The following is a 57,671-nucleotide window of genomic DNA, read 5'->3' on the forward strand; positions in this document are numbered from 1 at the left end:
ACTGCGCGATTGATTGGCGGATGTCGTTGTCCTCGATCGCAGGACGGCCGTTGAGCTGCACCGACTTGGCGACCTGAACAATCTGATGGAGCATTTGCTCGGTGCCGCCGAGCGTCTCGCCGATTCCAAATCGCTCATGCATCAACGTCGAGACCAGCACCTGCCATCCCATGTTCACCGGGCCGAGCAGGTTTTCCTTGGGTACGCGCACGTCTTCGAAAAAGATTTCGTTGAACTCACTGTCGCCGGTGATCTGCTTGAGCGGACGGACGGTGACGCCGGGGGATTTCATATCGACCAGCAACGCGCTCATTCCTTTATGCTTGGGCACGTCGGGATCAGTGCGCACGAAAAGCTGCACGAAGTCGGCGCGATGTGCGATCGTGGTCCAGACCTTCTGGCCGTTGACGACGAACTCATCACCCTTCAGCTCGGCGCGGCACTGGATCGACGCGAGGTCCGAGCCCGCGCCCGGCTCCGACATCCCCTCGCACCAAATCTCGTCGCCCGCGAGGATCGGATTAAGGTAGCGCTTTTTCTGCTCGTCGGTCCCCCATTGCATCAGCGCGGGGCCGGTCATGATGACGCCGAGCACGTTGCATCCCATCGGCAAATTGAGCCGCCCGAGTTCCTGCTGAAAGATGACCTGCTCGATGAAGGTTGCGCCGCGGCCGCCGTACTCTTTGGGCCACGTCAGCCCGGCCCATCCGGCGTGATAGAGCTTTTTGTGCCATTCCTTGAGACGCTTCCAGACTGCATCGTCGCCGCCGGCTTCGGCGTCCTCGCCCCTGGCAAGAGATTGCGGGCGATTGGCCTCGAGCCATTTCCGCACGTCCATCCGGTAAGCGTCTTGTTCGGCACTCCAGGTAAAATCCATTTGCTTAGTATTCTCCCGTTCAGAAGTTCGTATCGACGCTGCGTGCCGGCTTGGGCCAGGCGATTAAAGCGGTATCTCTTGAGTACCGCCCATTCGGACTGCGTAGCAAGAGCCGCGCGATGTTCCTCAGTTGCCGCGCTCTGGCGCCGAGCCCTCGGGCTCTAACTCGACCTTTTGACCCGCGAAGATTGCTTCGAATGAAAGTTGAGCCGTCGAAGTACCGGCGGTCACGACGATCCCGTATGTGCCCGGATGCGGCAGCGACATGTTGATGTTGATTGCGACCGGGATTTTCACCGACGCCGTTTTGGGAACGTCCGGCGCCGGCTGGCCGGTTTCGACCTGGCCCTTCATCTCGGGGACAATCGGCACTCCGCTCTCGTCGGCAATGGCAATGTTCAGCGGATACTTCATCCCGATTTCACTGGGGCTGAACCCCAGCCCAATCGCGACGGCAAATTGAACCGGCGCCGGATAGCTGGCTGATCGATAGAGGTTCCATCCACCGCCCAGCACAAAGACTTTGCCGCCGACCGCCTGGGCTGCATCGGCAAGCAAAGCATATTCGATTTTCATTTCTCTTTACCTTCCACCCTCTTTATTCGTAGCGCTTTCTTGAATCGACTGCACCCTCACCTCGCGACCGCGTTGCGCATCAATTCGGATTCGGCGGCGGACTGCGCGTTCAGGATGCGGACGATATTCTGGGTCATGAAGCTGCTGAGAAGTTTCTCGCGCGCAGTGGGCTCGAGCTTGCGCGCCTGACGGCTGACCTCGGCGCATCGCTCGAGCAGCGCAGCCTCGAGCGGCCGGAAATGCTTCCATGCGATCGGCGCCAACCGCTCCGGCGCCAGCGCAACCAGATCCTGGATCTTTCGAAAGCGCCACCACGGCGAATCCGCCGAAGGTTTCTCACCGCCGGCCGCAAGAACTGGCGGCAGCGTTCCGCCGACGAATAATGGAAACACGACCGAAGTGCACGGCGCTGCCAGCGATGCCCACAGCACGGGGAGCCTGTCCGCATCAGGCGCCGGAAGTTCCGCGACCATGCTCGCCGTGGTGCCGGAGACCGAGCCGTGCATGCATAACGTCGGAGAATCGTCGCGCGTCGAGGGATGTCCGCCCGGCGGCATTTCGCCGCGCGCGCCGTGATCGCGCAGAATCGCGAACATCTCGCGGATAGTGCGGCGGCCGTTGCGCGAGACCAGTTCGCGGCTGCGCGTCAGGCGTCCTCGCGCATGCAGCGGGTCGCTCTTGTCCTTGCCCGCATTGCGGCTCGAATAGGCAGCGGCGAAGTCGAACGATGATTCGCCATCGCCATCACACCATCCACGAGCGCGCGCGTAGCTTTCGACGTCAGCAGAGCCGAGACTGCCGGCGTCGATCGTAAATCGGTTCGAGATGCACGCGCGATCCTCGACCCGACACGCGATCCATTGACGGCCCGAACTCTCGAGCACATAAGCTTCGGCGTGATCGGCGACTATAAATGCACCGCAATAACGGAAATCAACGTCGTACTGCGCGGAGCCGCCCTGCCCCCAGCGTTCGATCAACGCACCGATAATTTCGGTCGCCTCGCGGGCAGTCCTCGAGCGCTCGAGCCCGAGCCTAACCAGATCCATCCCGAGCAAACCCGTCGAAGGCAGGAGCTCGCGCGTGAGCACTGCTTCGTTGCCAATCGCGACCCCATACTGGTTGAGGCCATGCTCGAAACCCCACAGCCAGAACGGCCGCGATCCGATGACGGCAGCAGTCTCAGCGACCTGCGCAATTTCGAGATACTGGCAATGCACTGTCGCACCTTCGGGATGAACGCAATGCGGCAATTGCCCGAGCGGCTGGCATTCGTAGGGCGATCGATCAGAGTTCTTGGCAAGGATCGTCGCCCCCGCGCGTGTATGCGGCGCGAGCACCACCATCGTGTCGCAGGAGGGAAGAAGGGACGCAGCCATGAGGAACGTAATTGTATGTGAAACCCGCCGTCGGTTTGCAGGGGTGACCCCTGCACCCAATGAAAAAAAAGATGCGGGACTTCGTCCCTGTTAGAAGGGGTTGGGGACAATTTCCTTCGCGTCAGATTCCCCTTCCCAGCGTCCTCCCGGAAGGACAACCTATTGAAACATCACACCTAACCGCTAATCCCTTTTTTCGGGACTCGCGGGAAGTGGAACCGGAACGTGGAGGTTCCCGAGCGGGAAAGCAGTTGGGACGATCCTGTAAACGATTGTTGGCGGAGAAACGTAACATACTATAGGTTGCGATTTGCCTTAGGGCGTTGGCTTGCGGTGCGATCGGCTTGGCTATCATCCGGGGGAGGCATCGATGACCAGGATCAAGCATATGATTGCGGGGGTGGTGGGGGCCGTTCTCCTAACGATTGCGACGTCTGCGTTTGCGCAGTACAAACCCTGGCCGTCGCCGTTACCTACGGCGCCTAGGTGGGGCGACTACGACTCAGGCCATACCTGGCGCGATGCGTCGTGGTGGTGGCAGTCGCAGCCCGACTGGGTCAAGCAGCATCATCCAGAATGGTGGGGCGACTTCGACGAGGATCATCAATGGCATCCGGCATGGTGGTGGTGGGATTCGCAGCCGGCGTGGGTGCGGGAGCATCATCCAGAGTGGTGGGGCGACTATTACCAGGGTCAGTGGTATCCGGCCACGTGGTGGTTTCAATATCAGCCGGAGTGGGCGCGCGAGCATCATCCGGAATGGTGGGGCGAGGTCGACGATAACACCTGGTATCCCGCGGGATGGTGGTGGCAGCGGCGTCGCGACTGGGTGTTGCAGAATCATCCTGAATGGTGGGGCGATGACTGGGACGACTTATGGTATCCCGCGCCATGGTGGTGGCAGCTACAGCCCGACTGGGTAATCGCGCATCATCCCGATTGGTGGGGTGACTATTACGAAGGCGTCTGGTACGCGGCGCCGTGGTGGTACCAGTACCATCCCGATTGGGTTCGCGAGCATCACCCGGATTGGTGGGGAGACTTCGACGACAAACATTATTGGCGCCCGGCCGGATGGTGGTGGCAGTATCACGCGGACTGGTGTCGTCAGAATCATCCTGACTGGTGGGGCGACTTCGACGATCAGCACATCTGGCGTCCCGCGGGATGGTGGTGGCAGAACCGGCCCGACTGGGTGCGCGAGAATCATCCTGACTGGTGGGGTGATTTCGACGATCACAAAATCTGGCGTCCCGCGAGTTATTGGTGGGCGACCAAGCCGGACTGGGTCCGCGAGAATCATCCCAACTGGTGGGGCGACTTCGACGACAAGCACGTGTGGCATACCGACACGTGGTGGCATCAGCACGATGCTGCGTGGGCGGAGCAGCACCATCCCGAATGGAAGGGCGACTACGACGACAAGCATGTCTGGCACGACGTCCATTGGTGGGCGCAGAAAAATCCAACGGTGGCTTTGCAGCGTCATCCCGATTGGAACGACGCGATGCGCGAGTCGGTAGAGCGCGAGCATGGCGTGCAGCAGACTGCGCTGCAGCAGAAGCACAACGTCGAATTGCAGGACCTCGAGCGCAAACGGGTCGAGCAGCAGCAGACGACCGAGCGCAATCGTGCGGGGCAATTGCGGCAGCTTCAGCAGAAGCATGACGCGGAGACGCAGGCTTTCGAGCGTCAGCATTTGCAGGAGGAGCAGCAGCGTCAGAAGGACGCGGCTCAAAAAGCGGAAGCCGAGGGCCCGGACGCTCAGTGGCAGAGAGTCGAGGAGAATCACGTCAAGCAATCGGCGGATCTCGTGCGACGGCATCAGGATGAAACGCAGGCGCTGGTGCGCAAGCAGGCGGCCGATCAGCAGGCTGCGCAACGCGAGCATTTGGCGCAGGCGCAGGAGCTACAGCGTCAGCACTCGGAGCAAATGCAGTCCTTCGAGCGTCAGCACGAGCAGCAGGTGAAAACGTTCGAGCGTCCAGCGCGTGGCGGCGGTGGCGGCGGAGGACACGTCGAGGAGCCGCACGGTGGAGGTGGGCATGCGGAAGCACCGCATGGTGGAGGAGACGGAGGGGGACATGCGGAAGCGCCGCACGGCGGCGGGGCGCATCATTAGAGCTGGAGATTTACCTCTCCCCCGGGAGAGGTCGTGCGGTGACACTTGTGTCGCGCGCGGGTGAGGGCGCCAGCATCGAGTGCAATGCTTCGGTGGACACGTTCGGGGGGAGGCAGAATCTTTAATCGCGCGCAAAAAATGCGCCCTGAACAAGGTCCCTCACCTTCAATCCTCTCCCCGCGGGAGAGGGAAGAAAGTCCAAGTCCGGTTACGCAGTGGCTATCATTGCGGGATCCAGATCGGGGCGGTGCTGAATAGATGGTCGACGATGCCGATGTGGTAGGCGAGAAATAGCCCGAAGCCGAAGCTCAACAGGCCTGAGCCGGTGACCAGGCCTTGATGAATCCATGACGCGCGTCGCGACACGACCAGGAATGGGGTCGCGATTGCGGTCGTGATGAGTCCCATCCCGATAACAGTGCCGACGCAAAAGATCGCGAGGTAGAGCGTCGCCCACAGCGGATTCGGAATCGCGCTCAGGACCAGCAACGCGATCGCGGCGCTGCCGGCGAGTCCGTGAACCAGCCCCACGGCGAATGATCTCAGCAGCGGTCTCCGCGCTGCGAATAATGGCAATGCGTCCGGCGGGATACGATGATCGAGATGCGTCGCGTCATCCTGATCGGCGTGATCACCAACGTGAACGTGCTGATGTACATGCGTCGCGCCGTCGTGAGTGTGCGCGTGCGCGTGGACAATTAGATCGTCGGGTTGCGGCGACGTCCCGCGCATCCGGTGCGCTCCTTTTCTGACCAGACTGGCGGCTGCGCTGACGCCGAGCAGAATCAGGACAACTGCGACCGCGAATTCCATCGCAAGGCCGAGCCGGGCCGGAATTGCGATTTTGAAAACGATGATCGCAGCGCCGACTATCAGCACTGTGATGGTATGGCCGAGTCCCCATACCACGCCGATGCGCGCGGCGACGGCGAGCCGGCGTTCGCGGCTGAGGATAGTGGTGACGGCGATCACGTGATCGGGATCGGTCGCGTGGCGCATCCCGAGCAGCAGTCCGAGGAGCGCAATTGCGAGCGGCGCGGGATTGGCAGGAATCATCAGGTGGGCTCCTTGTGCGACTCAGGCCAAATCGACACTACATCTATTTATTTTCGAGGCGAAAGGCGAGCGCAGGCTTATTGCGCTTGACTCAAAAAACCTGTTCCGCCACAGATCCAGCCAAGAGGCATTCCCATGAGCAACAATATCGAACCTTTCCGAATCGCGGCGACGGATGCGCAGCTCGACGACCTGAAGCGGCGGCTGCGCGAGACGCGATGGCCCGAGCGCGAGTGCGTCGATGACTGGTCGCAGGGGCTGCCGCTCACGTACGCGCAGGAGGTCGCGGCTTATTGGCTCGACAAGTATGACTGGCGCGCGCGCGAGGCTCGCCTCAACCGCTTCGCGCAGTTCAAGACGACGATCGACGGGATCGGGATTCATTTCGTCCACGTGCGATCGCCCCACGCCGACGCGCTCCCGCTGGTGATGACGCATGGATGGCCGGGATCGATCGTCGAGTTTCAAAAAGTGATCGAGCCGCTCACGAATCCGACAGCTCATGGCGGCGATGCGGCCGACGCGTTTCATATCGTTTGTCCTTCCCTTCCTGGCTACGGGTTTTCGGATAAGCCGACGAGCAAGGGGTGGAACGTTCAACGTATCGGGCGCGCATGGTCGGAGCTGATGCCGCGGCTTGGCTACAAGAGATACGCCGCGCAGGGCGGTGACTGGGGATCGATCGTCACGACCTGCATCGGAATCCAGGACGCGGTCAACTGCGTCGGGATCCATCTGAACATGCCGATCGCGATGCCCGATCCGGCGACGATGAACGATCTCACCGAAAACGAGAAGTCGGCGATCGCGGGCATGCAGCACTACAACGATTGGGATTCGGGGTACTCGAAGGAGCAGAGCACACGGCCGCAGACGGTCAGTTATGGGCTCACTGATTCTCCGGTGGGGCAGCTCACCTGGATACTGGAAAAGTTCTGGTCGTGGACCGACTGCAACGGACATCCGGAGAGTGTGCTGACGCGCGACGAATTACTCGACAACGTGATGCTGTACTGGCTGCCGGCTAACGCTGCGTCGTCGGCGCGCCTGTACTGGGAGAGCTTTCGCCGCACCCTGACCGATCCCGTGACGGTCCCGGTTGGGTGCTCGATTTTCCCGAAGGAAATATTCCGCACCTCGAAGCGATGGGCCGAAAAGAGATTCGCCAACCTGGTGCATTTCAACGAGTTGGCCAAGGGCGGACACTTTGCCGCCTTCGAGCAGCCCGAAACATTCGTGCGCGAAGTGCGCAATTGTTTCAGGCTCATGCGATAGTGCGGGAGGCGACAAAACCGCGTCGGTCCGGGCATCCGGCGCGGACTTTCTGGACTAGTGTCGGATGGGCTGATTCGATAAATCTAAAATAGAAATCGTTGCCCCCCGCGGAAGATGCACCTTGAGCCAACCTACCGCACCTTTCGATGTAGACACCCATCTTGCGTCCATCATTGCGTCCTCCGACGACGTGATTGTCAGCAAGACTCTCGAGGGCGTAATCATGTCTTGGAATCCCGCCGCCGAGCGCATCCTCGGCTATACGGCGGCCGAGGCAATCGGACAGAACATCAGGCTGATCATCCCGCATGATCGGTGGCCGGAAGAAGACGACGTGCTCGCGCGCATCGGGCGCGGCGAAAGGGTCGATCACTTCGAAACAGTACGGCGCGCCAAAAACGGCCGAATGCTCAACATTTCACTCACCGTCTCGCCAATTAGGGACCGGAGTGGGAGGATCGTCGGCGCCTCGAAAGTCGCGCGCGATATCACGGAGCGTAAAAGGTCCGAGGAAGAGCGGGAGCGCTTGCTCGCCCTGGAGAAACAATCTCGCCAGCAGGCCGAGGAGGCCAGCCGTCTCAAGGACGAGTTCCTGGCGGTAGTGTCGCACGAGCTGCGATCGCCGCTGAATGCGATTACCGGTTGGGCGTCGCTGCTGCTGATGCGCCCGTTGGATGAACAAACGAAACATGCGATTGAGACGATCCTGCGCAACGCCCAGACGCAGACCCAACTGGTTGCGGACCTGCTCGACGTCTCGCGAATCGTTACCGGTCAGCTCCGGCTGAATGTTCGCAGCTTTCAGCTGATCCCCGTAATCGAGGCGTCGATCGAAGTGGTGCGGCCAGCGGCGGACGCGAAGTCGATTCGTATCGAGACGATACTCGATCCCTCGGCGGGACCCGTCGCCGGCGACCCCGACCGCATGCAGCAGATTTTCTGGAACCTACTGTCCAATGCGGTGAAGTTCACGCCGAGGGGTGGTCGAATTCAAGTCCGCTTGCAGCGGATAAACTCTCACGTCGAAGTCGCCGTCTCAGACACGGGCAGGGGAGTCGATCCCAAGCTGCTGCCTCATATCTTCGAGCGCTTCCGCCAGGGCGACAGCAGCACGACTCGGGAACATGGCGGACTGGGCCTGGGACTGGCGATCGTACGCCACCTGGTCGAGCTTCACGGCGGTGTGGTCAATGCCTACAGCGAGGGTGCGGGTAAAGGCACCGAATTCATCATAGACCTGCCGATAATGGTTTCGGCGCGAGGTCCGGAGCCTGGTGAGCAACAGGTTCATCCGAGCGTAGGTGGAAACTTGCCTGGTAAGGTTCTTGCGCTGGCCGGTTTGCGCGTGCTGGTGGTGGATGATGAACAGGACGCGAGGGAGATCGTCTCAATAATTCTTGGTGAAGCTGGCGCTGAAATCGAGACTGCGTCAAGCACTCGCGAGGCGCTCGATCTGATGGAACGATGGAAGCCCGATGTATTGATCTCGGACATCGGGATGCCGGGTGAGAGCGGGTACGACCTGATACGCATGGTGCGGGCGCTGCCGGCGGACAAAGGCGGCCGGACGCCAGCTATCGCGCTCACGGCGTACGCCCGAACGCAGGATCGTCTCAAAATACTATCGGCGGGCTTTCAGATGCACCTGCCGAAGCCGATCGAGCCCACTGAGCTAGCTACTGTCGTCGCTAGCGTCGCAAAGAGACTCTGACAATTGCGCGCGCAGTCGCGGTTAGGACTGTGCGGATCGCGTCCTGGCGGCTTTTCTTGCGGAGGCACTCCGATCTTTCTTACTTCGCTTGGCCGCGCTCGATTTCGTCTGCCGGGACAAAGCTTTGGACGATGCCGACTGATGTCCCTCCCGCTTGAGCGCGTTCATCGTTGCCCGCGACCGCTTCTTCGACGGCTTATGCGGATGGCGGCCTTGCTCGGAATCGGCCTTGGCTTTTTTGCGAGTGCTCTTGCTGGTTCTCGCAGGGTCGGGCTGGGGCAGGTTCACTCCTGCGCGACGCGCCTTGGACAATCCGATCGCAACCGCCTGCTTGGCCGATCGCGCGCCATGCTTTCCCTCACGCACATGATGGATTTCCTCGCGTACGAATTCGCCCGCCTGGACGGAAGGAGCTTTGCCTTCGGCCTTGTCTTCGCGCGCCCTTCTAAGAGTTTCTTCTTCCGGCATTTGCCTTACCTGTCGGTTGATGGATTTGGTGAAGAAATGGCGCAACTCTTATGCCATCGTAATGGGAGAATGATTTAGCCCTTATCAATAGTTGAAACGGGAAGTGGGAAAATTTTGCGCATGAATCATTTCGTGCGCATTGGTGCGATTCAAAAACAAGAAGGCATGACGCTTGCGCATCGAAAGCGAGGGCATCTTGAACGCTGCAAAGAAATTCGAGACAGAATTCGTGCGGCACTCCAGCAAGCGAGTGCGTCAGCTCAAATCGACGTTCAAGGAAATCGTGCACAGGCTTGACGGCGAAGCGATTCACGACTTCCGCAAGGCTACTCGAGAGCTTCAAACGATCGTGGACGCCATCGGGATTCGTCGCCCGTCGCGGCCGGTGACGAAGATTATCCACCGATTGCGACGAAGCCGACATGCACTGAGCGAATGGCGCGATAGCGACGTCCTGCTCACGGAGCTGAAAAAAGCGCGACGAAAGGCGCGCACTAAAGAGGAGCGCCGATGCTGGGCTGAAATTGCCGAGAGAATCGCGAAACAGCGGCGTCGGGCATTGAAGAAATTTTCCAGAAAGCACAAGTCGCTCAAAGTCAAAGCGACTGGGAACAAGGCGAAAGCCTTGATCAAAGAAAAGGTCAAGTCCGAGCCGATGATGGATAATCTCAGGCGTTTGCTCGAGCGCAGCTGGAACAAATGGACCGGAGCTATCGACGAATTTGTAAGCAAGGCCGCGGCGCCCGAGCTACACGAAGTGCGTATCAAGACCAAGACGCTTAGATACGCGATAGAACTGAGCCAGAAATTCTATCCCGATCGAGAGCTGGAGACTGCGAGCGAGTGGCTTAAGGGTATACAGGACCGCGTTGGCGCATGGCACGACGAACTGATGCTGGGAAGAGTTGCACTCGAGACTTTCTCGGAGACTCCGCGCGACCCAAGCGCGATCAAGGTCATCCGCGATACGAAAGAAAAGGAAATTGCGCTGGCGGAGTCCTCTCGCAACTACATTTTGTCGATTCGGAAAATGAAGAACTATCAGCGATTGAAGCGAGTGTTGTCAGCGTCGGTGTACGCGATGACGGACGGCAGGGGTCCGCGCGATCTTGAAAGTGAGAGTATAACCGGACCGATTCAATAAGCTGCTACAGCTACCTACGTTTCAATGCGGATGGAGGGAGATGGCGCGCGATTTTTTTGAGGTCCGCGACGAACTGGCGCATTTCGGCGTGTCGCGACTCGTCGTCGGGCGCGCGCAGGATTGATGAAGGGTGAACCGTCGCGGCAATCAAAGGCGCCAGCGATGACTTCATCATCCCACCGCGCTGACGAGAGACGCGGAAATCGCGCGAGATCAGGGCCTGCGCGGCCGTTGCGCCAAGGCATACGATAACTTTCGGGCCGACGCGTGCTATCTCGGCCTCCAACCACGGACGACAGGCGGCGATCTCTTCGGCGTTAGGTTTCTTGTGAATCCTAAGTTTACCGCGGGTGGTTGAATTGAAGTGCTTGACGACGTTGGTGACGTAGACGTGCTTGCGGTCTATTCCCGCCTCTTCGAGAGCCACATCGAGTAATTTTCCTGCTGGTCCTACGAAAGGGTGGCCTTCGAGATCTTCGCGATTGCCAGGTTGCTCGCCTACGAGCATCACTTCGGCGCCGGGCGCGCCTTCGCCGAAAACCGCCTGCGTGGCGCGTTCCCAGGTGTCGCAGCCGCGGCATTGCTGCGCGGCATCGCGAAGGTCATCGATCGAAGCGTCCGGCTCGATCAGGTCGAGCGGTGCCGGTAAGACTTTCTTTTTTCGCGGCGTGCCGTGAGCAAACTAACACATCGCAGCTCACGCTTCATTCAACTGTTCGTGGACGCGAGGCAGAACGTGCTTCCCGTAGAACTCAATGACCTGCTTTTGATCGGCTTGCCCCGAATGGACGTTCACGATCGTAGCGCCGCCGTTGAATTGCTCGATCAATGCCTTAACGTGCACATCCGGATCCTTGCTTATTGGCCACTTTCCATAAACCTTCTGAAGCGGGAGATCTGCGGTAGCCCGGTTTTGAATTACCTGTGGGTCGCGAATGTTGAAATAGGTTTTGAATGCATTAGGCAGGAAGCGCCAGAGCTCGGCCGATGTCTTGGCATCGTTCTCATCGCCAACCACGACGAATAGCTCCACCAGCACCGGCATCTGCTTAGGGTCCTTGCCGGCATCCTTTGCACCCTTTTCGAATTCCGCCTTGTGCTTCTGCCAGGACTCAGGGTCGGTAATAAGGCCATCTCCGAATTGTCCGGAGCGATACATAGCCTTGGGACCGACGTTTGCCGCCATCAGCAGCGGTATAGGTGTTGTTGGCGGGTCATATAACTTGGCGTTGACGTTGTAATACTTACCATCGTGAGCTACCTGATCGCCGGTCCATAGCTTGCGGATGATTTCGGTTGCTTCTACCAATCGCGCCGAACGCTCGGGCCACTTTGGCCAGGATCCTATCGCTGCCTGTTCGTTCAAGGCCTCGCCAGAGCCGACACCCAGAAAGATTCGTCCGGGATACAACAGACTCAGCGAGGAAAATGCCTCGGCGACGACGGCCGGATTGTAGCGAAAGGTCGGACACGTGACCGTAGGCCCTATCCAGACGCGGCGAGTGCGTTCGCCGATCGCGCTCATTGTGACCCACGCCTGACCCGCGTGACCTTCGTTGGATTGCCAGGGTTGGAGATGATCGCTGGTGGCCAGCAGATCAAATCCTGCCTGTTCGGCGGCCACGCCCAACTGCACGAGTTCCGGCACGGGAAACTGTTCGTGCGCGAGCATGAAACCCACCATGCGCTTATGTATCGGAGGTGTGGCAGTGGCGCCTCCACGTCCCGAGGTTGGAGTGGATTCAGAAGACATATTTGATGCCCTCGCTGGGATTGTCGACGCCAGAGCAGACACGCCGACGAGCATTCCAGCCGATTTCAGCAGCGTGCGCCGAGTTGGATCGGTCAAGCCGCTTCCGGTTTTGGATGAGTTCATTTGATTGCCCCGGTTTTGCGAAAGTTATTTTCGTGAGTCGTCAATATTTCCAGCAATCGATGTGCCATCCGGATTCGAAGACCTTCATCGGTGTCCGCGTCCTCCATTTACTGATTACACGCCACACTCGAGCGGCTTGTCAGATGTCGTTGTGAAAAACAGATCTGGCAGCGAGTTTGCTGCGTTAATTGCTCTTAACGACAATCAACCGGAATGAACCTCGAGGAGTGTCAGCAATGAAGAAAACACTACCAACGATTTTGCTCGGAGCGACTCTTTCGCTCGCGATGGCGACATTTACTGTGAGTGCCTTTGCTCAAGGTGCCGGCGGAGGCGGGGGCGGCGGAGCTGGGGGCGCCGGAGCAGGCGCGTCGGGATCGGCTGGCGGATCGGGCGCTACCGGCACTAGCGGTGGAAGCATGGGAGGCGGCAGCGCCGCAAGCGCCGGAAGCTCAGGGCCAGTGGCCGGCTCGGTGCCGGGGCCGGCAGGGTCTGACGTTCCAAGCAATCCAGGTGTCAGCGCGATGAATTCAGCGGCTAGCGCGAACAACACGGGAAGTTCTATGAGCCCGGGGAGCCCTATGAATCCTTCGGCGGCGAATTCGGGAGCGAATGCCGGCTCAAGCGAGACCACTGGGAACTCGACCACACAGGAGCCTAATGGCGTGCCTAGTCTGAGTCCTCCGCCTAACAGTCCTAGCGCTAACAGTAACGAATAGCTTCACATAAGTCCGGTAAAGGAAGGTCGCGATCCTGTCCAGGCAGGATCGCGACTTCTTTCTCGAGCCTAATAGTGAGAGTCAGACTTCCGACGTGGACGTGTCGCGAAAGCTACTGCGAGGATTGTTGGCGCAGCGGTAGTAGCTGTTTGATCGCTTCCACCAGATTTTCCGGTTCCACCGGCTTGACCATGCAGACCTGGAATCCCTCGGTCAGCGCCCGTTTCCGATCGTGCGCGCTACCGAGGCCCGTCAGCGCCATCGCAAGCATGTCGGTCTCCGGGATCAGCTCGCGAACTCTGCGGACAAGCTCGTAGCCGTCGACGGACGGCATACCGATGTCGCTGAGCAGAACCTGCGGCGTGCTGTGGGCAATCTCGGCGAGCGCCTCCTCGGCGGACGAAGCGGTGCGAGTCTGCGCGCCATATTGACGCAGGAGCTCGGCCAGCACTTCGCGGGAGTCAGCCTCGTCATCGACGACCAGTATCGAAACTCCTTCGAGCTTCCCAGGCTGTGCTAGGGCCTCGGCGTCGTCGTTGCCGGCGATTGCGCCCTTGGAGTTCTTGATCGGCAGTCTCACCGAAAAAGTAGCGCCCTGACCGGCGCCATCGCTGGCGGCTTCGACGATGCCGGCATGGAGTTCGACCAGATGACGCACGATCGCCAGCCCCAGCCCCAAGCCTCCGTGCGCGCGAGTGCTGCCGTTCTCGGCCTGGCTGAATCTGTCGAACACATGCGGGAGGAAATCCTGCGAGATTCCCTGGCCGGTATCGCGCACGGTGAGCGTCAAGTCATCGTCATGCCGCTCGACCCGAACCGTGACGCGGCCGTCGCGCGGAGTAAACTTGATCGCGTTGGAGAGCAGGTTCCAGACGATCTGCTGGAGTCGATCCGCATCGCCGCTGATTTCGTCGGAATCCGCCGCCATCTCATATTCAAGCGTGACGCCTTTGGCGTCTGCCGTGGGCCGAACGGCAGCGAGAGCAGCCTCGACCACGGTGCTCATGCGAACAGTTCGGAAAGTGAGGTTGATCTTGCCGCGCATGATCCGGGAAACGTCCAGGATGTCGTCGATCAGCGCGGTCTGCATATGCACATTGCGCTCAATCGTCTCCAACGCTTTCGAAGATTTGGGTATGTCGAGCTTTCCAGAGCGCAGCAGATGGACCCATCCCATGATCGCGTTGAGCGGGTTGCGCAGCTCGTGCGATACGGTCGCCAGAAATTCCTCCTTCATCCGGCTCGCGGCCTCGGCTTCCTGCAACGCGTGATGCTCGGTATCGATGTCGGTGCCCGCGACGATCCATCCGATGACGCCGTCCGATTCGTCGAGTTGCGGAACTCCACGCATCAGAAACCATCGGTACTCACCGTCGGCATGCCGCCGCAGACGAATCTGGATCTCAATCGTGTGCAGGTTTGCGGTCGAAAGTTCCCATTCTGCTTTGAGCGTGGGCAGGTCGTCTGGGTGCACGAATTCGAAAAAGCGTTCGGTGGGGACAGCCATCGTCGGTTGGACCCCGATGTAATCGACGGCGCGTTGGTTCCAATAGTAGAAAGTCAGGTCGGCGCGCGCGACCCACACGCATTGAGGCAACGCGTCCATCAGCGAACGAAAGCGCAGCTCGCTGCGGCGCTCGAAGGCCTCGCGATCGCGCTGACGCAGCAGCGCGCTCTGGCGCTTGATCATCTGCTCTTTCTGATGCAGATCGACGAAGACCGACACCTTCGAGCGCAGAATTTCGGGATCGAAGGGCTTGAGCAGAAAATCGACGGCGCCGCGCTCATAGCCGCTTACCACGTCGGCGTTGCCAATCGGGACAGCGGTCAGAAAGATAATCGGAATTCGGGCCGAGCTCTCGCGCTGACAGATCACTTCGGCCGTGCGCAGCCCGTCCATCCCCGGCATCCGCACGTCCATCAGGATGACGGCGAATTCTTCCTCTTCGAGTTTTTGCAATGCTTCTTCGCCGGAGGTGGCGCGCACCAGGCGCTGATCGAGCGGATCGAGGATTGCCTCGAGCGCCAGCAGATTCGCCGGGCGGTCATCCACCAGCAGGATGCTCGCTTTCACCCCCGGCGCCGGCAATCTCTCAGGACGCGATGCTTGCTGCAGTGTTTTCATTTCGGTAATCCGAACCTCATCATCTGCACTGTGCTCAAGATCGTCCACTGACGCTCAGATTCCTGCATTATACCGACGCCTGGAGCGGCGAGCCTGCACCCGCCCAGATTCGAATCAGCTCGACTAACTGCCCATCGTCGATCGGCTTGGCCAGGTAATCCGAGGCCCCCGCCGCCATACAGCGCTCGCGGTCCTCCTTCAGCGCCTTAGCGGTCACCGCGATCATCGGCAGCCAGCGCTTGGCAGGATTCGCGCGTATCAGGCGCATGGTTTCGTAGCCGTCCATTTCGGGCATCATGATATCGATGAGCGCGATGTCGATTTCAGGATGACGCTCGAGCATCACGATCCCGGCGCGCCCGTTTTCCGCGTGCAGCGTCTTCATCCCGTGCCCTTCGAGCAGGGTCTTGACCGCGAAAATGTTGCGCGGATCGTCGTCGACGATCAGAACCGTCTTGCCCTTCAGGCTGTCGAGCGTTTCACTCGAGAGCGTGGGCACCGGCGGCTCCGCGGCCAGGAAGTCACGCACCGCACCGGTCGTTTCCGCAACTTTTTCTTCGATCTGATCGACCAGCCTAGCTTGCGATTCAGCGTCGTCCTCGCGGGTACCGAACAATTCGATGTCCCTGCCGTAGCTGACGGGCATGTAGAGCGTGAAGGTGCTGCCTTCGCCGGGCGTGCTCTCGACGTGAATTTCGCCGCCCAATGCGCGCGCAATCTCGCGGCTGATTGAGAGTCCGAGACCGGTGCCGCCATAACGCCGGCTGGTGCTGCCGTCTGCTTGCTGGAAGGCTTCGAAGATGAGGCGCTGCTTGTTCTTCGCGATTCCGATTCCAGTGTCGGTGACCGACAGGGCCAGGATTTTGCTGGGGCCCCGGAGCGCTTCGCTGTCGAAGTCGCGGCGCGGCTCGACCATATCCATCCGGAATTTCACGGAGCCTTCTTCCGTGAATTTGATCGCATTGGCGAGCAGGTTTCTCAGCACCTGTTCGATCCGCTGGCGGTCGGTGCGAATCTCTTCAGCGACTCCCGCCGCCACCTCGATTGAGAAGCTGAGGCCTTTTTCCTCGGCCAGCGCGCGGAAGCTGCGCTCGGCGAATTCAACCAGATCCGTGGTCTGAAGCTGGCGCACCTCGATAGCCATCTTGCCCGCCTCAACCTTCGAGAGGTCGAGAACTTCGCTGATCAGTTTGAGCAGATCGGTGCCTGAAGAATAAATCGTGCGCGCATAGTCGAGCTGCTTCTCGCTGAGGTTCGCCTCCTTGTTGTCGGACAGCACCTTGGCGAGGATCAGCAGGCTGTTAAGGGGAGTGCGCAGCTCGTGCGACATGTTCGCGAGGAACTCGGACTTGTACTTCGAGACGAGAGCGAGCTGTTCGGCTTTTTCTTCGAGGGACTTTCTCGCCTGCTCGACCTCGCGATTCTTGATCTCGACCTTGGTGTTCTGCTCTTCGAGCTGTTTGGCTTTTTCCTCGAGCTCGAGTGCCTGCCGTTCGAGCGCAGTGTTGGTGTTCTTCAGCGTGTCCTGCTGATGGGTCAGTTCTTTGGACTGATTCTGCAATTCCTGCGTGAGGCTCTGCGACTGCTGCAGCAATTCCTCGGTGCGCATGTTGGCCATTATCATGTTGAGGACGACGCCGATGCTCTCTGTCAGCTGATCGAGGAAGATCTGATGGATCGCGCTGAAGGTGTTGAACGACGCCAGCTCGATTATGGCCTTGACCTCGCCCTCGAACAGAATCGGCAGCACGATGATGTTCAGCGGCGGCGCCTCGCCCAGACCGGAGCTGATGTGGATGTAATCGTGCGGCGCGTGCGTCACCAGGATGCTCTTTTTCTCGAGCGCGCATTGACCGACCAGGCTCTCGCCAATCCGGAATCGATTCGCGACGCCTTTGCGTTCGCGATATGCGTAGGTGTTGGTGAGCTTGAGGATCGGAGCGCCCTCTTCGGTATCCATCAGGAAGAACGCGCCCTGATGCGCGGAGACCAGGGGCGTCAGCTCCGACATGATCATTCGCGACACTGCTTCGAGGTTCTTCTGGCCCTGCATCATGCTGGAAAATTTCGCGAGGTTGGTCTTGAGCCAGTCCTGCTCCTGGTTCTTTTGCGTGGTCTCCTTCAGGTTCACGATCATCTGGTTGATGTTGTCGGAGAGCGCTGCGACTTCGCCGAGCGCTTCGACCTTAATCGATCGCGTCAGGTCGCCTTTGGTAACTGCGGTGGCGACATCGGAGATCGCGCGCACTTGGGCGGTCAGGTTACCTGCAAGTTGGTTCACGTTATCGGTCAAGTCGCGCCAAGTTCCTGCCGCCGCGGGCACGCGGGCCTGACCGCCCAGTTTCCCTTCAATACCGACCTCGCGGGCCACAGTGCTGACCTGGTCGGCAAAGATACTCAGAGTTTCCGTCATGCTGTTGATCGTGTCGGCCAGCGCCGCGATCTCGCCTTTCGCTTCCACACCGATCAGTTTCTGGGTGAGGTCGCCGTTGGCGACCGCGGTCACGACTTTGACGATTCCGCGGACCTGGGTCGTGAGGTTCGAGGCCATGAAATTGACGTTGTCGGTGAGGTCTTTCCACGTGCCTGCGACGCCGGGGACGCGCGCCTGTCCGCCGAGTTTTCCTTCGACGCCGACCTCGCGGGCCACGGTACTGACCTGCTCGGCGAACGTGCTCAGCGTGTCAGTCATGTTGTTGATGGTGACGGCGAGCGCTTCGACCTCGCCGCGCGCATCGACGACCAGTTTCTGTTTCAGGTCGCCGTTGGCGACCGCAGTCACGACTTTGACGATGCCACGGACCTGGGTTGTGAGGTTCGACGCCATGAAATTGACGTTGTCGGTCAAATCCTTCCAGACGCCCGACACGCCTTTAACTTCCGCCTGGCCGCCGAGTTTTCCTTCGGTGCCGACTTCGCGCGCGACGCGCGTAACCTCCGCGCTGAATGAGTTCAGTTGATCGACCAGCGTATTAATCGTGGTCTTCAGTTCGAGGATCTCGCCTTTGACATCGACCGAGATTTTCTTCGACAGGTCGCCGTTGGCGACCGCGGTAACGACCTTGACGATTCCGCGGACCTGGTCGGTCAGGTTGCCGGCCAGCACGTTGACGTTGTCAGTCAGGTCTTTCCAAATACCTTCGACGCCCTGGACTTCCGCCTGGCCGCCGAGTTTTCCGTCGGTGCCGACTTCGCGGGCGACGCGGGTGACTTCTGATGCGAACGATCGCAGCTGATCCACCATCGTATTCATAGTGTTCTTCAGCTGGAGGATCTCGCCTTTGACGTCGACCGAAATTTTCTTCGAAAGGTCGCCTTTCGCGACGGCGGTCGTGACTTCCGCGATGTTTCGGACCTGGGCGGTCAGATTATTTGCGAGCAGGTTGACGTTGTCGGTCAGGTCCTTCCAGATGCCGGCGACGTTCGGCACTTCGGCCTGCGCGCCCAGTTTTCCTTCCACGCCGACCGTTTTCGCGACGCTGGTGACCTGCTCGGCGAAGATCGCGAGAGTCTTGGTCATGCCGTTGAGCGTATCTCCCAATGCCGCGATCTCGCCCTTGGCCGCGACCTCGAGTTTTGGAGACAGGTCGCCGTTGGCAACCGCCGTGATGACGCGAACGATACCGCGGACCTGCGTGGTCAGGTTCGACGCCATGAAATTGACGTTTTCGGTCAGGTCCTTCCAGACGCCCGACACGCCGCGGACTTCCGCCTGGCCGCCGAGTTTTCCTTCGGTGCCGACTTCGCGCGCGACGCGGGTAACTTCCGACGCGAACGAGTTGAGCTGATCCACCATCGTGTTCATGGTGTCTTTCAGCTCGAGGATTTCGCCCTTCGCATCGACGGTGATCTTTTTCGAAAGGTCGCCTTTCGCGACCGAGGTGGTAACTTCCGCGATGTTTCTGACCTGCGCGGTAAGATTGTTCGCGAGCAGGTTGACGTTGTCGGTCAAATCTTTCCACGTGCCCGCGACGCCCGGAACTTCGGCTTGCGCACCCAGCTTTCCTTCCACGCCGACGGTACGCGCCACGTCGGTAACCTGCTCAGCGAACAAGCCCAGCGTTGCAGTCATGCCGTTGATGGTGTCGGCCAGTGCTGCGATCTCGCCGCGCGCGTCCACGACCAATTTTTGCGACAGGTCGCCGTTGGCGACCGCGGTCACGACCTTGACGATGCCGCGCACCTGGGTGGTCAGGTTCGACGCCATGAAATTGACGTTGTCGGTCAGGTCCTTCCACACGCCCGACACGCCTTTCACTTCGGCCTGGCCGCCGAGTTTTCCCTCGGTGCCGACTTCGCGCGCGACGCGCGTAACTTCCGCGGAGAACGCTCGAAGCTGATCCACCATGGTGTTCATGGTGTTCTTCAGTTCGAGGATTTCGCCCTTAACATCGACCGTGATTTTCTGCGACAAGTCGCCGTTGGCGACCGCGGTCGTGACGGTTGCGATGTTTCGCACCTGGTCGGTCAGGTTGCGCGCGAGCACGTTGACGTTGTCGGTGAGATCTTTCCAGGTGCCCGACACGCCTTTGACTTGCGCCTGGCCTCCGAGCTTGCCGTCGGTGCCGACTTCCTTGGCGACGCGGGTAACTTCGTCGGCGAACGAGCTGAGCTGATCGACCATCGCGTTAACCGTGGTGCCGATTCGCAGGAACTCGCCCTTAACCGGCTGGCCGTCGATTTCGAGCGCCATCTTCTGTCGCAGGTCGCCTAGCGCGACCGCACCGATAACGCGGGCGACTTCAGTGGTCGGCTGGACCAGTCCCCCGATCAGCGAATTGATCGAATCTTCAATTTCCTGCCATCCGCCGCGGGCGCCTCTCACGGTCGCGCGCTCGGTCATTCGCCCTTCGCGCCGGACCGCATTCTCGACCCGGATAATCTCACTGGTAATCGCTTCGTTGCGCTCGGCGATCGCGTTGAATCCCCTCGCGAGTTCGTCGAGCAGCGCGTCCTTGTGCGTGATTTTGAGCCGAACCGAAAAATCGCCTCGACCGGCCGCAGTCAATGCCTTGATCAGGTTTCTGAAACGTCGCTCATCAGAGTCCGGGTTGGAAGCGCGATGTCCGTTTCGACGGGACTTACCGTTGGTCTTGTTTCCGGCGATAGCCTCATTGTCTGCCAATTGGCTGCCGTCGGCCGACCGCTGACCGCGATTCGAATCATTCAATTCCACCTGGATAGCTCCTTTAGAGGATTCTGGTATGAGCGGCACTCAATACTGAAGCGTTAAAAACTGAAAGAGTTGAGCAGGATGCAATGAGAGGGAGAGGATGGTCCGGAGATTCCGAACCTGTAGGAGGTGGGCATTGCACCCTGCTCGATAGACGATTGGAGATTTGAAAAAATGAGCAGGATGCAATTTGAGGAGGACGACGGTCCGAAAAATTCCGAACCTGCAGGTAGAGGAATTGCATCCCGCTCGATGGACTACCGCCATTCAAATCTCCCCGGCACTGACCCAGTCCATGGTCACAAAACGAATGCCGCAATAACGAAAGCTGCGAGTGGAAAGCAGAAAACGTGCCGGTTGAGGTAGCAGATCAGCAAAACCAAGAAAAGCCGCTTAAAGACTAAAGTATCTTCATATAAAAGGAATCGAAGTCAGATATAAGCGAGAGGCGATTTCAGGTTTGCGGAAAAACTTTCCGGATATTTTTTTCACAGTTCATGACTCCGTGGTTCTCGCCGCGACCAAAAGGCTTCGATTCCCGGACCGTTGTTTGCTCAATATGGGCATGCGTATAAGCAATCTTTTCAATCTCAGAGTCATTCTTTCAAAGAAATTGGTGGTCGTATTGTTTTGCCTTTGTATCTTCGAGCCGGGCTTCGTGACAGCCGCTGAAGATTCGCAGCTGAAGATTGGGCCGCCGCTGGATTCACTAAAGACGACGGAGCTCCACGATTCCTTCAACGAGATTCACCACGGGCATCGTCATGAGGCGATCGACATAATGAGGCCTCGCGGCACGCCGATTCGCGCGGTCACCGACGGAATCATTCGCAAGGTTTTTATCAGCCGACAGGGCGGGCTGACTATCTACGAATTCGATCGATCGAGCGCCTACTGCTTCTACTACGCGCACCTGGATCACTACGCGGACATCCGCGAAGGAATGCCGGTCGCGCGCGGTGATGTGATCGGATACGTCGGTAGCACCGGCGATGCGCAGCCGGATGCGCCTCAATTGCATTTCGCGATCTTCAAGCTCGGGCCCGACAAGAGTTGGTGGAAGGGCGAGGCGATCAATCCATATCCCATCCTGATGAGAGCGGTGACTGAGGCCCAGTCAGTTTGGGTCAAAAGAGGACCGCTGCGCGATTTCAGAAAATCACAGGCTAAAGCCTGTGCCACCGCTTGGTCAGGAACGTGGATGGCCGTATGGCTTTAATATTTTTTCGAGCCCCGTCAGCGTCGCCTGATTTTCGGAGAGCTGCCGTTCGAGCGTCGCGCGCGTCGTCGCGGGAAAATCCTGCTGCAGAGCTTTTTGGTATTCGGAAATAACCTGTTTAACGTCCTCGAGACACCATTCGACGACGCCAGTGTCGCCCATGCTCATTACCACGTTGAGATCCATCTCGGCGCGATCGATGAAGCCGGCGACGCTGCCTGATTCCTTGCCCGGCCGCTCGCCCTCACCGCCGAGTCGCTTGCGCTCGAGATTAAGTTCGTCGGCATCGTGGCGGCGGACCGCTTCCTGCCGTTTGAAGAATTGCACCAGCTTCTCTTTGCCGACGTCGGCGGCGGCTCGACGATAACGCTCCGCGCTATCCACGCAGGTCTTGACGAGGTTATCCAGGGTTTCAAGTTTGGTCATCGCGATCCTCCTTCGTCGGTGCGCAAAATTGCGATTTTTTTCCCATCGAGTGTCTTGTTCACGGCGATTGATCCTTGACGAGTGTCTTCTCGACGCCTGCGACCCAACCCCTCCTTCCCATGGTGGGAAGGGGAACCGGACCTTGGGGACTAGAGAGAGGTCAGGCATGCGATTCGTCCGTTCGATGATTGTCGTGTCGAGTTTTTCGTTTCGATCCATTGGATGAACCGTTCGACGATTTCGAATCGACTTTGAAATGCGGCAGAACTTTGTCGGCATAGAAATGCAGGAACTCGCTCTGCTGCGGGCCGATCTGATGCACGTAGACGTGATCGTAACCGGCATCGACAAATTTCTTGATGGCGTCGATATGGCGGCGCGGATCAGGACCGAGAATTACGTCCTCGGTAATCTTGTCCGGCTGCATCGACTCCGCGACCGTCTCGAAATGTTTCGGCAACGGCAGATCGGTCATTAATGGTGCGTCGATGCCGGCGTTGGGCCATTGCTTGCGCACGATGTGCGCGGCTTCGTCCTCGCTGGACGCGTAGCAGACGGTGACCTGGCCGTAGCGCGGTTTGTGCTTGCCGCCAGCTTGTTCGAATCGCTTGACCAACTCGCGCTTGGGCACGGTGCTGATGAGTCCATCGGCGATACGGCCGGCGAGTTCCGCGGAGCCCGGCTTCGACGCGGCGATCATGATTGGGGGCGGCTCGGCGGGCATCGTGAAGATCCGCGCCTGCTCGACGGTGTAGTAGTTGCCACGGTGAGTCTGCCATCCGCCCTGCCACAGTAGCCGCATCACGGCGACGGCCTCTTCGAGCATCTCCTGTCGTTGCGGGGCGGGCGGCCAATGCTTTCCGGTGATGTGCTCGTTCAGGTTTTCGCCGGTGCCGAGGCCAAGAAAGAATCTGCCGGGCATCATCACCGCTGAAGTCGCGGCGGCTTGCGCGATGATCGCGGGGTTGTAGCGCATGAGCGGGCAGGTCACCCCGGTGCCGAGGCTGAGATTTTTTACCGCCTGCGAAATCCCGCCTATCACGCTCCACACGAAAGGACTGTGCGGCTGCTGGTTAGTCCATGGATGGAAATGATCTGAAATCAGCGCGAACTGAAAGCCGACGCTTTCCGCGGTGCGCGCGTTCGTTATGAGATCGGGGGGCCCAAATTCCTCGCTGGAAAGCGCGTATCCCAACTCCAACATGAGAAGTTACTCCGGTGTCGATTGATGAGGAAAAACGCAAGAGACGGGCCAGATTTATTCGAGAGAAGTTCGCTTATCGATCAGAAAAACGTGACAAAGCTGAAAGAATTACATCCTAACGACGGGGCAACTCGCCACGCCAGACCGTATTCCCCCGATAAATCTTGCCCGCGCTATGCCACTGGTCGAGTGGCAGAGGACTTGCTCATACCGCTCCAGTGTTTCTGTATGGCACTACGGCTCGAGGTGAGACTATGAAATGCCGGCACGACGCTTGTTCCTGCGAAGCAGAACCCGGGAACCAATTTTGTTCTAACGAGTGTGAGTCCGACACGCGCGACGAAGGCGCGACTGATTGCCATTGCGGTCACGACGATTGCCGCGCATCGCATTCGTCGCATCGCGACAGCACTTAGTTCGCAGACGCAGAGAATGGCTGCTCGAACCCGATCCACGGACTCCGCGACGAAAAAACCATCGCGGGCCGCGAAAACACAACCGGCCACGACAATGTCGGGAGACCCCACTGGGGCTCCGGCGGCTGATCTAAGTCGAGCCGAGCGCCGTGTCGCCGAGGAACGCACCGCGCCTCGCGCGGCTGTGATTCATGAGGCGATTCGTGCCGAGGGTGAAGGGGAACTAAGGCGGCCTATCGGTGCGCTGATCTGGTCCGGGATGGCGGCGGGCCTTTCGATTGGATTCTCACTGGTTGCCAGCGGACTGATCCGGGCTCATCTCGCGGATACGAGTTGGCGGCCGTTGGTGTCTTGTTTCGGTTACAGCGTCGGCTTCCTGGCGGTGATTCTCGGACGCCAGCAGCTCTATACGGAAAATACTCTGACCGTCATGCTGCCGCTGTTCACGCTACGCGATCTGCCGACTCTGATGCAGGTGCTCCGGCTATGGGTCGTGGTGCTGCTCGCGAATCTTGCGGGTGCGTGCATGTTTGCATGGGCGCTGGCGAGTTTCGACCTGTTCGGGCATGAGGCAACGAAAGCCTTCGCCGATATCGCGACGACCGCAGTGTTTGTCGGATGGAGCTCGTTGCTGGCGCGCGGAGTGGTCGCGGGCTGGCTGATAGCATTGATGGTCTGGATGATGCCGGGGGCGGATTCCTCGCGCGCCTTTATTATCGTCGTCATGACCTACCTGGTTGCGCTCGGCAATCTGCCGCATGGTATCGCAGGATCGGTCGATGGGTTTTTTCTGGTCGCCCGCGGCGCGCTGTCATGGCGCCACATGCTGGTCGATTACCTGGCGCCGGTATTGATCGGGAACACGATAGGCGGAGTCTCGTTGGTCGCCTTCTTCAATCATGCGCAGGTGATCTTCAGTGGCGAGTGAGCGTCTTCGCGATGCGTAATTTCTACAGAGAGAATTAATTCTCTTTGGTTTACGTCTGAGAATTTCAATCCAAAAGTTGGCACGTCCAATGCTCATTTTTGCTTGGAAGTGAGGTGACAATCTTTTGGAGGCTCAAGATATAATGAAATACTTGCCAATGATATTTGTGCTAGGCACACTTTTCACAATGGCGATCATCGGTTGTCAGCAGCCGGTCGGACCGGTCCTGACCCACAAATTGGTCGTGACCGGCAATCAACACGCGGTCCCGATGTATCCCGACGAACAGACTTATCTGCATACCTCTCACGAGAAACAAGAAGGCGGAGTGGTTGGAGTCGTTGGCGATGTGAAGCAGAACCTGGCCGCGAAGCAGCTTGACGACCAGACTCCCGTTCAGGTTGTTACCAGCGATGACAACGGCGCCGTCGTAACCGTCACCGATGGACCTATGAAGGGAGCTACCGGATTCGTTCCTAAGCAGAATGTTGACTGAGTAGTGGCCGGTCGATGGCTGATAGCAAGCTCTCAAAGTACCGGTCCAAGCGTGATTTCAACAAGACCGCCGAACCGAGCGGAGAGGTCGCGGTTGCTCCGTCCGCTCGTCGGCGGTTCGTGATTCAGAAGCACGACGCGTCGCATCTTCATTTTGATCTGCGACTCGAGCTTGATGGCGTCTTCAAATCGTGGGCGCTGCCGCGGGGACCTTCGCTCGATCCCAAGGAAAAAAGACTGGCGGTCGAAGTGGAAGATCATCCGCTGGAATACGGCGACTTCGAGGGCACTATTCCTGAAGGAGAGTACGGCGGCGGCACGGTCATGCTTTGGGACCGCGGCTACTGGACGCCCGAAGGCGATAGATCGCCGGAGGATCAGCTCAAATCCGGAAACTTGAAGTTCAGTTTGGATGGCCAGCGGTTGCACGGAAGTTGGGTGCTGGTGCGGATGAAACGTGATCGCAGTGGCGGCAAGCGGACCAACTGGCTGCTGATCAAGCATCGCGACGAGTTCGCGCGCGAGGGCAGCGACGACGCACTGGACGACGATCGATCGGTGGCGTCGGGCCGTACGATGACCGAGATTGCGAGCGGCAAGGGCCCGAAGCCAAAGCCCTTTATGCTCAAGGGCGGCAAGGCGTCGGCTGACGCGGTGTGGAATTCCAATCGTGATGAGGCCGAAACGCCGCGAACCCGCAAGAAAACGAAGTCCAGATCGACGACGAGTTCCAGCTCAGATGCGAAGCCAGCCGCCGATACCGTCGTTACGGGTGTGACGGTCAAGAAGCCGGAGAAAATTCTGTGGCCCGACGCCGGAGATCACAAGCCGGTCACCAAACTGGAGCTGGCGCGCTATTACGAAGCCGTCGGAAGCTGGATGATCACGCATCTGAAGGGGCGGCCATGCTCGATTGTTCGCGCGCCCGACGGCATCCACGGCCAACATTTTTTTCAGCGCCATGCGATGCCGGGAACGTCGAGCATGCTGACGCTGACCAAGGTTTCGGGCAGCAAAGAGCCTTACCTTCAAATCGATCGAGTGGAGGGTCTTGCGGAAATTGCGCAACTCGCGGGACTGGAGCTGCATCCGTGGAACTGCCAGCCCGGAAATCCCGACGTGCCCGGGCGTTTGGTTTTTGATCTCGATCCAGCGCCGGGCGTTGATTTCGATTCGGTAATTGAGGGCGCGCGCGAAATTCGCGACAGGCTCGAAGCCGTTGGCCTCGTCGGCTTTTGCAAAACGACCGGCGGCAAGGGGATACACGTAGTGACGCCGCTCAGCCGTGCGAAGAAGGGCGAAATTTCCTGGAGCGACGCCAAATCCTTCGCGCGCGACCTCTGCCTTCAAATGGCCGCCGACAATCCCAAGCGATATCTCGCGAAGATGACGAAGAAGGAGCGCACCGGCCGCATCTACCTGGATTACTTGCGTAACGACCGCACCGCGACTGCGGTAGCGCCTCTGTCACCTCGCGCTCGCGACGGCGCGCCTGTCTCGATGCCGCTGCTATGGACGCAGTTGCGCCCCGGGCTCGATCCCCTGCGCTTCACAATTCGCACCGCTCCCGGTCTCATCGCTAAGAGCACTGCATGGCAAGAGTACTGCGACGCCGAACGCCCGCTCGCGCCGGCAATCAAACGGCTGACGAGATCCAAAGCTGCCTGACAAGGCTCCTTTGCAGAATGCTGGTGCTGATCGCCGGCGTTGTGTGCGTTGGTGGATGCGGAACCGTGCCCGATGCCTACGCCCTCATGCAGGATCGCCGGCTGTACTGGCACCATTACAAAGTCGTCAGCGACCAGGGTCCGCTTTCAGCGAGCCAGAGTCGTGAGATTATCCAAAGGCTAGAGGCGCGGAGCGGCAAGACCGACATACTGCAGCGCCATCTCGCTTTCGAACAGGCGATCAGCGGAAGTCCGCTGGTAACGGGAAACAAGGTGACCCTGCTCGAGAATGGGGCTGCCACGTATCGGGCGATGTTCGCCGCGATCGAGGGCGCAACGCATAACATCAATCTCGAAACCTACATATTCGACGGCGATCAGATTGGGAAGGAGTTCGCGAACGCGTTGATCGCAAAACAGCAGCAGGGCGTGCAGGTCAATATAATCTACGACGGTTTCGGCTCGATACTGACGCGGCGCAGCTTCTTCAATGGGATGCGATCGAACGGAATCCGGCTGGTCGAATTCGACCCGATCAATCCTTTTGCTGCGGGCTTCCGATGGGCTCCGCTGCATCGCGATCATCGTAAGCTGATGGTGGTTGATGGTTCGCTTGCAATCACCGGCGGCATCAATATCTCGAGCGTCTATTCCAGCGGCGTCATATCGAAAGCCAAAGAGAATAAAAATCCATCAGTGGAAGTCTTGAAAACCTGGCGCGATACCGACGTCGAGGTCGAAGGTCCAGTTGTGTCTGAGTACCAGGAACTGTTCGTGGCCAACTGGCTCCAACAAGGTGGTGCAAAGCTCAAATTTTCCGATTATTTTCCAGCGCTCGACGCCAAGGGCGACCAGATCGTTCGCGTGCTCGGCAGCGTGCCCCAGGAATTCAGCACGATCTACGTGACGCTCATCTCAGCTATCCGCAATGCCGAGTCTAACATCTACATCACCGACGCGTACTTTGCGCCCGATTCCCAGATGCTCGAAGCTCTGGAAGGAGCGGCGCGCCGTGGCGTGGACGTTCGCCTGCTTTTCCCCGGGCACACCAACGAGCCATTGATTCAGCCGGCGGCCCGTTCCCATTTCTCCGAACTGCTGGACGCCGGAGTCAAAATATATCTGTGGCAGGGCAAAATGCTGCATGCGAAGACCGCGACGATCGACGGCGTGTGGTCGACCGTCGGTTCGTCGAATCTCGATTGGTGGAGCATCGCGCGCAACGACGAAATCAACACGGTCGTCCTTAGTGTCCGTTTTGGCCAGGAAATGAATGCTTCGTTCATGCGCGATCTGCAGAATTCCGAGCAGCTCGATTCCGCCGCTTGGCAACAACGATCGGTTCTCGAGCGAATCGAGGAAGCCTTCGCCCGAAGTCTCGAGCCGATGCTGTAAGCCTCCGGCGCCGCAGGCAAACCGGTCAAAATTACGTAAGTGTCCATCGGATTTCGGACGCCCCTCGAAACTGGTCGATAAGACTTGAAGGCCGTGCGGTACCGATCTTGCTGCCTACATCAAGTCTTATCCGCATAGACTGAAATGGCTGCTGGATCAGCATACAAGTTGCCTCCCGAGCCGGCGCCTCCGCGTCAGGTGCGAGGGTCACGCGTCGCCGGATGGATCGTCGCCGCCCTCGTGGTGCTCGTCTTCGCCGTATTCGTAGCTTCGTATTTTCTCGATCCGATAGTTCGGTCGCGAGTGGAAAATACGATGAATCATAAGCTGGTGGGTTATCACACCAGGCTCGGTCACGCGCATCTGCAATTGCTCAGCCTTACGTTAATTCTTAACGACCTGGTCGTGAAGCAGGACGCTCATCCTTCGCCGCCGGTCGCGGACTTTCCCGAGATGACCTTTGACGTACAATGGCGCGAGTTGGTTTTGGGCCGCGTGGTGGGCCAGGTCCTGCTCAATCATCCGCATGTGCATATCAATCTGATCCAGTTGGAGGCCCAGGACGCCAGCAAGGTGCCATTGCGAAAAGAGGGTTGGCAGGAAGCTATCCAGAGCGTCTACCCCTTCAAGATAAATTTATTCAGGGTCGACGACGGCGAAGCCACTTACATCGATACCGATCCGGATCGGCCTCTTTATCTAAAGGACATCGAGCTCCGCGCTGACAACATCCGCAATATCCGATCGAAGGATCAACGGTATCCGTCACCGATCTGGGCCAAGTCGACAGTGTTCGACAATGGACGCCTGACCATCGAGGGAAGGGCGAACTTTCTGGACGATCCTTTTCCCGGTGTGCTCGGGAACTACTCAATCGAGCGTATACCGCTGGGTAAATTCGAGCCTGTAGTCCAACGCGCAAATCTCCACGTCTATCAGGGGATATTGCAAAGCAAGGGAGTGGTGGAATATTCGCCGCGAATCGCGAGAGCCGAGGTCGACTCCGCTACTATCGACGGGGTTCACCTTGACTATGTACACACCGCGCAAACCGCGGCAGCTGAGACGAGTCGCATTCGCACCGTCAAGAATGCAGCGGCCAAGGTCAACAACGCTTCTGGCATCGAGTTGAAAGCTCACGAAGTCGTGCTTACAAACAGCACGTTGAAATTCATCAACAATGCGGCGAACCCCAACTACAGGATCGTGATTACCGATACCAACTTGCGCGCGACGAACCTGTCGAATCATCAGAGCGAGGGAACCGCGAATATTAATTTCAACGGCAAATTGATGGGCTCAGGCGACACCAAGCTGACCGCGGTTCTGCGCCCCGAGCATGAAGGTCCCAATTTCGATTTCGACCTGGAAAGCACTGACACCGACCTAACCGCGTTTAACGACTTACTGCGTGCATACGGAAAATTCGATGTAGCTTCTGGCAAGGTATCAGTGTTCTCCCAAGTCACCGTGAAGAACCATTACGTCAGCGGCTATATAAAACCATTGTTCACCGACCTCAAGGTCTACGATTCTCAGAAGGATAAGAAAAAACCTGTGCTGAAAAAGGCTTACGAGGCGGTGATCGGCGGGGCGGCAAAGCTGCTCAAGAATCGAAAGACAAAGGAGGTCGCGACTAAGATTGATATCTCAGGTCCAATCAAAAATCCAAACGTGGACCCGTGGCAAGCGATTGGGCAATTCATCTATAACGCATTCGTCAACGCAATCGTCCCCGGCTTTGACAAGGAAGTAGCTCAAGCCCGGCAGGCTCACAGCTAATTCGCTTTCATTTTTTCGCCGCCTTCAGAAGACTCCCGCGACCGGGAAAGATTTTCCGAAAAAAGCCAGGAATTGTGCGCTATAGACCTTAGGAAATTCTGGAATCCCCTATGGCCGGCTTCTTGCTGTTATCAAGGTAAGTTCGCGATGGAGGGTTCAAACATGAGTCTAATGAAACGTATCGCAATACTCCCGGCCGCAGTCGCGGCATGTGGAATCGCTGCTGGATGCTTCTCCTACCACAAGCACGTGGACGAGACCCAGACTCCGGCGCCTGTGGTTGAAACCGCTCCGGCTCCAGCGCCGGTGGTTGTAGCACCGCCTGCGACCTCGAGCACCACAACCACGTCGACCGACAATGGATTGGTCGAGCGGCAGAAGACAACGACGTACATCGCGCCGTAGTTATATAGCCATGAGCGACGCGCGCGCGGATTGTCAAAAGACCCGCGCGCGCGTTTCGCTCCAACCGACTCGGTTGGCGAAGGTAGTGTTATGAAAATGAAAAAATCAATTGTGTCCATCGCATTTGTGAGCGCGATGTTTTGTGGCAGCATGGCGCTTCAGTCGTGCGCGGAGAGGACCGAAACAACCTATAGCGAGCCGCCTTACTACAGCAGCACCACCTACGGTCCAGACTACGCGTACAATTCGACGTATCCGCCATATTCTGACACCTACGGAACCACTACCTACACCACCACTACCACCAGTGAGCCAAATAGCGTCGTGGGATCGACGGCACATGCGGCTGGAACTATAATCGCGGCGCCATTTCGTCTGGTTGGTGATGCCCTGAGCATTATTTTCTAGATTCTTTCGCCAGAATCGGTTTAATGGCGGTTAATGTATGTTTCGGTTTCGCCAATGGCGCCGCTTGACGCTGGGATGAATCGCAGTTAACTTTCGATTGGACCATTATTGAATTAACTGTCGCGCAAATTCTCAGGACCGGTTCCGGAGACTGTTCCATGTCAGATCTGAGATGTGGAGAGATAGACGGCGCGGACGGAAATGGCCGAACTTCAAGGGTGCTTTCCGCGCCTCGACTCTCCATATCCAGGATAAAACCGCGCGATTCTTCCCGCCGCGAAGTCAAATGAGCGAGCAGGACAAAATAACAGTCTGGCTCAGTTCCCCGATTGGGAATGATCCCGAGCGACTGTACTCGCTCCTGATGAGCAACATTCCCGCCCGCGTGTGGATAAAGGACGCTGTGGGACGATATGTGTTCGTCAATCCGCGGCTTAGTTCGGAACTTGGTATCGAGGCCGAAAAATGGATTGGCGCGCGGGACGAGGAACTGTTTCCTGGCGTCGGCCACGTTTACTGGCGCAAGGACCGGCAAGTCCTGACCAGTGGCTTCCCGTTGATCTCGACAGATCAGATCGAGCGGGGAAAATCTCTCTTCGTTGTAAGATTTCCGTTGGCAATTGACGGCAACGATCATGTCGCCGCAGTCGGCGTCGAGACCACGGAGCAGATGTCGGCGCTGATCGGCTTCTTTCATTTGCGCGACGAGCTTTTTCGAAACGAGCGCCTGCGTGCGATCGGCGAGATGGCGTCGGGCCTCGCGCACGACCTCAGAAATATCCTGAATGCAGGCGCGCTGCGATTGAGCATCCTTCGCTCGAAGGCCGGCAACGATTTAATCAACGACGTGGATGCGCTGGCGAGATCGGTCAATGCGGCCGCCGAGCGAGTGCGAGGCTTGCAGGAATTTGTTAACGAGCGGCCACAGGAGAACCTGGAAGCCTCAGACATCTCGATCCTGATCGGCGAAGCCATCGAAATGGTGGATTACCTGATTGAGAAAACTCCAACTATCAGAGGCGGCGCGATTAAGCTCCTCCGGAATATCCCGTCTTCGTTGCCGAAGGTGTGGGCTTTTCCAAATCAGGTGAAGCACGTGTTCGCGAACCTTCTAATGAATGGCCGCGAGGCGATGCCCGACGGCGGCAATTTGTCAATTGAAGCAAAGCCAGTTGCCGCTAGCATCGAGGTTGCGGTCAGCGATGAAGGTACTGGCATCCCCGCAGACATCCTCCCGAAGATGTTCGATCCCTTCTTCACTACCAAGGACTTAGGCACCGGTTTGGGTCTTTCGATGGCGCGCGACGTCATGACCCGACTGGATGGGGCGATTCGCGCTGAGAATCGTTCTCCTCAGGGCGCCGCGATTATTTTGAATTTCCCTATCGCGGAATAGTTACCACTACCGGGTACTTTTTACATACTTCACAAGCCGCCGATCGAAGGGTCGGCCACAAGCGGTAAATCTTAAACAGTTTCCAGCTAGGCGTCGTAAGTACATCTCTTGCTTTATGTTGGTCGCCCGTACGCGAACGGTGGGCGGAGGTGTAACAATGCTCGAGGCAGACATAGCCTTTGAGTCCACACCGGCTAGCGCGGATTCATCCGCTGTCGGCTTGAAATCAGGTGGCTTTCTCAGGTCGGAGCGAGCAGCGATCGCTCTGAAGCCTGGAGATTTAGTCGAAGTCCGAAGTGCCGCCGAAGTCATGTCGAGCCTCGATAGCGACGGCAAACTCGACGGCCTGCCTTTGATGCCCGAGATGCTAGCGTTTTGCGGGCGTCGCCTCCGCGTATCCAAACGAGCGGATAACACTTGCGCCTTGGGCCAGCCTCGACGAATCGAAAATACAGTTCATCTCGAACAGCTAAGGTGCGACGGATCGGCGCATCGCGGATGCGAGGCTGGTTGTCTTTTCCTATGGAAGGAAGCGTGGCTTCGACGCGTGACGGACAGCTCCGAAGAATCCAGTGATACAGAGATTCCTTCGGTTGGCATCGAGGACGGCGCGTATCGTCTTCTTAGTGCGTTCGCACAGAAGCCGGATAACACTCTTATGTGTCAGTCCACGGAATTGAATTCCGCGACTTGTCCGGCGCCACTCGGTAGCTCTTCAAACTACTTCGCCGAGGTCGCCCGAGATTGCGCCGCAAATAAGAGAAGTGTCGAAGATCTGCGCCAGCTCGTTACTTACTTCTGGGGTAAGGCGATTCTGTATCTGTTCATGCTATGGGCGCGAGCGCCCTGGAATGCCGACAAATATCATAAGACTCCAGCGACACCGCTTGATTTGAAGCCGGGTGAAGTGGTGCGGGTGCGCGGTATGTTCGAGATTCTTCGGACGCTGGATCGCAATGGCTGTAACCGGGGCATGGAATTCAAGCCCGAAATGTTCCAGTTCTGCGGCCGCAGGTACCCGGTTATCATCAACATGACTCGGCGAATCGACGAACGGAGCGGTGAACTTAAGGGCTTCCGCAGTCCGTGCATAGTACTCGAGTCAGTGTACTGTCACGGTCAGCGCTCCTTTTGTCAGCGCGCGAACTATCACTACTGGCGTGAAATATGGTTGAGCCGGCAATAGCTGCGGACTCACCAGCGAGAGGAACACGATGAAGGCATCTGAGTTGGCGCAATTCTTCGGCGCCATTGGCAATAGGATAATACAAACCGAGAGCTGCTATTGGTACAATCCCAAACCGTTCCTGTACAAGAGTCTGCCAGTTCATCGTTTCGTGAGTCCTTCAGCGACGGAAATAGCGCAGGTCATGATCAAGGGTCCGGCCTTCGCGCTGCGCTATCCTATGATTCCAGATAGAAGCGGCCCGCGCGGAGGAATGTACGTTTGTTCAAATCGCAACTACGACATCCAGGCGCTTACCTCGCAGAACGTACGCAGCCGGACACGCAGGGGCCTCGCGCGATGCCGCATCGAGCAGATCGATTTCTCATACCTGGCACAACACGGACACGCTTTGACGGCGGAGACCACTTTGCGCCAGATGGGCAAGATGCCGAGCACCACTGAGGCGGAGTGGCACCTGTTCTGCGAGAATGCCAGTCGTTCGCCGGATTTCGAGGCGTGGGGAGCCTTTGTCGAGGATCGACTGGCAACCTTTATCGTCGGGATGCTGGTTGAGGACTGCTATTACATACACTTGCAGAAGAGCGCGTCAGACTTGCTCAAGTACTATCCCAACAACGCTCTTCTGTTCACCGTAATGAAAACCAAGCTAGCGCGTCCGGAGGTCGGCTACATTTCTCATGGACCCAAAGCTCTCGCGGTCGGAAAGGGACTCGACTATTTCAAAACGAGCATGGGCTTTGAAATGCAGCCCTATACCGACCATGTAGTGTTCAATCCGCTGGTCAAGCCGTTCCTGATGTGGAAGGGAGATGCGGTGGTAGACAGGCTGGTACAACGCTATCCGGGCAATCTGTTCTGGCAGCGGGCGTCGCGAGCCTTGCGCGTCGCGAGGGGTGAACAGCCTCGCGTCGAAGACAGCATCGAGCTCGCTTCGCAATAGCAGTAGCTGCTCGAGTCCTTACAGTGACGTCCGGTAGTAGTGAACGGCCTGGGTCATTCCGCCGGCTAGTCTGCTGCGCACGTAGTTCATGAAGTCGGCGGTTAGTACGTATTTCGGTTTGAGAAAGACACCGCCGTTGTTCAATGAGAACAGTATCCGATGCATCTTCCAGTTTCGGAAATTCTGATGAAGCTTGAACCTGGCTGATACTCCGAGAGTCTGAATTCCGAACGGAAACTTGAATCCGAACCATAGCGGCTGAGAATTGATCGACAGGTCGGGCTGATAGGACTCTTGAGCTTCCGCTATCTGTCCATTGGCGAGCGAAAACTCAACAGTCTTATCAAGGTCCGGAATTCTTACTATCACTGGCCGCAGCAGCATCAGCAGAGCGCGAGGATAGCGCTCGTTCACCTGCTGCGACATAGCCCTGTACGCATTGAAGATATCGCTCAGCGGCTTTGTCTCCATCGGGTCATAGGGCAACTCATCCCAACCGGGCAACGCCGCATACCGCTGCAATGCTTGCGAAGAGTCATGCGCCGAACCCACCTCGTAGTCGTCGCCAGGATAGAGAACCGCTGCAGTCTGATCCTGCCGCTGGAGATAGTTGTAGGCATCGCTCACGGTGTTGGCGAATGGATTGACGTACTTGTTGTCTTCGCTCGAGAAGTAGATGAAGCTCGCGAACGGTATCGTGACCTTGGCATCAAGCGCGCGGTGAACCTCGGACACGTTGCGCAAGACTTGCAAGGCGCGCTCGGGTAGATAACGTTCCGGCGGTTCGAAACCCGCGTAGGCTGCTAACGAGAATTGGTTGAGCAGGACGTCAACGTGTCTCACGTCTTTGAGGATCAGCCGGCATTCGGAAGTGCTTATGCGGGCGTCATTCGCATTCAGCATAACTTGCTGATCGTCGATGACCGCCAGCGCCGAATCCATCAGGCCTGCATGGTAACAGTACAGTTTCGTGCCGCGGGTCGAGGTTGGTTCATCAGTTAGCGGTACTATCTCGCGATGGGGTAAGAGTCGGAAGCGCTGATAGCCGAGACCCTTGAACGCAGCCAGCATCTTGGCGGAATCGCGAGTCTGGAAAAGAATGGTTATGCGCTGCTTAAAGGAATCCGGAAATGAGGCCAAGGTTGGAAAGTGACAATGATCCGGATGCTCATGCGATATCCAGAGGTAGCCGATGCGATCAAGGAGCGCGGGATCTAACACTGGTTCGGGGCGAAGCGTCCACGAATTGTTGAAAATTTTCCCCGACAGCCACGGATCCATCAGGATCGACATGTCTGAGCATTCGGCGACTATGCTCGCGTGCCCAACAAAGTGAATTTTCATTTTTTCAGTTTTTCACTGTTTCACTGGCTTAGGCTATCCGCCGAGTCTCGCTGGACCACACGGCTGCCTTCAAATGTCGGAACCGATCGCCAAGCGGCGTCAGGATCGTCGCTAGGATCCGGCTTATGGACAGCTAAGTAGTGAGTTGGGTAGCCGACATATTGACCCGTGCCGAACACCGCCTCAGCCGCCACATTGCCGACGCCGGCTGGTGTCGAGGTGTCAGAGCTGTCCACGTCTTCGAGGTGATAACCGAGTCTGGCGAGAGCCGCGTCAATGCTTGCGGTCATCGACGGCAACTGATTAACCAAAGCCTTGCGCGCCGCGAAACTTATCGCCTCAATTTTGTTAGCGTCGGTGGTTTCTTCCGGCGGCCGCTTCAGGATGCCGTTGGCTCGCGACGGTGCTGCTATCGGATCGTACGCCGTCCAGGCGTCGTACATCGCAGCATGCATAACAGCGAGCGTTCGCACGGCGACCGACGCCTCCGTGTTCGTGCGATGTATATGGTCGAGGGCAACGTTATCCCAATAGACAGAAACGGTATCAGCGCTAGCGAAGGCAGCGGAACCCAGTACTAGGAACACAGTTATAGCTACTCGACGAACGAACATCTGCCCGCCCCTGACTGGTTCTGGAGTGCCACTGCCGACCTCAACAGGTGGCACAGTGATGGTGGAAAGGCTCCGGGCGGGCGCGGGATCTGGCCTATCGTCGTGGTGGGGAGCTTTCGGTCAGCCGCAGCCCACCGGAGCCAAAAGTCCGAATTAAAAGTTGATCGTCGGCAATCCTCTTGCATTCAGACATGCAGATTGCGTGCCGCTTCATGATCAAGTTGAAACGATGAGCAATTGGAGCGTCTAGGTACGAATATAGATTGTTTCTTAAGCTCTGACGCGTCCGAGTCATAGGATGCTTGATCCACCTTCCCCGGTATTTGTGAAAAAATTTCTACTCGAACTACTGGAGGCGGTGCCCGAAGTATGCATTCGTCAATGAGAAGAACGAAGTCATCGGATCAGGTGCACTGGCATCCTCGTTGCTTTTTGAGCACGAGCTATGCAGCAAAAATTACAAACCTCTCCTCGAGAGCGCACGGTCGAAGTGCAATGGTCCAAACTTCTCACTGAGGATGGCGATCGGCGCGCGCAGAATTTCCTGCTGTCGATTCCGCATATCGAATTTGTGATTGCTGGTGCGGTGGGTCTGTTGATCCTCGGTTTGCTGACGCACCCAACCGGCGGCGGGATAGTTGCCCTCGCGATTCTCGCAGCGGTGATTCTGCCCTGGAGCATTTACTGCACGAGCCGCCATGTCAGTTGGCTGCTCTTCGTCCTGGTGCTGATCGAGGCGGTGGCCGCGAGCGCCTTCGCTGCGGGTTCGGACGAAAAGTTGGGCGCCTTGGTCCGCTATCCCATGAGCTTTCTGTTCATCCTGCCGTTTATCTTGTCGTTGTGGAGGTCGGGAATTCTGCGGCAGGGCGGATTTCGTGATTACGGAATCTATTTGATTTGGGCGCTATTCAGCGTGTCCTATTCGATCCTTCCCGCCGTTTCGATCGCACGAGCTTTCGCCGCGATTCTCCCATTCCTGGCATTCTGCGCGATAGCCGCGGAAGTCAGGAGCGGAGAAGATGCGCGCCGAATGATGGGAGTTCTGTTCGCCGGCTGCGGAATTGTGGTCGCGGCCAACTACCTCGAAATGTTGATTCAGCCGGGCATGGCCTGGCAGATCGACACTGAAGAGGGGATGCTGCGGTTCGTCGGATTTCTCACCGAGCCCAATGAAATCGGCAACTTGATGCTCGCGACTATCGGCGCGGGAGTGGGCTATTGGCCGATTGCGAGTAAAGGGAAAAAGGTTCTGACCGCGGCGGTAATGATCGGCGCGCTGGTGCAGGCTGTGATGGCGGACTCCCGATCGCCAATCGTCGGGCTTGCCATTGGTACTGCGGTTTACCTCGTTTGGAAATATCGAGCCAAGGGCCTGATCGGCATAGCCGTTCTGTGTGCGTTCTATTACGTTGCCGCGCACACGCTTCCGGGCATGCACGACTATGTCGATCGCGGCGACGTCGCGAGCTTCACCGGTCGGCAGGTCGCCTGGGATTTTGCAGTCAGCAAGGTCAAGGAGCGTCCGCTGGTAGGCTATGGCTACGAGGTCGAGGGACAGATTCTCAGCAGTCAATACTTTCCGGGTTGGGACGCCGTATGGAGCCTCGGATATCAGTCGTCATTGCACGACGGCTATGTTTCCCGCGCGGTGAGTCTCGGAATACCGGCACTTCTTTTGTGGTTGTTTATCACGTTGCGGCCGGCGATCAGTTGCTTCTTACGTGATGGCGATCCGTGGAAGTTGAGGTCGATGGTACCGCTGACGATTCTGCCAGTCTTGATCCTGGATTTCACTGAATCGGTTGTGGATTTCCGCTCATTCTCGGGCCTTATGCTGGGTCTCGCGTGGGCGATGCTCGAGCGCGAGAGACTCTTGGCGCGCGAGCAAGCCGCCCAGCGCGCGAAAGTCGTCGACGAATTGAAGACACCAGTCGTCCGAGCGCTGCAGGGGGTGCATGCCTCGTGAGGTCAAAATCAAGGCTGCGATTTGGCTGAGCGTAACGCTTCTCGTTTTCGCGATGCTCGCGTATGTGATTAACACGCTGGCCAAATCGCCGAGCGAATCACCGAACGCTTACTACGTCGATTCCAGCACCGGCGACGATTCCAGTTCGGGCCACAGTCCTTCCAGTGCGTGGCGTACGATCGGAAAAGTTAATTCGATATCGCTGACTCCGGGAGACACTGTCTATTTTCGTCGCGGCGAAGTCTGGCGCGAGACGCTCGAACCGCGCAACGGCGGTGCCCCAGCGCATCCCGTCACTTTTACCGCCTATGGCAGCGGTCCGGCGCCGATCATCAGCGGCAGCGATATCGTCACCGGCTGGACCTCGAGCGGCGCGTCGATTTTTCGTGCTCGATCTTCCAAGCCCAACAACGTTTACGTCGATGGCGGCCCCGGCTGGGGACTGACGCGCGCATGCTGTCTTCCGGGCGAGTCGTGCACGCGGTCAGATTTGTGCGCAATAGGACCAATGACCGCAGGCAGCTGGTACTGGAATCCGGCGACGTCGGATTTGTACGTGTGGCTGCAGGACGGCTCCAATCCCGCACACCATGTCGTGGAAGCTGCGGTGCGAATCTATGGAATGAACGCGACTGCCGACGAGGGCGAGAAGGGCAACATCGTCGTCGACGGTCTCGCGTTCGAACGCACCGGAGGATACGGCATCTACTTCTACTCGAATGCCGAAGGCGGCAAAGGGCCGGTTGGAGTAGTCATTCGCAACAATACTGTGAGGCAGACCGGGACTGGACAGGTTGATGGGGGCGAGTACTACAACGCGATCCACTTCGATGAGCATCTCGAACTGAATACGGCGCCCAAGTTCATCGGCAATGCTATCGCGTACAGCGGTGGACACGGTAACGCAATCAATTCGCAGAAGGCCGACGGCGCTCAGATCATCGGCAACCACGCAGAGCACTTCAATCACAATGGCTTCGATACCAAGCGATCGGCGTCCGTGCTGGTTCGCGGCAATACCGCGCACGATGCGTCCGAAGCCAATGGCATTTACCAGGAATACTGCGTCAACGGGATCATCGAGAACAACGTGATCTTCAACATCAGCGGCTCAGTGCCGGGACGCGGCTCCGGGATCCAAATCGATGTCGGCACGTCAGGTGCGACGATAACTGGCAACTCGATCTCCAATGTACTGACGGGCATCTACCTGATCACACAGGCGACTGTGAAGGACAATGTTGTGAGTCATGCTGGTCACGCAGTGCTCGAGGCGAACGCCGGCGGCACCTTCGAGCATAACCAATGGGGCGACTCACCGATCTTTTATGTGAATGGTCGGCGCGAGGCTCTGGCGGAGGGTGGAGAACTTCCGCCGCGGTAGAATACTACTTCTTTGTTAGTCAGTCCGATTAGAAGTGACTACTCAATAGAGTACTAACTGCGTTTGCGCTCAGCTACGCCTGCGATATAAAGTTTTGGCCAGTTTGATTGTAAAACATACAAAATTGTAAATAGTACATAGCGTGGAAAATATACAAAAAAAGATTCAGTCTGCGTTCTGTAAAAGTTGAACCAATAGTATCCGCCTGCTATTCTTCCCCGCGCGACGAGTCGTGGCGTCGCAGACATAGGTTTGGCTCAAGGCACGCAGGTTCCGTCGTCTTCTTTCAGCACCGCCATCTTCAGCCGGCGCGGCTTGGGCAGCTTGTAAATTCAAACGCGAGGGGAGTTTCAGACTCAAAGGCTGTGAGTCCAGGTCCACGGGGAGAGACCTGTCCAGATAGGGTTTCATTTTCAGACCTGCCAAGGGCATCACGCCACTGAAATAGCCCGCGCCTAGCCGCGGAAGCGCGTCGGCGTTAGTCCGGCGACCGGTGCTGTGTACTCCTCCACCGAGATCGCCGAAGCCGGCCCGATGCTGCCCGCGAGACAGAATTGCGCACGCCTGGGGAGGGCGATGTTTCATGCGCGTATTCAAAGACGGCTATGGTTTCGTCGGCCTAATCGTAATCCTTCTTTTCGGCTTCCTAACGCTCGGTTTGGGCGCCCCCACCGAAGCGGCAGCCTATGAGGTGAAGATCGCTGCGCCTCTCAGCGACAGCGTTGTAAACGGCACGGTGGCGATCTCTCTCAAGATGAAGTCTTCGACTTCATTCGCCAACGTATATGTAGATGGTGTGTATCTCGCGTCGACACCAAACGCGATTTCATGGCAGACGACCGATGTGGCCAATGGCATGCACACTATTTCCGCGAAAGCCTACGACTCATCCAACCAGGTGATCGGAACTTCGTCGAGGTCGGTTCACGTAAAAAACAAAGCAACTCCGACGCCGACCTCTACCTCGACCCCCACGCCCGCGGGCGGAGTGAGTATTACGTCGCCCAAGTCCGGCGCGACCGTTTCCGGCACCGTATCGATCGCGGTGCAGTACGTCGCCCCGGTCAGTTGGCTTAACTTCTACATTGATGGGACGTGGGTAGCATCTTCGCCGCCTTACACCTACGCCTGGAATACGACCGGTGTCGCAAACGGTCAGCATGCAATCGCCGTCAACGGATACAACAGCAGCAATGCGTTGGTCGCGACCACCGCGATGAACGTCAACATCCAGAATGGCTCGGGCCCGACGCCAACTCCAGCGCCCACAGGCAGTGCGACGCCGAAGCCGACCGCGAGTCCTTCGTCTAGCGCTACTCCGGGCTACTACTCACTGTTACCGAGTGGTTCCGCTCTGCCTTCCGATAGTCAGTGCGCAGCCGGAGTTGCGGGCGATACGTTTGAGCCGGTACCGGGAAATGCTGTCCCGAATAACACTATGATGACCGCTTCCGATCTCAGCACTTACTCTTCTGAGGCTTCCGGTGGCGAAGGCGGTTCGCCGGGGAGTTACCTGACGCGCGCCGATGGCAAATTTACCGGTACTACCGACGCGATTCTCAAGTGGGCGTCATGCAAGTGGGGCTTTGACGAAAACGTGACGCGCGCCACTGCGGTCAACGAGACTCATTGGATTCAGCCGCACATTGGAGACGTCGGTAACGGGACCAGCCTGGGAATCCTGCAAATCAAGTCGTCCGACTATCCGTCCACCTGCGAGTCGGTCGCGTCTAGCCAGAATACTAACGATGTTACCAAATCGGATTGTTATTCGTATCTCAGTACTGCCTTTGCCGCTGACTATAAGTTGGCTCAGCAAAGAGCATGTTTCGAAGGGCAGGTGAGCTATCTGACGAGCGATACACCAAGCTCCGGATATCCGACGTATCCCAACGGCACATCTGATCAAATGATGTGGGGATGTGTAGGATGGTGGTATTCGGGACATTGGTACGATTCAGGTGCTTTGAGCTACATATCGCAAGTCCAAGGATATTTATCGGCACAGACGTGGCTGCAGCCGGGAGGAGTAGGTAACTAGCACTCGATAGCAAATCGCCCATAGATGTGGACGGGCCCACACCTGGAATTGAAATTACTACAATCCAGTGTGGGCTCGTCCGTTTTTCGAACATTTCACGTGCGCATTTCGTCCCGAAAGAATAAGCCTTGCTTTCTTCGATTTTTTTGATGCCAAGGCAGCAGTCCGCCATAGGGTTGTAATCCTTTCACAGTACGCGCCCCTTCTTACCTAAGTAGCCCGAATTAGCATCGTTTCAGTCGTCGCAGGCTATGGCACGCGAGTTGCCATTGCTATGTCGAACGCGGCGAACACGCGCGCGAAGCGAGCAGGGTGGGTAGATCGAGAGCCGATCTTAAAAATCATGAGGATGCATTTTGCCATGAGGGCGGATAACGCAACCAGGGATCGGATTTCTAAATGTGCAATGAGGATCGCATGCGCGATCACGATTGCGGCCCTCCTCGGTGGATGCTCTGCGGGCAGCAAGAATCAGGGCGACACTGGCGATAACCAGGAATTCGCGTCAAAGCCGATGTCGCCCGAGGCCTGTGCGGCCAACGCCAGTATCCAGGAAAGTGCGACGCAGCCCTCCGACTATCGGATCCAGCCCGGTGATTCTTTGGCGCTCGACTTCTATATGAACTCCGAATTCAACGACACGACCACTGTCGATCCCAACGGAAAAATCACTCTGCGCATGGTCGGTCCCATCCAGGCCGCTGGCCTGACGCCGGATCAACTGGCCTCGTCAATCGACAAGGCCTATCAGAACGAGCTTCGAAATCCCGGCGCGGTGGTTCACCTCAATAGCCTTCCTAGCAGGCAGATCTATGTAGAGGGTGAAGTCACCAAGCCCGGCGCCTTTCCCCTGCAACCCGGAATGACCGTCGTGCAGGCGCTCGCGCTGGCTGGCGGGGTGACCGACAACTCGGATCCGGAGAGCTCGATCCTGATTCGCCGCGACGCGTGTGGACAGTCGCAAGGAACCACCGTCGATCTGGCGGCTGCTACCAAGAAACCAGGCTCGGCCGAAGACGTGGCCTTGATGCCGCGTGACGTTGTGGTCGTACCGAAAAGCAGGATCGCGAACGCCGACCTGTGGGTGAAGCAACACATAAGGGACATCCTGCCGGTGGAACCCTATATCTCTCCGACTTTCTAGCTGGAGGAACCTGATCGGGAATCGAATAAGACTATGTTGCCGATTAACTACAAAGATTGGATCGACATCGCCTGGCGCAGGCGCCGCATCGCAACCATCGCAGGCCTGACGGTCTTTGGCGTAGTAGCTCTGGGGACCCTGCTGTGGCCCCCGCTATATTCATCAAATTGCCAGGTCCTCGTTCAAGACAACCGCGCGCAGTTGCTGGTGTCACCTGATCTTCAGGGCAACGCGCCTCCAAATTCCTCGGCGGTCAATAATCCGGTTCAGGAACAGGATCTCAATTCCGAGCGCGAATTGATTACCAGCTTGTACCTCGTCCGCCTTGCGCTCGAAGGTCTGCCGGTTCCACCCGCCTATGCGCACGGATCGGGAATGGCGGTGGCCGCCGTGAAAGCTGCTATCCGGCTGCCGCTCGAGGGCTACCACGTGCTGCACAGTATTCCGAAGCTGAGTCCGCGGGACGCGTGGGCGATCGACGTCGAGCGCAATCTCGACGCGACGGTTATCAAGCGCTCGAACATCATCACGGTCGAGTTCAGCTCGCACGACCGCAAGTGGACCAAAGACTTTCTGGACCGCTTGATGAGCCGTTACCTGGAATTTCACGCCAGCCTGTCGCATGACCCGCAGGCCGAGAAGTTCTACGAAGAGCAGACCAATCTTCTGAAGACTCGGCTGGAAGCGTCGGAAGGACAGCTTCGCGATTTTCAGCTCAAAACCGGGATCGGCAATCTCGACGAACAGAAACGCGCCCTCATCGCGCGCATTTCGGATCTACAAAGTACCGCTGCCAAAACCGACGCGGCGATTTCAGGAGACCAGCAGCAGGTAACCACCCTGCAGTCGCAACTGGGCAGCACGCCGGGCCGGATCGAGAAAGAAACCCATCAGGTGCAGAACCTCGCGCTGCAACAGTTAAAGCCGCAGGTCATGCAGTTGCGCGCGGAAAGGGCCGAGTTGCTGACTCGCTATCAGCCGGGTAGCGAGCGCATCAAACAGATCGACGCCAAGCTCGCATCCGAAGAGAAGATTCTCGACAACGAGAACCATCTCGAAGTTAACGAAGAATCGACAGATGTGAATCCGGTGTGGATCACGCTGCAAACCGACCTTAAGACGGCCAGCACCGCGGCGTCCTCGGGAAAGGCGACGCGCGACGAGCTCAACAAGCAGATCGACGCTGCCAATCAGCAGTTGGCGGGGCTCGTAACTAACGGCGTCCAGATGGATCGCCTGCAGCGGCAGGTGACCTCGGATTCCGATGCTTACCAGGCCTACGTTCGCAAGACCGAAGAAGCGCGCGCGTCCGAGGCGCTCAACAGCAACAAGATTCTAAACGTCAGCGTGGCGCAGCCGCCGATTGTCCCCCTGCAGCCGGTCTTTCCGAGCGTGCCGTTCAACCTGGCCGTCGGATTGATCCTCGCGATCCTGTTCGGAGCGGCGGCCGCTTATTGGGCGGAAGAAAGCGACTCGAAGATCTATTCGTCGGGCGTCGTGAACGATCTTACGGGGCTTCCGATCGTCGCAATTCTGAGCGAGCGGATGTAACGGCCATGTACTACCGGCACTTCGGACTCGATGGACCGCCGTTTCGATTCACTTCCTCCCAGACGGCAGTGTACCTCGGCGCGGCTCATCGCGAATGTCTCGCGGCGCTGCAGTGGGGCCTGCTCTATGATCAATGCGGATTCATGTTGCTGCTGGGCGAAACCGGCACCGGCAAGACCACGTTGGTGAACACGGTCCTCGCGCGGCGGCTGCCGAACCTTCATCTCGCATGCGTGCCTAATCCGCGGCTCAGCTTCCAGGAAGTCCTGCGCGTCGTGCTGCCCCAGCTCGGGGTAGTAACCGACGAGCGCGGCAAGCTCGAATTGATTCAAGCGCTCGAACGCGCGGTTGCAAATCGGCCGGAGGGTAGTCGCACCGCGATCATAATCGACGAAGCGCAGGACCTGACCGACGAAACCTTCGAGGATCTTCGCCTGCTGGCCAATACTGTCGGTGCGCGAGACCGCGAATTGCAAATCGTCCTGATGGGACATCCCGAACTGCTCGATCGTCTTTCCGCGCATCATCTGCGGCAACTGCGCGAACGGATCTCGACCAAGGTATCTCTGCCAGCGCTCAGCACCACGGAGAGCGTCGCCTACATCGATTACCGTCTGCAGGCGCAAAACGGATCCGCGCGAATCTTCGAACCCAACGCACTCAAGTATCTCATCAAGGCCGCCGCCGGAATTCCGAGGCGCCTCAATGTTCTATGTCACAACGCACTGCTGCTCGCGTACTCAAAAAACAAAAGCACGGTGACGTTGGAAGTGGCACGCGAAGTCGTCGGCGACTACCAGGGTATTTTCCCGCTTTCAAACGTTGAACCGCGGCCCGCCCTGCGCACCGTCGAACCGGCGACGAGAGAACCTGGGATTGGTGCGGAGCCAGTGATTCGACCGCGTCGTCCCATGGCACTTGCTGCCGCGGCGTGCGCGGCATTCGCCGTCCTGGGCTTCGGCAGTGTCTTTGTTGCAAGGACCAGCAACTTGTCGGGCGAGTTTGATCGTATGGCACATGGGATCGAAGCCTCGCCCGTCACTCCCGACGCTTCATCGCAGTCCACGGAAGACGTCAAGACCGTCGCGGCGACACTTGGCTATACCGCGTCAATCGCTGACGCATCTCCTGCCGCTCCGATGCCAGCCCTCAAGACCGAGCCTGCGCCAGCGCCGCGGCACACTACGATCCAGATTCGCCCTGGAGACACATTTCATGACCTGGCGGTCAAATACCTGGGTTCCAAGGACCGAACCCGCGAGCTCATAAACGCCAATCCGCAAATAAAAGATCCCGACAATCTCTACGTCGGCCAGACCATCTACTTGCCAGCGCACCAACCGACGAAACTGGCTGGAGAAGTTCAGTGAGCAAATACTACGACGCGATCAACCGAAACCTCGCAACCACTCGCGAACCGCTGCCGCCCGTCCGCCCGCGCGCGAAGCTGGTCTCGAAAACGCGCGACCTGATCGAGCAGCCTGCGCGCGAGATAAAGCCGAGGCCCAATGAGATCGCGTTCGAAAATACCCTGGTGCCCGAACCGCTGCCGTACGATCTGCCTGCGATGCTCGCGCGCCAGGACTCCATTCGTCAGTTGAGTGAGCGGATGGCGCCGACGGCGGCGGTGGACAAGTCCTGCCGGGTCGCAATCACGGGATGTCGTCCGTCCGACGGGGCGTCCTCGATCGCGGCCGCGCTGGCGCTGGATCTCAGCCAGCGACTCTCCATGCGCACGCTATTGGTCGATGCGAATCTCCAGAGTCCCACCCTGCACCGCGTCGTTTCGCCGGCGGAGAGGACGGTCGCACAGATTACGCTCGACGGTTCGCTGCAACTTCGCATGACGGGATGGTCGCGGTTGACGCTCGCAACTTGCTGTCTGAATGGCAACGACGATGAGCGCGAAGCCGCCATCGCGGAACTCGAAGCGGTGCTCAGTACATTTCCCGCCGCCGTGATCGATCTCGGCGTCGCGCGGCTCGACCCGCGCATGTTGCCGCTGATGCGGCCCGCCGATCCGATCCTGCTGGTGGTTCGCTACGGACAAACCGAACGCAAGGAGCTTGCTACTACCGCAGCCGCGTTGCGAGCTGCCGACAGAACAGTCGCAGGCGTGATTCTTAACGCGCGGCCGGAGAGGTCGCGAAATTCTTCCGCGGAGTACCCGCCCAATGAATGACTTCATCATGATTAATGAAAAAAATCCTCCGATGGAAAACGGCTACCACAACGGCGTCTCCAAAAACGGCTCGCCCAAGGCCGAGAGCGTCAACGGCGCGAATGCCACGGGCGCGAACCAACTCGAGCGTCCCATCGCGGTTGTGAATCCCCGTCCGGCCGCCACGGTCAAAGAGCAGCGCGCTCAACTGCGCGGAATCGGCGTCGTCGGTCTCGGGTACTGGGGCCCGAACTGGGTCCGCAATCTACATCAGAGTCAGGCGGCACGCCGAATCGTCGCTTGCGATCTCGATCAGAAGCGGCGACTGCACGTCAGCCAATTGTACTCGGACCTTGAAACCACCAGTCATTTCGAAGACCTGCTGAACGACGACGAAATCGAAGGCATCGTGGTCGCGACCCCGGTGGGCATGCACTACGGGATGGCAAAGCGCGCGCTCGAGGCAGGTAAGTCGGTGCTGGTCGAGAAGCCGATGGCCACTTCCAACGAAGACGCCAACGATCTGGTGAAAACCGCGCGCGAGAAAAATCTGATCCTCATGGTCGGCCACACTTTCGAATACAGCGCGCCGGTCTTGAAGATGCGCGACATCATCGCGTCGGGCGAGCTCGGCGACGTCTTCTACATCAGTTCCGTCCGCGCGAATCTCGGACTCTTTCAGCGCGACGTCAACGTGACGTGGGACCTCGCGACGCATGACATCTCGATCATCCTCAACCTGATGAATGGCCATGAGCCCGAAGCGGTGAGCTGTCAGGGCGAGAGCCACTACGGTTCCGGCGTCGAGGATGTCGCCATGCTCACCCTGCGATTCGAGCGCAACGTGATCGCGTTCATCCACGTGAGCTGGCTGGATCCCGACAAGATTCGCCGCACCACGGTGGTCGGATCGCGCAAGATGCTGGTCTACGACGACACTGCGCCGCAGGAAAAGATCCGCATCTACGACAAGGGCGTCACCGCGCAGAAGTATTACGACACTTTCGGCGAGTTCCAGTTCTCGTATCGCTACGGCGACATCCAGATTCCCCGCATCGAGGAAAAGGAGCCGCTGTTTTGCGAGTGCGAGCACTTCGTCAATTGCATCAAGAGCGGCCAGACGCCCAACACTGACGGCGTCAACGGCGCCCGCGTCGTGAGCGTGCTCGAGGCCGCCAACTATTCGCTGCGTCGCGGCGGCTTGATGGTGCCGCTCGGAGCTGCAGTACGATGAGCGCGGCAACTGAAAATCGTCAGGTTCCGCAATTCGCGTGCGTCGCCGACGACGTCCGCATGGGCCAACGCGTGCGGCTGGCCTCATACGTAAATCTCTACGGCTGCGAGATTGGCGACGACACGCGACTCGGGGCGTTCGTCGAAGTTCAACGCGACGCAAAAATCGGGCGTCGCTGCAAAATCTCGAGTCATTCGTTTGTGTGCTCCGGCGTCACCATCGAGGACGAGGTCTTCATCGGCCACGGCGTCATCTTCATCAACGATCGCTATCCGCGCGCGACCACCACTGACGGTGCGCCGCAAACCGAAGACGACTGGAAGATGGAACACACCGTCGTGAGAAAAGGCGCGTCGATCGGAAGCGGCGCAATCGTGATGTGCGGAGTCGAAATTGGAGCAGGCGCATTGGTCGGCGCCGGCGCGATGGTAGTTCGCGACGTGCCTGCGGGCTCAATCGTAGCCGGACATCCCGCGCGCCTGCGCGGACCGGCAGTCGAGTCGAAAGCGAGGGAGTCACAGTGAAAATCAAGTTTGTAGATTTGGCGGCGCAGAACCTGGAAATCAGCGAGCGCGTCGCATTTGAAATGGAGTCGGTTCATTCCGCCACCTCCTACGTTGGCGGCCATCAGGTCGAAAGCTTCGAGCGAGAATTCGCCGAATTCCTGAACGTGAAGCGCGTCATCGCCGTCGCCAACGGGACCGACGCACTGCGCATCGCTCTGCTGGCGCTCGGTGTCGGGCCGGGCGACGAAGTCGTTACCGTCCCGATGACCTTCATCGCTACCGCGGCTTCGATCGTGCAAACCGGCGCGCGCCCGAAATTCGTCGATATCGATCCCGCGACCGGCAACATGAGCATCCCCGCCCTGCGCAGCTTTCTGGAATCGCTGCCGCGCACCGAGCGCAGAGCGGTACGCGCGATCGTTCCAGTCCATCTCTATGGATTGCCGGCGCCGATCGTCGAGCTGAAAGAAATCGCCGCCGAGTTCAATCTCAAGCTGGTCGAGGATGCGTGCCAGGCTCATGGCGCTCGCATCCGCACCGGCAATCAAATGGTGATGGCCGGAACTGTCGGCGACGTTGGCTGCTTCAGCTTTTATCCCGGCAAAAATCTTGGCGCATGGGGCGATGGTGGCGCAGTCGCGACCAATGACGAGGAGCTGGCGCAACGCATATCGCTCCTCAGCAATCACGGCCGCCTGTCTCACTACGCGCACGAGATTTGCGGCTACAACTCGAGGCTCGATTCGATCCAGGCTGCGGTCCTGCGCGCGAAATTGGAGAAGCTCGACGAATGGAACGAGCGCCGCCGTGTAATCGCCGCTGCTTATCGCGAGTTGCTCTCGCCGTTGGACGCTCAGCCGATTCTCGAACCCGCGGACGTGCAGTCCTGCTATCACCTCTTCGTCATTCGGAGCGCGCGCCGCGATGCCATTCGCAATGCGCTCCTTCAAAAAGAAATCGAATGCGGAATTCACTACCCGGTCCCGCTTCATCTTCAGCCCGCGCTCGCTTATCTCGGTTACCGAGCCGGCGATTTCCCGGCCAGTGAGGCGTTGGCGGACACAACTCTGTCGCTGCCGATGCATCCGCATCTCGACGGACAGGAAATCCTGCGAACCGTCCAGACCGTGGCGAGTGTGCTGACGCAGGCGAACGAACCCCTTGCGGCGCAGCGTCGCAACGCTTCCCCAGCCGTAGGGAGCGCATCCTCCGACGCGTGAGCAGACAGCTATGTTCGCCAGCGAATGCAGAAAACAAAAAGTGCTCTTTGCGATAGCCGACATCGTCGCGCTCGCGCTCGCCTTCGGATTCGCATTGACGCTTCACGATCCGGATGGCGCGATCCTCGCGCATCTCGAAGATACCGATCCGCAAACTCTGGCCGAGTGCAGCGCTATCGCGGCTGCGCTTTGGGTCTGCGTCTTTCGCGCCTTCGACCTTTTCAGCATGCGGAACGGCAGTCGCAAGGAAGTGATCGCGATCGTCAAGGCATGCTCGGTCGCGGCCGGCCTGATGCTGCTCGCCACCTTCGCGTTTCACATTGATATTTCGCGCCTCGCCGTCGCTACCTTTTACGCCCTTAGTATCATCGCTGAATTGGGGATGCGCGGAACGCTGCGCCGCTTGATACAGCACTTCTATTCGAGCCCGCGCATTTCGATCCCGCTAGTGATCATCGGCTTCAATCCGACCGCTCATCTCCTTTGCGACAGCATTCGCGAAGAGCTGACCCAGTACGAATTTCTCGGCTTCCTCGACGCCGACGCGTTAGGAAGCGACTACCGCGGCTACCCGGTGCTCGGACGTCCGGAGCAGTTGTCCGACATCCGTCGCGTCCACCCTTGCCTCGAGGCCGCCGTCGCAATTCCCGACGCACCGCTCGCCGATCAGGCGCGCATGGTCGCCCTTTGCGAAGAATCGCGTCTGCGATGGTGGGTGGTGCCGTGGGTCTATCGTTCCGCTCCGACCGGACTTCGCGTCGACACTGTCGGCCTGATTCCAATGGTCGGGCGGCGCGGCTCGAACGTCGAAGGACTCAACTACCTGGTCAAACGAGTATTCGACGTCGTCTGCGCCTCGCTGATTTTGATTGTCGCGATGCCGATCATCGCGCTCGCCGCTCTCGCAATTTTCATTTTCGACGGCCGGCCGATTTTCTTCCGCCAGCAGCGAATCGGCGCGCAGGGCCGTCGCTTTGAAATGTTGAAACTGCGCACGATGAAAGCTGCCGCCGTCGACTCCGTCCATCGCCAATACGTGCAGCGCTGGATCTCTGGCGGTCGCAATGCGAACGCCGATACCAACGGCGGCACAGTCTTCAAGCTTGCCAAGGATTCGCGCGTCACCGGCGTCGGCAGGATTCTGCGCAAGTTCAGCCTCGACGAACTGCCCCAACTGTTCAACGTCGTTCGCGGCGACATGAGCCTCATCGGCCCGCGTCCCGCACTTCCCTACGAAGTCGAGCACTACCAGGACTGGCACCGCCGCCGCCTCGAAGGGATGCCGGGAATCACCGGCCTCTGGCAGGTCAGCGGCCGCAACCAGGTTTCCTTCGACGAGATGGTCAGGCTCGACGTGCAGTACCTCGAAGACTGGTCGCTGACCACCGACATCAGAATTTTATTCCGCACCATTCCGGTTCTCCTTCGGGGAGAAGGACTGTGAACGATCACGCGCCTGTGATCGGCGATGCTCCCGTGCACGCCGAGCGCAACCGCTGGTTGTGGAGCGCGTTCGCTCGCTCGGTTCGCGACAATATGGTCGCGGAGTTCGTCGTGCAGGCGCTGCGCATCGGCGGAATGGTGGTGCTCGCGCGCGCGCTTTCGCCGCACGATTTCGGCCTCTTCAAAATTCTCGTCGTGGTCTCGACCTTCGCGATGCTGGTTAACGAGGCCGGCATCCCCGACGCGCTCATTCAGCGCCGCGACCTAACCCCTGCGCATCACGCGACCGCGTGGTGGATGAGCATCGCGCTCGCGCTTTTTACGTCGGGCCTTCTCTACAGCGGCGCGCCCGCACTCGCGCATCTCATGAAGATGCCGGATCTGCGACAGGGCATGCGCCTGCTGTGCATTCCTTTTCTGCTCGAGGGCGCGGCCGTCACCGCCAACGCTCGATTGCGGCGCGACCTGCGCTTCACCGCGCTCGCTGCCGCCGACGTGTTCGCCGAGGTCGCGTTTCTTTGCGTTGCACTCGTACTTCTCTGGTATCGGATGCCGACCTGGGCCCTCGCCGGCGGCCTCGCGGCGCGTTTTGCAATTCACGCGGTCACGATCCTCTTTGCCGGTGGCCGAACTCCAGTCGGCCTTCCTACTTCCGCCGCCGCGCGCGACCTGGGCCACTTCGCGACCAAGGTTCTCGGCGGACGAACGGTCGACGCGCTCTCCTCGAACATCGACTTCGTGCTGATTGGCAGATTGCTCGGAAGTTCTGCGCTGGGCTTCTATTCGATGGCGTGGGATCTGCTGCGATTCGTCCCTGACCGCGTCTTTCGAATCGCGGGCCGCGTCACGCTTCCAACCTTTTGCCACTTGCAGGATCAGACCGATCAGCTCGCCAAAGCTTACCTGAATTTCTCCGGCTATCTTTCCCGAATCATTCTGCCGATCGTTATTTGCGCCACGATCGCGGCTCCCGAACTCATCAAAATCATATACGGCCCCAAATGGCTGCCGGCTGCGGTGCCGATGCAATTGCTCGCATGCGGATTGCTGCTCGTGGGTCTGCGACTCGCCATCGGATCCGTCTACTACGCAAAGAATCATCCTGAGTTCGACTTCTACGTTCATGCCACGCGCCTCGTCCTCGTCGTCGTAACTATTTTCGGCCTCGCGAAAACCGGCCTGGTCGGCGTCAGCATGGGCAGAAGCGCGGTCGAAGTCGTCATGAGCATCGCGGGCCAATGGCTCGTATGCATGCTGCTCGGCATCGGGCTCACCGATCTCGTCGTGGCGATTCTGCCCGGCGCCCGACTGGCGTTGATGTGCGCGATTGCCGTCATCGCAGGAAAAATAACGGCGAACGTGTGCGGCACCCAGGGAGTCGCAACTCTGCTGCTCATCGTGGGACCGCCCGCGATCGTTTATTGCTGGCGCGAATCGTCGACTGCGATGCGGATGTTCGGAGACACCTTCGGTCGCCGCGAAACCACGCCGATCGTCGTAGCGCAGGAGCTTCAATGAACCAGGTTGCAACTCTTCGCGTAATTTCGCGCGAGCCTGAGCTTAAGGTTGTTCCGCTCGAACAGGCGCGCGACCAATGGGACGCGCTGACCGGATCTCATCCGGAGGCGACGCTGTATCATCGCGGGCCGTGGATCGAAGTTTTGCGCCGCGCTTTCGGCGTCCGCCCGTCCGTCGCAATCATCGCCGATTCCGGCTCGACCAGGGCCGCCTGCCTGCTCGCCCCGGGCTGTAATCCAATTCGCCGCAGTCTCATCTCGTTGCCATTTTCGGATTTCTGTCCGCCGCTTGCCGCGAACGATTCGGCCCGCGAATCGCTGTTGTCGAAATTGGCGGTAATTCGAAATCGGCCACGGCTCGAGATTCGCGGCGCCGCTGGAATCTATCCGTGGAACGTTCTCTATCACTTCCAGCGCTGGACGCTCGACTTGTCGCGTCCGTTCAAGGTGATCGAAAAGGCTGCCGACCGCGAAGTGCGGCGCCATCTTCGTCGCGCGCGCGAGGCCGGCGTCACGGTCGAATGCTCGCGCGGCGCCGAAGCGATGGATTGTTTTTTCAATCTCCAGCTCGAGAGCCGGCGCCGTCTCGGAGTGCCGTCGCAGCCGCTCAAGTTTTTCCGGACAGTGCACGAGGTCTTCGCGCAACGCGATTCGATCGAGGTGTGGTTCGCGCTGCACCAGGGCAAGCGCATCGCCGCCGTGGTCGTCCTGCGCGACGGCAACGACCTGCATGCGAAATGGTCCGCGCGCGCGGCCGGCGGTCCCGACGGCTCCAGTCACTTGATCTTCATGTCGATTGCCGAGCAGCACGCTGAGCACGCCACATCACTCGATTTCGGTCGCACCGACGGCCGCAACCGCGGTCTGTCGCGCTTCAAGCGCGAGCTCGGCGCCACCGCGACTGATTTGCCGTACAGCTATTTTCCGCAAATGCCGAACGTGACCAGCGCTGAAAATTTGACGGGCGTGTGGCAGACCGCCTCCAGCGTCTGGCGAAAGCTGCCGCTGCCGGTCGCCCGAGTCCTCAACAACGTGACCTACAGGTACCTCGCATGACGCGGTATATCGCAATCACTCCGGCTCGCGACGAGGAAAAATTGCTGCCGGGACTCATCGCCTCGATGGCGGCGCAGAATTGCACTCCCGACCGCTGGATCATCATCGACGACGGTTCCGCTGATGCGACTGCCGGGATTCTGGACGAGGCCGCGCGCAAGTATTCGTGGATCGAACCTCATCATCTGCCGCGCAACCGTCCGCGCGCTCCCGGCGGCGAGTGTGTGATCACCCAGTTCCTGCCGCACGAAGCTTGCCAGGAGTACGACTACATTTTGCGGCTCGACGCCGACGTCAGTTTCGAGTCCGGCTTCATCGATCTCCTGCTCGAGGAATTCACGCGCGACTCCAAGCTCGGAATCGCCAGTCCAACCTTGTGGGAGCCCAAGGGCTCCGAATGGGTTGAGATTCGACAGCCTGAATACCACACCCGCGGTCCGGCCAAGATGTACTCGCTTGCATGTTTCAACGCGATTGGCGAACTCGATCCCGACGTTGGATGGGACACGCTGGACGAAGCGCGTGCGATGCTGCACGGCTTTCACACTCGCGGCTTTCGTCATATTACCGCCCGCCATCATCGGCCTCAAGGCGCCGAGTCGGGATGGAAGGCGCGGATGAGAGCAGGGCTTGCGGCATACAGAGTCGGTTATTCCCCGTTGTTTATGCTCGCGCGCGCGGCGCGTGAGACGTTCACACAATCACCGGCTGAGGGGGCGTTGTTGCTCGCCGGCTTCGTCAATGGATACCTGCGACGCGAACCGCGCTGCGCAGAGCCCGAACTTGTTAGTTTCATCCGACGGCATCAGCACCGCCGGCTGCTCTTTCAGGAGTCGCTATGGCGCTGACCGCTTCGATCGACGTCCTCGAATCCCCCGTTCAAGCTCCATCAGCTTTGGTCAGCTGCGGCAGCAACGACGCATTTTCTTTTTGGAAACTGCCGCAGGACTGCAAGGCTTCACTCGATCTAACCATCGCCGAGTCCAGGGTCCTTGCCGAGCACTATCTGCTCGAGGGCTACCTCGCACGCGAAGATCGCCAGCCGCCGTCCAGGATGCAGGCCTACTATCGGATCAAGAATCTGATTCCGGCTGCCGTCCGGCATCGGCTGAACTCCGCCGCGATCAAGATGCGCGCCAAGCGCGAATTTCCGCGATGGCCATGCGAAAGCGCGCTCATCGACTACTGGCGCGATTGGCTGCGGATGAGCCTGCACACACTCGAAAAGACGGACGCGTGGCACATCGGATTTTGGCCCGACGGAATGAAATCCTGCATCGTGCTGACCCACGACGTCGAAGGTCCGCTCGGAATGAGCCGGATGGAGCAGATGGCTGATCTCGAGGAACGCTACAATTTCCGTTCGTCGTGGAACCTGCCGCTGGCGCAATACCAAATCGATTGGAACCTGGTCGACCGCCTCCGCAACCGCGGCTTCGAATTCGGCGCCCATGGACTGTCACATGACGGCCGTTTGTTCCGCAGCGAGAATGACTTCAGCGAACTCGCTCCCATGCTCCAGGAGCGGGCGCGCACGCATAGCCTGAAAGGTTTCCGCGCACCCTCGACCCTCCGGCGCGCCGAATGGATTACCAGGCTCTCGTTCGATTTCGACTGCAGCTTCTCGGATTCCGATCCGTACGAACCTCAACCCGGTGGCACCTGCAGCTTGTTCCCCTTTTTTCTCGCGCACCTGGTCGAGTTGCCTTACACCATGCCGCAGGATCACACCCTGATCCATTTGCTGCATCGCAGCCCGATGCAGATTTGGGGAATGAAGGCGAAATGGATCGAGTCGCTCGGCGGAATGATACTCACTCTCGTTCATCCCGACTATTGCGGCTCCGGACACTACCTCGACGAATACGAAACTCTGCTCAAGCAGTTGAACGATTACCAATCGGCGTGGCGGGCGCTGCCTTCCGAAGTCTCCGCATGGTGGCGCTGCCGGGATCAAATGAAGCTGACAGTCCGCGGCGACTTTCCGTCGATCGAAGGGCCCGGGTCGGCACGTGCGGTCGCAAGGATGCTCTCCAGCGAACCGCTAGTCCGTTGAGGTGATTCCAGTGGCGCGCTTTTTGATAATTGCCTACACCACCTACATGCATGACGGCCGCGTCAAGCGGCATGCCGAAGCGTTGGCCGAGCGCGGCGACCACGTCGACGTAATTTGCCTCGCCACCGGCGAACCGCCGATCACCAACGGCGTCAACGTGATCGGTCTGCCGATGCCGCGCTATCGGGGTGAAAGCAAATTCGCCTATCTCAGAAGTTACATGCGATTCTTTTCGATGGCAGCGCAGCGCGCGGCCCGGATGTCGATGAAGCAGCGCTACGACGTCGTGATCGTATGCACGATGCCCGACGCTGTCATCGTCTGCGCGATCCTGCCGAAGTTCCTCGGCAGCAAGGTCGTGCTCGATGTGCACGACACGATGCCGGAGCTGTATCGCGATAAATTCGGCGGAGCGCGCGGTGCCGCCGGCGCAAAACTATTGATGCTCGAAGAGCGTGCCAGCTCGTGGTGGGCGGATCGCGTTCTCGCCGTGCACGATTTGCATCGCGACCGACTGCAACAAGCAGGCGTGCCTGCCGACAAGATCCACGTCGTCATGAACTCGCCGGATACCAGGATCTTCGATCTGCACAAAAATGGCGACGCGCCCCCGAATCAGTTCACCTTGATCTGTCACGGCACTGTGACGCAGCGCCTTGGCCTCGACATTGCCATCTCCGCGGTCGCGTCGCTGCGTTCCGAAATTCCGGAGCTGCGTCTCAAGGTGATTGGCGAAGGCGATCGCCTCGCGGAGTCTCGCGCGCTCGTCGATCGGCTGGGCCTCGGCGGCCGCGTCTCCTTCATGGATCTCGTCCCGGTCGAAAAGCTCCCCGCGCTGCTCGTCAAGTCGGACGTCGGCCTGGTTCCATATCGGCCCAGCAGCGCGACGCATCTAATGCTCCCGGTGAAGCTGCTTGACTACGCGACCCTAGGAATTCCGGTAATCGCCGCGCGTTTGCGGACGGTCGAATACTACTTCGGCGACGGCGCCGTCGAACTATTCGAACCTGGCAGCGTGAGCGACCTCGCGCGTGCGATCAAGCTGCTCTACAACAATCCGGATTTGCGCGAGCGGCTGGTCGAGCGCGCCGGTCGCGCGCTGGACGCCCTGAACTGGAAGAACCAGCGAAACGAATACTATCGGGCAATCGACTCGCTTCTTCACGCGTGATTGCCAAGTTGGAAAGTCCTGCAAAAAGCAAACGGCTGAAACAGGAGAGTGTGATGGATGTGAAAGAAGAAACGAACGACAAGCCGAAAGCGAGAACCCTGGTCGTCGGACTCGGCGAAGTGGGCGCCGCACTCGCGGCGATATTGGACCAAAAGGAGACCGTGCTGCGTCACGACCTCGACCGCGTGAAGATCGAAGAACCGATCGGGACGATGCATCTGTGCATCCCGTTTCAATCGCCCCATCAGTTCGAAACCGTCGCGCTCGGATACATCAACCGCTTTCAGCCTGCGCTGACGATTATCAACAGCACGGTGTTGCCCGGAACCACCCGCTCGATCGCAGAAAAGAGCGGCAGCGCGGTCGCTTACAGCCCGGTTCGGGGCAAGCACGTCAAGATGGAGCAGGACCTGGTTCACTACTATAAATTTGTTGCGGCTCCCGCTCGCGCCGACGCCACCAGCGCAGAGGCGCACTTCCAAGCAGCCGGCATCAAAACCCGGCGCATGACTGAGGTCGAGTCGCTCGAGCTCGCCAAGCTCGCCGAGACCACCTACTTCGGCGTCTGCATCGCGTTCGCGCAGGAAATGAACCGCTACGCCGAGCGTGTCGGCGGCGACTACTCCGAGGCAATCGATTTTTTCGAGGAAGTCGATTTCCTTCCGCGCCAGCGCTACTTCCCCGGCTTCATCGGCGGTCACTGCGTGATTCCCAACATCAAACTGCTGCTTCAAATCGCGCCCTCGCAGGCGCTCGAAGCAATATTGGATTCCAATGAACGACGCGCAAATGAACTCCAGTCTCGAGCCAGCGCCGCAGCCGAGGCAGTCTCCAAGTCACGCGAGTCTGTCCAGGCCAAAGTGCTGGCTGATCGGTAATAGTTCGGAGTTGC

Annotated in this window: 47 protein-coding genes (1 of these 47 running past the window's edge); 33 read left to right on the forward strand and 14 right to left on the reverse strand. The window is 58.7% G+C overall.

What is annotated here, in order from left to right:
- From WB650_RS17775 to WB650_RS17785, 3 genes are all read right to left on the reverse strand, one after another.
- The coding region (locus WB650_RS17775) for an acyl-CoA dehydrogenase family protein (RefSeq protein WP_423961416.1) at nt 1-877 on the reverse strand (877 nt) is incomplete at its 3' end.
- A 126-nt stretch (nt 878-1,003) separates the two neighbouring features.
- Entirely contained in the window at nt 1,004-1,453 is a 450-nt protein-coding gene (locus tag WB650_RS17780; RefSeq protein ID WP_422307716.1) for a DUF6941 family protein, read from the reverse strand.
- Nucleotides 1,454-1,509: 56 nt separating this feature from the next.
- Nucleotides 1,510-2,832 carry a C69 family dipeptidase gene (locus WB650_RS17785; protein WP_422307714.1) on the reverse strand — a complete coding sequence of 441 codons (1,323 nt, stop codon included), beginning with the start codon at nt 2,830-2,832 and terminating at the stop codon, nt 1,510-1,512.
- 370 nt (nt 2,833-3,202) lie between these two features.
- Here WB650_RS17785 and WB650_RS17790 point away from each other — a divergent pair, with 370 nt between their 5' ends.
- Nucleotides 3,203-4,954: a hypothetical protein gene (locus WB650_RS17790; RefSeq protein WP_422303751.1), complete on the forward strand. Its 1,752-nt coding sequence runs from the start codon at nt 3,203-3,205 to the stop codon at nt 4,952-4,954.
- 222 nt (nt 4,955-5,176) lie between these two features.
- Here WB650_RS17790 and WB650_RS17795 read toward each other — a convergent pair whose 3' ends face one another.
- The gene (locus WB650_RS17795; protein WP_422303750.1) at nt 5,177-6,010 is read right to left on the reverse strand and encodes a high-affinity nickel-transport family protein; all 834 of its coding nucleotides are present in this window, start codon (nt 6,008-6,010) and stop codon (nt 5,177-5,179) included.
- A gap of 135 nt (nt 6,011-6,145) precedes the next feature.
- Between WB650_RS17795 and WB650_RS17800 the strand changes: the two genes are divergently transcribed.
- Together WB650_RS17800 and WB650_RS17805 are read left to right on the forward strand one after the other, a co-directional pair.
- On the forward strand, nt 6,146-7,285 hold the full coding sequence (locus tag WB650_RS17800) for an epoxide hydrolase family protein (protein WP_422303749.1): 1,140 nt from the start codon (nt 6,146-6,148) through the stop codon (nt 7,283-7,285).
- A gap of 121 nt (nt 7,286-7,406) precedes the next feature.
- On the forward strand, nt 7,407-8,996 hold the full coding sequence (locus tag WB650_RS17805) for an ATP-binding protein (RefSeq protein ID WP_422303748.1): 1,590 nt from the start codon (nt 7,407-7,409) through the stop codon (nt 8,994-8,996).
- A gap of 21 nt (nt 8,997-9,017) precedes the next feature.
- Here WB650_RS17805 and WB650_RS17810 read toward each other — a convergent pair whose 3' ends face one another.
- On the reverse strand, nt 9,018-9,464 hold the full coding sequence (locus tag WB650_RS17810; RefSeq protein WP_422303747.1) for a DUF6496 domain-containing protein: 447 nt from the start codon (nt 9,462-9,464) through the stop codon (nt 9,018-9,020).
- A gap of 196 nt (nt 9,465-9,660) precedes the next feature.
- Between WB650_RS17810 and WB650_RS17815 the strand changes: the two genes are divergently transcribed.
- Nucleotides 9,661-10,608: a CHAD domain-containing protein gene (locus WB650_RS17815; RefSeq protein WP_422303746.1), complete on the forward strand. Its 948-nt coding sequence runs from the start codon at nt 9,661-9,663 to the stop codon at nt 10,606-10,608.
- Nucleotides 10,609-10,618: 10 nt separating this feature from the next.
- On the opposite strand, the gene WB650_RS17820 is transcribed toward WB650_RS17815, so the two are convergent.
- From WB650_RS17820 to WB650_RS17840, 5 genes are all read right to left on the reverse strand, one after another.
- Nucleotides 10,619-11,239 (reverse strand): UdgX family uracil-DNA binding protein, encoded by a 621-nt coding sequence (locus WB650_RS17820; RefSeq protein WP_423961511.1) that lies wholly within the window; start codon nt 11,237-11,239, stop codon nt 10,619-10,621.
- A gap of 66 nt (nt 11,240-11,305) precedes the next feature.
- Nucleotides 11,306-12,280, reverse strand: a complete 975-nt coding sequence (locus tag WB650_RS17825) for an LLM class flavin-dependent oxidoreductase (protein ID WP_423961420.1) — start codon at nt 12,278-12,280, stop codon at nt 11,306-11,308.
- A gap of 520 nt (nt 12,281-12,800) precedes the next feature.
- Nucleotides 12,801-13,118 carry a hypothetical protein gene (locus WB650_RS17830; protein ID WP_422303744.1) on the reverse strand — a complete coding sequence of 106 codons (318 nt, stop codon included), beginning with the start codon at nt 13,116-13,118 and terminating at the stop codon, nt 12,801-12,803.
- A 197-nt stretch (nt 13,119-13,315) separates the two neighbouring features.
- A complete protein-coding gene (locus tag WB650_RS17835) occupies nt 13,316-15,328 on the reverse strand; it encodes a response regulator (protein ID WP_422303743.1) in 2,013 nt (670 codons plus the stop codon).
- 67 nt (nt 15,329-15,395) lie between these two features.
- Nucleotides 15,396-20,435, reverse strand: a complete 5,040-nt coding sequence (locus tag WB650_RS17840) for a HAMP domain-containing protein (RefSeq protein WP_423961513.1) — start codon at nt 20,433-20,435, stop codon at nt 15,396-15,398.
- A 631-nt stretch (nt 20,436-21,066) separates the two neighbouring features.
- Here WB650_RS17840 and WB650_RS17845 point away from each other — a divergent pair.
- The gene (locus WB650_RS17845) at nt 21,067-21,720 is read left to right on the forward strand and encodes a M23 family metallopeptidase (protein ID WP_422307399.1); all 654 of its coding nucleotides are present in this window, start codon (nt 21,067-21,069) and stop codon (nt 21,718-21,720) included.
- Here the strand turns inward: WB650_RS17845 and WB650_RS17850 are convergent.
- Together WB650_RS17850 and WB650_RS17855 are read right to left on the reverse strand one after the other, a co-directional pair.
- Nucleotides 21,691-22,146, reverse strand: a complete 456-nt coding sequence (locus WB650_RS17850) for a PA2169 family four-helix-bundle protein (protein WP_422307397.1) — start codon at nt 22,144-22,146, stop codon at nt 21,691-21,693. The genes WB650_RS17845 and WB650_RS17850 overlap by 30 nt on opposite strands.
- Nucleotides 22,147-22,306: 160 nt before the next feature.
- Nucleotides 22,307-23,350 carry a TIGR03557 family F420-dependent LLM class oxidoreductase gene (locus WB650_RS17855; RefSeq protein WP_422307395.1) on the reverse strand — a complete coding sequence of 348 codons (1,044 nt, stop codon included), beginning with the start codon at nt 23,348-23,350 and terminating at the stop codon, nt 22,307-22,309.
- A gap of 510 nt (nt 23,351-23,860) precedes the next feature.
- Here WB650_RS17855 and WB650_RS17860 point away from each other — a divergent pair.
- The 10 genes from WB650_RS17860 (at nt 23,861) to WB650_RS17905 (ending at nt 34,371) form a co-directional block, all read left to right on the forward strand.
- A complete protein-coding gene (locus WB650_RS17860) occupies nt 23,861-24,694 on the forward strand; it encodes a formate/nitrite transporter family protein (RefSeq protein WP_423961423.1) in 834 nt (277 codons plus the stop codon).
- A gap of 142 nt (nt 24,695-24,836) precedes the next feature.
- Nucleotides 24,837-25,190 (forward strand): hypothetical protein, encoded by a 354-nt coding sequence (locus tag WB650_RS17865; protein WP_422307391.1) that lies wholly within the window; start codon nt 24,837-24,839, stop codon nt 25,188-25,190.
- Nucleotides 25,191-25,204: 14 nt separating this feature from the next.
- Entirely contained in the window at nt 25,205-26,857 is a 1,653-nt protein-coding gene (ligD, locus tag WB650_RS17870) for a non-homologous end-joining DNA ligase (protein ID WP_423961425.1), read from the forward strand.
- Nucleotides 26,858-26,874: 17 nt separating this feature from the next.
- Nucleotides 26,875-28,251: a phospholipase D-like domain-containing protein gene (locus tag WB650_RS17875; protein ID WP_422306408.1), complete on the forward strand. Its 1,377-nt coding sequence runs from the start codon at nt 26,875-26,877 to the stop codon at nt 28,249-28,251.
- A gap of 144 nt (nt 28,252-28,395) precedes the next feature.
- Entirely contained in the window at nt 28,396-30,033 is a 1,638-nt protein-coding gene (locus WB650_RS17880; RefSeq protein ID WP_422306410.1) for a DUF748 domain-containing protein, read from the forward strand.
- A gap of 171 nt (nt 30,034-30,204) precedes the next feature.
- Complete coding sequence (locus tag WB650_RS17885) at nt 30,205-30,438, forward strand: hypothetical protein (RefSeq protein ID WP_423961427.1); 234 nt, start codon at nt 30,205-30,207, stop codon at nt 30,436-30,438.
- A 96-nt stretch (nt 30,439-30,534) separates the two neighbouring features.
- Nucleotides 30,535-30,846, forward strand: a complete 312-nt coding sequence (locus tag WB650_RS17890; protein WP_423961429.1) for a hypothetical protein — start codon at nt 30,535-30,537, stop codon at nt 30,844-30,846.
- A gap of 286 nt (nt 30,847-31,132) precedes the next feature.
- Nucleotides 31,133-32,242, forward strand: coding sequence for a sensor histidine kinase (locus WB650_RS17895; RefSeq protein WP_422304071.1), 1,110 nt, complete (start codon nt 31,133-31,135; stop codon nt 32,240-32,242).
- A 310-nt stretch (nt 32,243-32,552) separates the two neighbouring features.
- Complete coding sequence (locus WB650_RS17900) at nt 32,553-33,428, forward strand: hypothetical protein (RefSeq protein WP_423961431.1); 876 nt, start codon at nt 32,553-32,555, stop codon at nt 33,426-33,428.
- A gap of 28 nt (nt 33,429-33,456) precedes the next feature.
- On the forward strand, nt 33,457-34,371 hold the full coding sequence (locus WB650_RS17905; RefSeq protein WP_423961433.1) for a hypothetical protein: 915 nt from the start codon (nt 33,457-33,459) through the stop codon (nt 34,369-34,371).
- 18 nt (nt 34,372-34,389) lie between these two features.
- Here the strand turns inward: WB650_RS17905 and WB650_RS17910 are convergent, their stop codons facing one another.
- Nucleotides 34,390-35,715 (reverse strand): MBL fold metallo-hydrolase, encoded by a 1,326-nt coding sequence (locus tag WB650_RS17910; protein ID WP_423961434.1) that lies wholly within the window; start codon nt 35,713-35,715, stop codon nt 34,390-34,392.
- 20 nt (nt 35,716-35,735) lie between these two features.
- Nucleotides 35,736-36,188: a DUF6851 domain-containing protein gene (locus WB650_RS17915; RefSeq protein WP_422304354.1), complete on the reverse strand. Its 453-nt coding sequence runs from the start codon at nt 36,186-36,188 to the stop codon at nt 35,736-35,738.
- A 586-nt stretch (nt 36,189-36,774) separates the two neighbouring features.
- On the opposite strand from WB650_RS17915, the gene WB650_RS17920 reads away from it, so the two are divergent.
- From WB650_RS17920 to WB650_RS18005, 18 genes are all read left to right on the forward strand, one after another.
- Nucleotides 36,775-38,295: an O-antigen ligase family protein gene (locus WB650_RS17920; RefSeq protein WP_422304353.1), complete on the forward strand. Its 1,521-nt coding sequence runs from the start codon at nt 36,775-36,777 to the stop codon at nt 38,293-38,295.
- Complete coding sequence (locus WB650_RS17925; RefSeq protein WP_422304352.1) at nt 38,285-39,679, forward strand: right-handed parallel beta-helix repeat-containing protein; 1,395 nt, start codon at nt 38,285-38,287, stop codon at nt 39,677-39,679. Before WB650_RS17920 ends, WB650_RS17925 begins: the two co-directional genes overlap by 11 nt.
- A gap of 583 nt (nt 39,680-40,262) precedes the next feature.
- The gene (locus WB650_RS17930) at nt 40,263-41,720 is read left to right on the forward strand and encodes an Ig-like domain-containing protein (protein WP_423961436.1); all 1,458 of its coding nucleotides are present in this window, start codon (nt 40,263-40,265) and stop codon (nt 41,718-41,720) included.
- 406 nt (nt 41,721-42,126) lie between these two features.
- Entirely contained in the window at nt 42,127-42,864 is a 738-nt protein-coding gene (locus WB650_RS17935) for a polysaccharide biosynthesis/export family protein (RefSeq protein WP_422300738.1), read from the forward strand.
- 33 nt (nt 42,865-42,897) lie between these two features.
- A complete protein-coding gene (locus WB650_RS17940; protein WP_422300737.1) occupies nt 42,898-44,415 on the forward strand; it encodes a GumC family protein in 1,518 nt (505 codons plus the stop codon).
- A gap of 5 nt (nt 44,416-44,420) precedes the next feature.
- Nucleotides 44,421-45,785: an AAA family ATPase gene (locus WB650_RS17945; RefSeq protein ID WP_423961439.1), complete on the forward strand. Its 1,365-nt coding sequence runs from the start codon at nt 44,421-44,423 to the stop codon at nt 45,783-45,785.
- Nucleotides 45,782-46,597 (forward strand): hypothetical protein, encoded by an 816-nt coding sequence (locus tag WB650_RS17950; RefSeq protein ID WP_422300735.1) that lies wholly within the window; start codon nt 45,782-45,784, stop codon nt 46,595-46,597. The genes WB650_RS17945 and WB650_RS17950 overlap by 4 nt, the downstream gene beginning before the upstream one ends.
- A complete protein-coding gene (locus WB650_RS17955) occupies nt 46,590-47,810 on the forward strand; it encodes a Gfo/Idh/MocA family protein (protein WP_423961441.1) in 1,221 nt (406 codons plus the stop codon). The genes WB650_RS17950 and WB650_RS17955 overlap by 8 nt, the downstream gene beginning before the upstream one ends.
- On the forward strand, nt 47,807-48,334 hold the full coding sequence (locus tag WB650_RS17960; protein WP_422307450.1) for an acyltransferase: 528 nt from the start codon (nt 47,807-47,809) through the stop codon (nt 48,332-48,334). Before WB650_RS17955 ends, WB650_RS17960 begins: the two co-directional genes overlap by 4 nt.
- Nucleotides 48,331-49,536 (forward strand): DegT/DnrJ/EryC1/StrS family aminotransferase, encoded by a 1,206-nt coding sequence (locus tag WB650_RS17965; RefSeq protein WP_422307452.1) that lies wholly within the window; start codon nt 48,331-48,333, stop codon nt 49,534-49,536. The genes WB650_RS17960 and WB650_RS17965 overlap by 4 nt, the downstream gene beginning before the upstream one ends.
- Before the next feature lie 40 nt (nt 49,537-49,576).
- On the forward strand, nt 49,577-50,980 hold the full coding sequence (locus WB650_RS17970) for a sugar transferase (RefSeq protein WP_422307454.1): 1,404 nt from the start codon (nt 49,577-49,579) through the stop codon (nt 50,978-50,980).
- The gene (locus WB650_RS17975; protein ID WP_422307456.1) at nt 50,977-52,497 is read left to right on the forward strand and encodes a lipopolysaccharide biosynthesis protein; all 1,521 of its coding nucleotides are present in this window, start codon (nt 50,977-50,979) and stop codon (nt 52,495-52,497) included. Before WB650_RS17970 ends, WB650_RS17975 begins: the two co-directional genes overlap by 4 nt.
- The gene (locus WB650_RS17980; RefSeq protein ID WP_422307458.1) at nt 52,494-53,552 is read left to right on the forward strand and encodes a GNAT family N-acetyltransferase; all 1,059 of its coding nucleotides are present in this window, start codon (nt 52,494-52,496) and stop codon (nt 53,550-53,552) included. Before WB650_RS17975 ends, WB650_RS17980 begins: the two co-directional genes overlap by 4 nt.
- Nucleotides 53,549-54,400, forward strand: a complete 852-nt coding sequence (locus WB650_RS17985) for a glycosyltransferase (protein ID WP_422307460.1) — start codon at nt 53,549-53,551, stop codon at nt 54,398-54,400. Before WB650_RS17980 ends, WB650_RS17985 begins: the two co-directional genes overlap by 4 nt.
- On the forward strand, nt 54,391-55,608 hold the full coding sequence (locus WB650_RS17990) for a hypothetical protein (protein WP_422307462.1): 1,218 nt from the start codon (nt 54,391-54,393) through the stop codon (nt 55,606-55,608). The genes WB650_RS17985 and WB650_RS17990 overlap by 10 nt, the downstream gene beginning before the upstream one ends.
- Nucleotides 55,609-55,618: 10 nt before the next feature.
- The gene (locus WB650_RS17995; RefSeq protein ID WP_423961445.1) at nt 55,619-56,779 is read left to right on the forward strand and encodes a glycosyltransferase family 4 protein; all 1,161 of its coding nucleotides are present in this window, start codon (nt 55,619-55,621) and stop codon (nt 56,777-56,779) included.
- Between the two features lie 53 nt (nt 56,780-56,832).
- On the forward strand, nt 56,833-57,657 hold the full coding sequence (locus tag WB650_RS18000; RefSeq protein WP_423961446.1) for a hypothetical protein: 825 nt from the start codon (nt 56,833-56,835) through the stop codon (nt 57,655-57,657).
- Between the two features lie 10 nt (nt 57,658-57,667).
- A protein-coding gene (locus WB650_RS18005) for a hypothetical protein (RefSeq protein WP_422307692.1) crosses the window boundary here: on the forward strand, nt 57,668-57,671 show its 5' end (the start). The gene runs 1,316 nt beyond the window's last position; 4 of the gene's 1,320 nt are visible here — the first part of the coding sequence; its start codon is at nt 57,668-57,670; its stop codon lies beyond the right edge, outside the window.

The organism is Binatus sp. (SeqCode) (assembly GCF_049584895.1).
Taxonomy (GTDB): Bacteria; Desulfobacterota; Binatia; order Binatales; family Binataceae; genus Binatus.

What these genes read in the sequence shown, in the direction of transcription:
- WB650_RS17835 (WP_422303743.1), bottom strand. Translation starts at nt 15,328, where the DNA reads ATGAAAACACTGCAGCAAGCATCGCGTCCTGAGAGATTGCCGGCGCCG.
- WB650_RS17860 (WP_423961423.1), top strand. Translation starts at nt 23,861, where the DNA reads ATGTCGGGAGACCCCACTGGGGCTCCGGCGGCTGATCTAAGTCGAGCC.
- ligD (WP_423961425.1), top strand. Translation starts at nt 25,205, where the DNA reads ATGGCTGATAGCAAGCTCTCAAAGTACCGGTCCAAGCGTGATTTCAAC.
- WB650_RS17845 (WP_422307399.1), top strand. Translation starts at nt 21,067, where the DNA reads ATGCGTATAAGCAATCTTTTCAATCTCAGAGTCATTCTTTCAAAGAAA.
- WB650_RS17935 (WP_422300738.1), top strand. Translation starts at nt 42,127, where the DNA reads ATGAGGATCGCATGCGCGATCACGATTGCGGCCCTCCTCGGTGGATGC.
- WB650_RS17790 (WP_422303751.1), top strand. Translation starts at nt 3,203, where the DNA reads ATGACCAGGATCAAGCATATGATTGCGGGGGTGGTGGGGGCCGTTCTC.
- WB650_RS17905 (WP_423961433.1), top strand. Translation starts at nt 33,457, where the DNA reads ATGAAGGCATCTGAGTTGGCGCAATTCTTCGGCGCCATTGGCAATAGG.
- WB650_RS17850 (WP_422307397.1), bottom strand. Translation starts at nt 22,146, where the DNA reads ATGACCAAACTTGAAACCCTGGATAACCTCGTCAAGACCTGCGTGGAT.
- WB650_RS17990 (WP_422307462.1), top strand. Translation starts at nt 54,391, where the DNA reads ATGGCGCTGACCGCTTCGATCGACGTCCTCGAATCCCCCGTTCAAGCT.
- WB650_RS17920 (WP_422304353.1), top strand. Translation starts at nt 36,775, where the DNA reads ATGCAGCAAAAATTACAAACCTCTCCTCGAGAGCGCACGGTCGAAGTG.
- WB650_RS17865 (WP_422307391.1), top strand. Translation starts at nt 24,837, where the DNA reads ATGAAATACTTGCCAATGATATTTGTGCTAGGCACACTTTTCACAATG.
- WB650_RS17960 (WP_422307450.1), top strand. Translation starts at nt 47,807, where the DNA reads ATGAGCGCGGCAACTGAAAATCGTCAGGTTCCGCAATTCGCGTGCGTC.
- WB650_RS17810 (WP_422303747.1), bottom strand. Translation starts at nt 9,464, where the DNA reads ATGCCGGAAGAAGAAACTCTTAGAAGGGCGCGCGAAGACAAGGCCGAA.
- WB650_RS17885 (WP_423961427.1), top strand. Translation starts at nt 30,205, where the DNA reads ATGAAACGTATCGCAATACTCCCGGCCGCAGTCGCGGCATGTGGAATC.
- WB650_RS17955 (WP_423961441.1), top strand. Translation starts at nt 46,590, where the DNA reads ATGAATGACTTCATCATGATTAATGAAAAAAATCCTCCGATGGAAAAC.
- WB650_RS17900 (WP_423961431.1), top strand. Translation starts at nt 32,553, where the DNA reads ATGTCGAGCCTCGATAGCGACGGCAAACTCGACGGCCTGCCTTTGATG.
- WB650_RS17855 (WP_422307395.1), bottom strand. Translation starts at nt 23,350, where the DNA reads ATGTTGGAGTTGGGATACGCGCTTTCCAGCGAGGAATTTGGGCCCCCC.
- WB650_RS17780 (WP_422307716.1), bottom strand. Translation starts at nt 1,453, where the DNA reads ATGAAAATCGAATATGCTTTGCTTGCCGATGCAGCCCAGGCGGTCGGC.
- WB650_RS17895 (WP_422304071.1), top strand. Translation starts at nt 31,133, where the DNA reads ATGAGCGAGCAGGACAAAATAACAGTCTGGCTCAGTTCCCCGATTGGG.
- WB650_RS17875 (WP_422306408.1), top strand. Translation starts at nt 26,875, where the DNA reads ATGCTGGTGCTGATCGCCGGCGTTGTGTGCGTTGGTGGATGCGGAACC.
- WB650_RS18000 (WP_423961446.1), top strand. Translation starts at nt 56,833, where the DNA reads ATGGATGTGAAAGAAGAAACGAACGACAAGCCGAAAGCGAGAACCCTG.
- WB650_RS17930 (WP_423961436.1), top strand. Translation starts at nt 40,263, where the DNA reads ATGCGCGTATTCAAAGACGGCTATGGTTTCGTCGGCCTAATCGTAATC.
- WB650_RS17925 (WP_422304352.1), top strand. Translation starts at nt 38,285, where the DNA reads ATGCCTCGTGAGGTCAAAATCAAGGCTGCGATTTGGCTGAGCGTAACG.
- WB650_RS17910 (WP_423961434.1), bottom strand. Translation starts at nt 35,715, where the DNA reads ATGAAAATTCACTTTGTTGGGCACGCGAGCATAGTCGCCGAATGCTCA.
- WB650_RS17985 (WP_422307460.1), top strand. Translation starts at nt 53,549, where the DNA reads ATGACGCGGTATATCGCAATCACTCCGGCTCGCGACGAGGAAAAATTG.
- WB650_RS17785 (WP_422307714.1), bottom strand. Translation starts at nt 2,832, where the DNA reads ATGGCTGCGTCCCTTCTTCCCTCCTGCGACACGATGGTGGTGCTCGCG.
- WB650_RS17795 (WP_422303750.1), bottom strand. Translation starts at nt 6,010, where the DNA reads ATGATTCCTGCCAATCCCGCGCCGCTCGCAATTGCGCTCCTCGGACTG.
- WB650_RS17940 (WP_422300737.1), top strand. Translation starts at nt 42,898, where the DNA reads ATGTTGCCGATTAACTACAAAGATTGGATCGACATCGCCTGGCGCAGG.
- WB650_RS17825 (WP_423961420.1), bottom strand. Translation starts at nt 12,280, where the DNA reads ATGCTCGCGCACGAACAGTTTCCCGTGCCGGAACTCGTGCAGTTGGGC.
- WB650_RS17980 (WP_422307458.1), top strand. Translation starts at nt 52,494, where the DNA reads ATGAACCAGGTTGCAACTCTTCGCGTAATTTCGCGCGAGCCTGAGCTT.
- WB650_RS17800 (WP_422303749.1), top strand. Translation starts at nt 6,146, where the DNA reads ATGAGCAACAATATCGAACCTTTCCGAATCGCGGCGACGGATGCGCAG.
- WB650_RS17945 (WP_423961439.1), top strand. Translation starts at nt 44,421, where the DNA reads ATGTACTACCGGCACTTCGGACTCGATGGACCGCCGTTTCGATTCACT.
- WB650_RS17880 (WP_422306410.1), top strand. Translation starts at nt 28,396, where the DNA reads ATGGCTGCTGGATCAGCATACAAGTTGCCTCCCGAGCCGGCGCCTCCG.
- WB650_RS17890 (WP_423961429.1), top strand. Translation starts at nt 30,535, where the DNA reads ATGAAAAAATCAATTGTGTCCATCGCATTTGTGAGCGCGATGTTTTGT.